At 70.6% G+C, this 54,144-nt stretch carries 70 protein-coding genes and 3 pseudogenes (2 of these 73 only partly in view); 53 read left to right on the top strand and 20 right to left on the bottom strand.

The features are described 5' to 3' along the window. The 6 genes from FKD65_RS03695 to FKD65_RS03675 form a co-directional block, all read left to right on the top strand. Positions 1-707, top strand: partial view of a DUF932 domain-containing protein gene (locus FKD65_RS03695; protein WP_141576148.1) — the 3' portion only. 532 nt of this gene lie to the left of the window's left edge; 707 of the gene's 1,239 nt are visible here — the last part of the coding sequence; its start codon lies off the left edge, out of view; it ends in the stop codon at positions 705-707. A gap of 84 nt (positions 708-791) precedes the next feature. Then, entirely contained in the window at positions 792-1,103 is a 312-nt protein-coding gene (locus FKD65_RS03690) for a hypothetical protein (RefSeq protein ID WP_141576147.1), read from the top strand. Next, positions 1,100-1,339 carry a hypothetical protein gene (locus FKD65_RS43985; protein ID WP_168220938.1) on the top strand — a complete coding sequence of 80 codons (240 nt, stop codon included), beginning with the start codon at positions 1,100-1,102 and terminating at the stop codon, positions 1,337-1,339. Before FKD65_RS03690 ends, FKD65_RS43985 begins: the two co-directional genes overlap by 4 nt. Positions 1,340-1,416: 77 nt before the next feature. Beyond that, complete coding sequence (locus FKD65_RS43980) at positions 1,417-1,785, top strand: hypothetical protein (RefSeq protein ID WP_168220937.1); 369 nt, start codon at positions 1,417-1,419, stop codon at positions 1,783-1,785. Between the two features lie 94 nt (positions 1,786-1,879). Continuing rightward, positions 1,880-2,107 (top strand): hypothetical protein, encoded by a 228-nt coding sequence (locus tag FKD65_RS43975; RefSeq protein ID WP_168220936.1) that lies wholly within the window; start codon positions 1,880-1,882, stop codon positions 2,105-2,107. A gap of 203 nt (positions 2,108-2,310) precedes the next feature. After that, positions 2,311-2,778, top strand: coding sequence for an AlpA family transcriptional regulator (locus FKD65_RS03675; RefSeq protein WP_141576145.1), 468 nt, complete (start codon positions 2,311-2,313; stop codon positions 2,776-2,778). Positions 2,779-2,937: 159 nt separating this feature from the next. On the opposite strand, the gene FKD65_RS03670 is transcribed toward FKD65_RS03675, so the two are convergent. The 3 genes from FKD65_RS03670 to FKD65_RS03660 form a co-directional block, all read right to left on the bottom strand. Continuing rightward, entirely contained in the window at positions 2,938-3,354 is a 417-nt protein-coding gene (locus FKD65_RS03670) for an AlpA family transcriptional regulator (protein ID WP_141576144.1), read from the bottom strand. Then, positions 3,351-3,608 (bottom strand): hypothetical protein, encoded by a 258-nt coding sequence (locus FKD65_RS03665; RefSeq protein WP_141576143.1) that lies wholly within the window; start codon positions 3,606-3,608, stop codon positions 3,351-3,353. The genes FKD65_RS03670 and FKD65_RS03665 overlap by 4 nt, the downstream gene beginning before the upstream one ends. A gap of 127 nt (positions 3,609-3,735) precedes the next feature. Then, positions 3,736-4,260, bottom strand: a complete 525-nt coding sequence (locus FKD65_RS03660) for a hypothetical protein (protein ID WP_141576142.1) — start codon at positions 4,258-4,260, stop codon at positions 3,736-3,738. 254 nt (positions 4,261-4,514) lie between these two features. On the opposite strand from FKD65_RS03660, the gene FKD65_RS03655 reads away from it, so the two are divergent. Then, positions 4,515-4,892, top strand: coding sequence for a hypothetical protein (locus FKD65_RS03655; protein ID WP_141576141.1), 378 nt, complete (start codon positions 4,515-4,517; stop codon positions 4,890-4,892). A gap of 196 nt (positions 4,893-5,088) precedes the next feature. On the opposite strand, the gene FKD65_RS03650 is transcribed toward FKD65_RS03655, so the two are convergent. Together FKD65_RS03650 and FKD65_RS03645 are read right to left on the bottom strand one after the other, a co-directional pair. Then, entirely contained in the window at positions 5,089-5,496 is a 408-nt protein-coding gene (locus FKD65_RS03650; protein ID WP_141576140.1) for a DUF4352 domain-containing protein, read from the bottom strand. A gap of 274 nt (positions 5,497-5,770) precedes the next feature. Then, on the bottom strand, positions 5,771-6,685 hold the full coding sequence (locus tag FKD65_RS03645) for a hypothetical protein (RefSeq protein ID WP_141576139.1): 915 nt from the start codon (positions 6,683-6,685) through the stop codon (positions 5,771-5,773). A 649-nt stretch (positions 6,686-7,334) separates the two neighbouring features. On the opposite strand from FKD65_RS03645, the gene FKD65_RS03640 reads away from it, so the two are divergent. From FKD65_RS03640 to FKD65_RS03480, 37 genes and pseudogenes are all read left to right on the top strand, one after another. After that, a complete protein-coding gene (locus FKD65_RS03640; protein ID WP_141576138.1) occupies positions 7,335-8,777 on the top strand; it encodes a hypothetical protein in 1,443 nt (480 codons plus the stop codon). A gap of 19 nt (positions 8,778-8,796) precedes the next feature. Then, the gene (locus FKD65_RS03635) at positions 8,797-10,485 is read left to right on the top strand and encodes a hypothetical protein (RefSeq protein ID WP_141576137.1); all 1,689 of its coding nucleotides are present in this window, start codon (positions 8,797-8,799) and stop codon (positions 10,483-10,485) included. Beyond that, positions 10,485-11,519 carry a phage minor head protein gene (locus tag FKD65_RS03630; RefSeq protein ID WP_141576136.1) on the top strand — a complete coding sequence of 345 codons (1,035 nt, stop codon included), beginning with the start codon at positions 10,485-10,487 and terminating at the stop codon, positions 11,517-11,519. Before FKD65_RS03635 ends, FKD65_RS03630 begins: the two co-directional genes overlap by 1 nt. A gap of 11 nt (positions 11,520-11,530) precedes the next feature. Next, complete coding sequence (locus FKD65_RS03625; protein ID WP_141576135.1) at positions 11,531-11,884, top strand: hypothetical protein; 354 nt, start codon at positions 11,531-11,533, stop codon at positions 11,882-11,884. Further along, on the top strand, positions 11,881-12,027 hold the full coding sequence (locus tag FKD65_RS43970; RefSeq protein WP_168220935.1) for a hypothetical protein: 147 nt from the start codon (positions 11,881-11,883) through the stop codon (positions 12,025-12,027). Before FKD65_RS03625 ends, FKD65_RS43970 begins: the two co-directional genes overlap by 4 nt. A 259-nt stretch (positions 12,028-12,286) precedes the next feature. After that, positions 12,287-14,068 (top strand): hypothetical protein, encoded by a 1,782-nt coding sequence (locus FKD65_RS03620; RefSeq protein WP_141576134.1) that lies wholly within the window; start codon positions 12,287-12,289, stop codon positions 14,066-14,068. Positions 14,069-14,081: 13 nt separating this feature from the next. Next, positions 14,082-14,456 carry a DUF2190 family protein gene (locus tag FKD65_RS03615; RefSeq protein ID WP_141576133.1) on the top strand — a complete coding sequence of 125 codons (375 nt, stop codon included), beginning with the start codon at positions 14,082-14,084 and terminating at the stop codon, positions 14,454-14,456. A 109-nt stretch (positions 14,457-14,565) separates the two neighbouring features. Then, complete coding sequence (locus tag FKD65_RS03610) at positions 14,566-15,726, top strand: Mu-like prophage major head subunit gpT family protein (RefSeq protein ID WP_141576132.1); 1,161 nt, start codon at positions 14,566-14,568, stop codon at positions 15,724-15,726. Positions 15,727-15,757: 31 nt separating this feature from the next. Then, the gene (locus tag FKD65_RS03605; protein WP_141576131.1) at positions 15,758-16,012 is read left to right on the top strand and encodes a hypothetical protein; all 255 of its coding nucleotides are present in this window, start codon (positions 15,758-15,760) and stop codon (positions 16,010-16,012) included. 1 nt (position 16,013) lies between these two features. After that, on the top strand, positions 16,014-16,256 hold the full coding sequence (locus FKD65_RS03600; RefSeq protein ID WP_141576130.1) for a hypothetical protein: 243 nt from the start codon (positions 16,014-16,016) through the stop codon (positions 16,254-16,256). Positions 16,257-16,261: 5 nt separating this feature from the next. Next, positions 16,262-16,570 (top strand): hypothetical protein, encoded by a 309-nt coding sequence (locus FKD65_RS03595; RefSeq protein ID WP_141576129.1) that lies wholly within the window; start codon positions 16,262-16,264, stop codon positions 16,568-16,570. A gap of 3 nt (positions 16,571-16,573) precedes the next feature. Then, positions 16,574-16,966 (top strand): hypothetical protein, encoded by a 393-nt coding sequence (locus FKD65_RS03590; RefSeq protein ID WP_141576128.1) that lies wholly within the window; start codon positions 16,574-16,576, stop codon positions 16,964-16,966. 13 nt (positions 16,967-16,979) lie between these two features. Then, positions 16,980-18,560 (top strand): hypothetical protein, encoded by a 1,581-nt coding sequence (locus tag FKD65_RS03585; RefSeq protein WP_141576127.1) that lies wholly within the window; start codon positions 16,980-16,982, stop codon positions 18,558-18,560. Next, positions 18,557-19,198 carry a hypothetical protein gene (locus tag FKD65_RS03580; RefSeq protein ID WP_141576126.1) on the top strand — a complete coding sequence of 214 codons (642 nt, stop codon included), beginning with the start codon at positions 18,557-18,559 and terminating at the stop codon, positions 19,196-19,198. Before FKD65_RS03585 ends, FKD65_RS03580 begins: the two co-directional genes overlap by 4 nt. Then, complete coding sequence (locus tag FKD65_RS03575) at positions 19,198-19,899, top strand: DUF6093 family protein (protein WP_141576125.1); 702 nt, start codon at positions 19,198-19,200, stop codon at positions 19,897-19,899. Before FKD65_RS03580 ends, FKD65_RS03575 begins: the two co-directional genes overlap by 1 nt. 43 nt (positions 19,900-19,942) lie before the next feature. Beyond that, complete coding sequence (locus FKD65_RS03570) at positions 19,943-20,284, top strand: hypothetical protein (RefSeq protein WP_141576124.1); 342 nt, start codon at positions 19,943-19,945, stop codon at positions 20,282-20,284. 4 nt (positions 20,285-20,288) lie between these two features. Then, complete coding sequence (locus tag FKD65_RS03565; RefSeq protein WP_141576123.1) at positions 20,289-20,705, top strand: hypothetical protein; 417 nt, start codon at positions 20,289-20,291, stop codon at positions 20,703-20,705. A 16-nt stretch (positions 20,706-20,721) separates the two neighbouring features. After that, a complete protein-coding gene (locus FKD65_RS03560; protein WP_141576122.1) occupies positions 20,722-21,126 on the top strand; it encodes a hypothetical protein in 405 nt (134 codons plus the stop codon). Between the two features lie 25 nt (positions 21,127-21,151). Then, entirely contained in the window at positions 21,152-21,568 is a 417-nt protein-coding gene (locus FKD65_RS03555) for a hypothetical protein (protein WP_141576121.1), read from the top strand. A gap of 83 nt (positions 21,569-21,651) precedes the next feature. After that, a complete protein-coding gene (locus tag FKD65_RS03550) occupies positions 21,652-22,230 on the top strand; it encodes a phage tail protein (RefSeq protein ID WP_141576120.1) in 579 nt (192 codons plus the stop codon). 94 nt (positions 22,231-22,324) lie between these two features. Beyond that, positions 22,325-22,660: a hypothetical protein gene (locus tag FKD65_RS03545; RefSeq protein ID WP_141576119.1), complete on the top strand. Its 336-nt coding sequence runs from the start codon at positions 22,325-22,327 to the stop codon at positions 22,658-22,660. A gap of 62 nt (positions 22,661-22,722) precedes the next feature. Further along, positions 22,723-23,085 (top strand): hypothetical protein, encoded by a 363-nt coding sequence (locus FKD65_RS03540; protein ID WP_141576118.1) that lies wholly within the window; start codon positions 22,723-22,725, stop codon positions 23,083-23,085. 212 nt (positions 23,086-23,297) lie between these two features. Further along, positions 23,298-27,194: pseudogene (locus tag FKD65_RS46535) on the top strand (NlpC/P60 family protein); the annotation flags it as partial. 57 nt (positions 27,195-27,251) lie between these two features. Beyond that, a pseudogene (locus tag FKD65_RS45335) lies at positions 27,252-27,548 on the top strand (lytic transglycosylase domain-containing protein); the annotation flags it as partial. Positions 27,549-27,861: 313 nt separating this feature from the next. Then, a complete protein-coding gene (locus FKD65_RS03530) occupies positions 27,862-28,821 on the top strand; it encodes a phage tail domain-containing protein (protein ID WP_141576116.1) in 960 nt (319 codons plus the stop codon). Positions 28,822-28,830: 9 nt separating this feature from the next. Beyond that, the gene (locus tag FKD65_RS03525) at positions 28,831-30,084 is read left to right on the top strand and encodes a hypothetical protein (protein WP_141576115.1); all 1,254 of its coding nucleotides are present in this window, start codon (positions 28,831-28,833) and stop codon (positions 30,082-30,084) included. Between the two features lie 48 nt (positions 30,085-30,132). Continuing rightward, on the top strand, positions 30,133-31,074 hold the full coding sequence (locus FKD65_RS03520; protein ID WP_141576114.1) for a hypothetical protein: 942 nt from the start codon (positions 30,133-30,135) through the stop codon (positions 31,072-31,074). Positions 31,075-31,097: 23 nt separating this feature from the next. Further along, entirely contained in the window at positions 31,098-31,610 is a 513-nt protein-coding gene (locus FKD65_RS03515; protein ID WP_141576113.1) for a hypothetical protein, read from the top strand. Positions 31,611-31,756: 146 nt separating this feature from the next. After that, on the top strand, positions 31,757-32,602 hold the full coding sequence (locus tag FKD65_RS03510; RefSeq protein ID WP_141576112.1) for a hypothetical protein: 846 nt from the start codon (positions 31,757-31,759) through the stop codon (positions 32,600-32,602). 445 nt (positions 32,603-33,047) lie between these two features. Further along, positions 33,048-34,097, top strand: coding sequence for a hypothetical protein (locus FKD65_RS03505; protein WP_141576111.1), 1,050 nt, complete (start codon positions 33,048-33,050; stop codon positions 34,095-34,097). 279 nt (positions 34,098-34,376) lie between these two features. Next, a complete protein-coding gene (locus FKD65_RS03500; protein ID WP_141576110.1) occupies positions 34,377-35,030 on the top strand; it encodes a hypothetical protein in 654 nt (217 codons plus the stop codon). Then, positions 35,027-35,314: a hypothetical protein gene (locus tag FKD65_RS03495; RefSeq protein WP_141576109.1), complete on the top strand. Its 288-nt coding sequence runs from the start codon at positions 35,027-35,029 to the stop codon at positions 35,312-35,314. Before FKD65_RS03500 ends, FKD65_RS03495 begins: the two co-directional genes overlap by 4 nt. Positions 35,315-35,510: 196 nt before the next feature. Further along, the gene (locus FKD65_RS03490; protein ID WP_141576108.1) at positions 35,511-35,843 is read left to right on the top strand and encodes a hypothetical protein; all 333 of its coding nucleotides are present in this window, start codon (positions 35,511-35,513) and stop codon (positions 35,841-35,843) included. Positions 35,844-35,872: 29 nt separating this feature from the next. Continuing rightward, positions 35,873-36,016 (top strand): hypothetical protein, encoded by a 144-nt coding sequence (locus tag FKD65_RS43960; protein WP_168220879.1) that lies wholly within the window; start codon positions 35,873-35,875, stop codon positions 36,014-36,016. Further along, a complete protein-coding gene (locus FKD65_RS03485; protein ID WP_141576107.1) occupies positions 36,013-36,750 on the top strand; it encodes a peptidoglycan-binding protein in 738 nt (245 codons plus the stop codon). Before FKD65_RS43960 ends, FKD65_RS03485 begins: the two co-directional genes overlap by 4 nt. A gap of 98 nt (positions 36,751-36,848) precedes the next feature. Further along, a complete protein-coding gene (locus tag FKD65_RS43955; protein WP_168220934.1) occupies positions 36,849-37,022 on the top strand; it encodes a hypothetical protein in 174 nt (57 codons plus the stop codon). Between the two features lie 43 nt (positions 37,023-37,065). Next, positions 37,066-37,329 (top strand): hypothetical protein, encoded by a 264-nt coding sequence (locus tag FKD65_RS03480; RefSeq protein WP_141576106.1) that lies wholly within the window; start codon positions 37,066-37,068, stop codon positions 37,327-37,329. 104 nt (positions 37,330-37,433) lie between these two features. Here FKD65_RS03480 and FKD65_RS03475 read toward each other — a convergent pair whose 3' ends face one another. Continuing rightward, positions 37,434-38,030 (bottom strand): hypothetical protein, encoded by a 597-nt coding sequence (locus FKD65_RS03475; RefSeq protein WP_141576105.1) that lies wholly within the window; start codon positions 38,028-38,030, stop codon positions 37,434-37,436. After that, the gene (locus FKD65_RS03470; protein ID WP_141576104.1) at positions 38,030-38,584 is read right to left on the bottom strand and encodes a helix-turn-helix domain-containing protein; all 555 of its coding nucleotides are present in this window, start codon (positions 38,582-38,584) and stop codon (positions 38,030-38,032) included. The genes FKD65_RS03475 and FKD65_RS03470 overlap by 1 nt, the downstream gene beginning before the upstream one ends. A 231-nt stretch (positions 38,585-38,815) precedes the next feature. Here FKD65_RS03470 and FKD65_RS03465 point away from each other — a divergent pair, with 231 nt between their 5' ends. Then, the gene (locus FKD65_RS03465; RefSeq protein WP_141576103.1) at positions 38,816-39,211 is read left to right on the top strand and encodes a hypothetical protein; all 396 of its coding nucleotides are present in this window, start codon (positions 38,816-38,818) and stop codon (positions 39,209-39,211) included. A 141-nt stretch (positions 39,212-39,352) separates the two neighbouring features. Here FKD65_RS03465 and FKD65_RS03460 read toward each other — a convergent pair whose 3' ends face one another. Continuing rightward, a complete protein-coding gene (locus FKD65_RS03460) occupies positions 39,353-39,622 on the bottom strand; it encodes a hypothetical protein (protein WP_141576102.1) in 270 nt (89 codons plus the stop codon). Between the two features lie 140 nt (positions 39,623-39,762). Between FKD65_RS03460 and FKD65_RS03455 the strand changes: the two genes are divergently transcribed. Both FKD65_RS03455 and FKD65_RS03450 read left to right on the top strand, forming a co-directional pair. Beyond that, the gene (locus tag FKD65_RS03455; protein WP_141576101.1) at positions 39,763-40,116 is read left to right on the top strand and encodes a hypothetical protein; all 354 of its coding nucleotides are present in this window, start codon (positions 39,763-39,765) and stop codon (positions 40,114-40,116) included. Positions 40,117-40,312: 196 nt separating this feature from the next. Beyond that, positions 40,313-41,500, top strand: coding sequence for a hypothetical protein (locus tag FKD65_RS03450; protein WP_240809952.1), 1,188 nt, complete (start codon positions 40,313-40,315; stop codon positions 41,498-41,500). A gap of 306 nt (positions 41,501-41,806) precedes the next feature. Here the strand turns inward: FKD65_RS03450 and FKD65_RS03445 are convergent, their stop codons facing one another. Both FKD65_RS03445 and FKD65_RS03440 read right to left on the bottom strand, forming a co-directional pair. After that, positions 41,807-42,301 (bottom strand): hypothetical protein, encoded by a 495-nt coding sequence (locus tag FKD65_RS03445; RefSeq protein ID WP_141576100.1) that lies wholly within the window; start codon positions 42,299-42,301, stop codon positions 41,807-41,809. After that, positions 42,298-42,705 carry a hypothetical protein gene (locus tag FKD65_RS03440; protein WP_141576099.1) on the bottom strand — a complete coding sequence of 136 codons (408 nt, stop codon included), beginning with the start codon at positions 42,703-42,705 and terminating at the stop codon, positions 42,298-42,300. Before FKD65_RS03440 ends, FKD65_RS03445 begins: the two co-directional genes overlap by 4 nt. 235 nt (positions 42,706-42,940) lie before the next feature. Between FKD65_RS03440 and FKD65_RS46530 the strand changes: the two are divergent. Both FKD65_RS46530 and FKD65_RS43950 read left to right on the top strand, forming a co-directional pair. Further along, positions 42,941-43,117 (top strand): annotated as a pseudogene (locus FKD65_RS46530) (helix-turn-helix domain-containing protein); the annotation flags it as partial. Between the two features lie 162 nt (positions 43,118-43,279). After that, positions 43,280-44,242, top strand: a complete 963-nt coding sequence (locus FKD65_RS43950) for a hypothetical protein (RefSeq protein ID WP_240809951.1) — start codon at positions 43,280-43,282, stop codon at positions 44,240-44,242. On the opposite strand, the gene FKD65_RS43945 is transcribed toward FKD65_RS43950, so the two are convergent. Next, on the bottom strand, positions 44,197-44,736 hold the full coding sequence (locus FKD65_RS43945; RefSeq protein WP_168220932.1) for a GNAT family N-acetyltransferase: 540 nt from the start codon (positions 44,734-44,736) through the stop codon (positions 44,197-44,199). The two genes, FKD65_RS43950 and FKD65_RS43945, sit on opposite strands and share 46 nt — an antisense overlap. A 340-nt stretch (positions 44,737-45,076) precedes the next feature. Between FKD65_RS43945 and FKD65_RS03425 the strand changes: the two genes are divergently transcribed. Continuing rightward, entirely contained in the window at positions 45,077-45,499 is a 423-nt protein-coding gene (locus tag FKD65_RS03425; protein WP_141576097.1) for a winged helix-turn-helix domain-containing protein, read from the top strand. A 76-nt stretch (positions 45,500-45,575) separates the two neighbouring features. Here FKD65_RS03425 and FKD65_RS03420 read toward each other — a convergent pair whose 3' ends face one another. Next, positions 45,576-46,760, bottom strand: coding sequence for an RNA-guided endonuclease TnpB family protein (locus FKD65_RS03420; protein ID WP_141576096.1), 1,185 nt, complete (start codon positions 46,758-46,760; stop codon positions 45,576-45,578). A gap of 276 nt (positions 46,761-47,036) precedes the next feature. Between FKD65_RS03420 and FKD65_RS03415 the strand changes: the two genes are divergently transcribed. Both FKD65_RS03415 and FKD65_RS03410 read left to right on the top strand, forming a co-directional pair. After that, positions 47,037-47,918: a helix-turn-helix transcriptional regulator gene (locus tag FKD65_RS03415; RefSeq protein ID WP_141576095.1), complete on the top strand. Its 882-nt coding sequence runs from the start codon at positions 47,037-47,039 to the stop codon at positions 47,916-47,918. Continuing rightward, complete coding sequence (locus tag FKD65_RS03410) at positions 47,915-48,133, top strand: DUF397 domain-containing protein (RefSeq protein WP_205718534.1); 219 nt, start codon at positions 47,915-47,917, stop codon at positions 48,131-48,133. The genes FKD65_RS03415 and FKD65_RS03410 overlap by 4 nt, the downstream gene beginning before the upstream one ends. On the opposite strand, the gene FKD65_RS03405 is transcribed toward FKD65_RS03410, so the two are convergent. The 3 genes from FKD65_RS03405 to FKD65_RS03395 all read right to left on the bottom strand — a co-directional run bounded on the left by FKD65_RS03405 (position 48,098) and on the right by FKD65_RS03395 (position 49,602). Continuing rightward, the gene (locus tag FKD65_RS03405) at positions 48,098-48,877 is read right to left on the bottom strand and encodes an SAM-dependent methyltransferase (protein ID WP_141576094.1); all 780 of its coding nucleotides are present in this window, start codon (positions 48,875-48,877) and stop codon (positions 48,098-48,100) included. The two genes, FKD65_RS03410 and FKD65_RS03405, sit on opposite strands and share 36 nt — an antisense overlap. Before the next feature lie 86 nt (positions 48,878-48,963). Then, entirely contained in the window at positions 48,964-49,182 is a 219-nt protein-coding gene (locus FKD65_RS03400; RefSeq protein ID WP_141576093.1) for a hypothetical protein, read from the bottom strand. A gap of 96 nt (positions 49,183-49,278) precedes the next feature. Further along, positions 49,279-49,602 carry a hypothetical protein gene (locus FKD65_RS03395; protein WP_141576092.1) on the bottom strand — a complete coding sequence of 108 codons (324 nt, stop codon included), beginning with the start codon at positions 49,600-49,602 and terminating at the stop codon, positions 49,279-49,281. Between the two features lie 161 nt (positions 49,603-49,763). Here FKD65_RS03395 and FKD65_RS03390 point away from each other — a divergent pair, with 161 nt between their 5' ends. Then, a complete protein-coding gene (locus FKD65_RS03390; protein WP_141576091.1) occupies positions 49,764-50,033 on the top strand; it encodes a hypothetical protein in 270 nt (89 codons plus the stop codon). Between the two features lie 60 nt (positions 50,034-50,093). On the opposite strand, the gene FKD65_RS03385 is transcribed toward FKD65_RS03390, so the two are convergent. The 5 genes from FKD65_RS03385 to FKD65_RS03370 form a co-directional block, all read right to left on the bottom strand. Next, entirely contained in the window at positions 50,094-50,375 is a 282-nt protein-coding gene (locus FKD65_RS03385; RefSeq protein ID WP_205718533.1) for a hypothetical protein, read from the bottom strand. Positions 50,376-50,438: 63 nt separating this feature from the next. Continuing rightward, a complete protein-coding gene (locus FKD65_RS03380) occupies positions 50,439-51,440 on the bottom strand; it encodes a tyrosine-type recombinase/integrase (protein ID WP_240809950.1) in 1,002 nt (333 codons plus the stop codon). A 128-nt stretch (positions 51,441-51,568) separates the two neighbouring features. After that, positions 51,569-51,709: a hypothetical protein gene (locus FKD65_RS43940; protein WP_168220931.1), complete on the bottom strand. Its 141-nt coding sequence runs from the start codon at positions 51,707-51,709 to the stop codon at positions 51,569-51,571. Further along, on the bottom strand, positions 51,706-52,068 hold the full coding sequence (locus tag FKD65_RS03375) for a hypothetical protein (protein WP_141576090.1): 363 nt from the start codon (positions 52,066-52,068) through the stop codon (positions 51,706-51,708). Before FKD65_RS03375 ends, FKD65_RS43940 begins: the two co-directional genes overlap by 4 nt. Before the next feature lie 196 nt (positions 52,069-52,264). Next, positions 52,265-54,144, bottom strand: partial view of a cell division protein FtsK gene (locus tag FKD65_RS03370; RefSeq protein ID WP_141576089.1) — the 3' portion only. Its footprint extends 235 nt past the window's final position; 1,880 of the gene's 2,115 nt are visible here — the last part of the coding sequence; its start codon lies off the right edge, out of view; the stop codon is at positions 52,265-52,267.

Raw genomic sequence — 54,144 nt, 5'->3', positions numbered from 1 at the left:
CCTTCCTGGAAGACCTCGTCGCCCGCCACGGCGTGATCTGGCAGTCCGCCGGAGCGGTCCGGGGCGGCCGCCGCGTGTTCGTGTCCATGCGCGTCCCGAGCAACGTCACCGTCGACCCCGGCGGCATCGCCGACGAGATCGCCCTGTTCATCGTCGCGATCAACTCCCACGACGGGTCCTCGTCCGCCCAGGCGGTCGTGACCCCGTGGCGGCCCGTCTGCGGCAACACCGAGCGGTTCGCGGTCCGCGACGCCAAGTACCGCTGGACGATCCGCCACACCTCCGGCGCGCTGGACCGCATCGACGAGGCCCGCCGCACCCTCGGCCTCACCGTCAGGTACGCCGACGCGTTCGCGGCCGAGGAGACCGCGCTGGCCCGCACCGACCTGGCGCTGGCCGAGTTCCACAAGGTGATCGCGGACGTGTGGGAGCCCACCGGCGACGACGACAGCCAGCGGGCCCGCAACAACGAGGCCCGCCGCACCGAGCAGCTCGTCGCGATGTTCCGCGCCGAGGAGCAGCGGGCGGGCCGCACCGCCTACGCCGCCGAGCGCGCCATCACCGACTACCTCGACCACGTCGCCCCCAAGCGGCCCGGCAAGTCGATGAGCGAGGAGATCGCCCGCGCGACCGCGCTGGTCGAGGGCAGCGACGACGCCCTCAAGACCCGCGCGCACCGCCGCCTGATGACCCTCGTCCGCCGCTGACCACCGTCCCCGGGGCCGGGTGCGGCTGGCCCCGGGGACGGTCCCACCCCGAGCCGCACACCCCACCAGGAAGGAACACGCCCGATGCCCCCGAACCTGACCGACGAGATCCAGGCGACCGCCTGGCAGGTGCCCTCCGAAGAGCACCTCGGCATCGTCTACACCGTCACCCGCACCCCCAGCGGCGAGATGACCTGCACCTGCCCGCACTACCGATTCCGCCGCCCGAGTGACCCGCACATCGACGACAAGCACGTGGAGAAGGTCCGCGCCTTCCTCGCGCTTCAGCGCGCCGGGCTGGGCGGCCTCCTCGCCGCGCTCACCCCGGCCGACATGACCGCCCTGGCCGCCGCCTCCGACGCCATCGCGCGCCTGGCCGCAGAGAGCCAGCGGTGAGTATCCGCGTGGTCTGCGAGGCCGAGGCTGTCACCCTCACCTGGACGCTGACCGAGGAGCACAGCCACCGCTTCACCCGCGAGGACCTCGAAAACGCCCTCGACGAGAACGGTTGCCTCGACCCGGACGAACTGGCGTCGCTGTGCGCGGAGATCGAGGGCGACGACACCTACGACTACACGCTCGACCGCTCCATCACCGAGATCAAGCCCGAAGGGCTGGAACTGGTCGCCTGACCCGCCGGTGGCCGCCCCCGCCCCCCGCCCGGGACGGCCACCGGCCTCCACCCCATGCCCCGAAAGGACAGCGACACATGACGAACTGGAACCGCGTCCCGGGCCCCGTAATCGGCCTGCTGCGCCGCCTGAAGGACATCGAGCACAGCGACGGGTCCTGGCCCGGCTCCGACACGGTCAACACCGTCAACAGGTGGCTCACCGACCACGGCGTCGCCCCGGAAACCCCGGCCGAGGACCTCCCGCCCGCCGACGACCCGCCCCACCGGTACCGGCGCCTCGTCGAGGTCGAATGCACCTCGCACTGGCCCCTCGACGCGACCGACCTCGACCACGCCATCACCGGCGCGGTCACCGGCACCGGCGTCCGCGTCGAGCACGCCGACCTCGCCGAAACCATCTGGGTGGAACTGACGGCCACGGCCGCCACCAAGCCGCCCAGGTGACACGACGCCGACCAGGCCCCGGGGGGCCGACTGCACGTCGCCCCCCCCCGGGCACCCCGCGCGACACAGCACAAAAACCCCGAGGAAACACCACATGGCCGTCACCACGAACGACGACGTCTACGCCATCAACAAGCTGACCGGCTTCCTGCTCCCGGAGCTGCGCGGGCCGGGCCGCCCGCCGGTCACGGCCGGCGAGGCTGCCGAGGCCCTCGCGCACCTGGCCGACGCCGCCCACCGCAAGCACATGGCCGGGCCGCTCGGCGGCGAGGTCCTCGCCGCCTGGGCAAGCAACCCGCCGAGCGCGGGCCGCGCCGGCTGACCCGCGCGGCACCTCGTCCGCCGGGCGTCGGCCGAACCGTCGGCGCCCGGCCCGCGCGCCGCCCCGCTCGAGCGCCAGCCCTGCGTCCGACATGGAGAGGAACCGTCATGCCCACCGCGACACCCGCCCGCCCCCTACCGCCTCACCCGGCCGCGGCCGCCCTACACTTTGCTTCTCCTGCACTAACAAAGAGAGGCGGCGCCATGGGCGAAGACCGCCCGCTGGGCGACCCGGACAAGGAGTTCTGGACCGTGGCCGACGTCGCCGCCTTCCTGGGCGTCAGCGCGGACACCGTCCGGGTCTACCGCTCCCGCCGGCGCGGCGAGCTTCCCAAGGAAGACGACCGCTTCGGCCAGTCGCCGGTGTGGAGACCCCTCACGATCCTCAACCACAAACGCCCAGGCCAGGGAGCCCGCACCGACCTGCAGGACCACTCGGCCGAGGCCGCGGAGCCGGGCCGGGTGACGGTTCGGGTGCTCCTCACCTTCGGCGACACCGCCGAACTCATCACACCCGACCACGACCACCGCGCCCCCCTGCGGATCCCCGCGGACGTCATCGCCTCCGACGCTGGCCTGCCGGCCAACGAGCTGCCCGGCAGGTTCTTCACTGCGGTGCGGGCCGGCGAGGGATACCGGGACTTCCGGCTCCTCAACGATCCGCGCCTCTGAGCGCCCCACGAGCGGCGAGGCGCGCGGCAACAGCGAAGGGGCCGATGCCCGAGGCTGCGGCCCCGGGCATCGGCCCCTTCATGTCGAGCAAGGCAGATGCCTCAACAGGTGGACTCAGGTGGGGCGGCCGCCCCCCAGGCAGCCGAACACCACTCTCTGCTATCTCTTCCGCGGCCGGCCGCCGCCGACGCCGCGTCCCGGACGCTCGCGCAACTGCTCTTCCAACGCGCCGCGCCGCAGGTGCGGCACGCCGCACACCTCGACGAAATCGACCAGCCGGCCCGTGTGGCGCTCCTTGGTCACCGTCGGGTGCGCGACCCCGCGCGCGTCGGCGATGTCCCGCTCGTCCAGCAGATCATCCGGGTGGCCGGGCTCGGGCAGCGGCGGCAGCGGCCGACCGTCGCTGTACGCCTCGACCTGGGCGCGGTCGTACAGCAGCTTGCGGCGGCCGCGGTTCACCGGCGCGGGGAACCCCGGCTCGCCCGTCACCCCCTGGTTCCGGAACGTCTGATAAGCCATCCCGAGCAGTTGCGCCGCACCTGCGGCGTCCACCACGGCCCGGCCCTGCGGGATCACGGCATCTCCCCGTACTCGCGTAGCGCCGCGACGGCGGACTCGTACGGCCGGGTGAGGTCCGGTGCCCACGACAGGACCGCTGCGGTCTGGCCGTCCTCGCGGATCTCGAACCGGCACCGGCCGGCCCCGCCGGCTGCGGCGGCCTGGCGGTACCGCCGCTCGCACTCAGCGTCCAGCTCACCGACGGCGGCATCCCAGTCGTCGGCCTCGCCGAGCCGGCGCCCGGGCGCGCCGGTCTCCCAGATCTCGAACATCTCTCCTCCTGCGTGTGGGTGCGTATGTCACTGTGCGGGCCTGCGGGCTTCGGGGGCCCGGGGTTCCGTGTTTGTGGATAACCGTTGGGGAGAGGCGGGGGCGGGCGGGTGCCCGCCCCCTTTGCTGTCATCCCGGGCCGTCCCCGAACAGCCGGTCGGCGATCCGTTCGGCGATCATCGGTTCGTAGATGTGGACCGGGTAGAGCTCCCAGAGGTCGGCGGCCAGTTCGTAGGCGTGTCGCCACACCTGGTACTGGACCTCCCAGGCGGCCCGGTCGTCGCAGACGACCGTGAACTGGCGCATCTGGACGATGACCTGGCCGCACCCGCTCGGGCTGTAAAGCGGCCCCTTGCCGGTGATCACCGGTTGGAACTCGTACGGCCAGTCCTGGAAGTGGACCGCCGCGGTGATCTGCGGCCGGACCGCGAGGTAGGACCGGGCGCCTTGGTCGTTGAACACCTTCCGGCCGACGAGCCGGGCTTCGATCCACGCCCTGAACACGGCGCTGACGGCGCGCCGGTCGGAGAGGGTGATGGCCGCTCCGGGGATCAGGACCTGTACCGCCGAGTCGGTGCGTTCGGTGGTCGCCTCGTGCCAGCCGACGAGCCGGACCGCGAGGGATACCTCGTGGGTGGACGTTCGCTTCCCCATGGATTCCTCCACTGTTGAGTTGTCAATCTGCGTTCGCCGGGGTTCGGGGTCTCACTCCCTCGCCCTGACATCACTAACTATACCATGAATCTGTACTCGCGGAAACGGATAGGGCCACCAAAGCGGCCGCGATTTCGCTGCCGGACCATTCCCGCTAGGTACAGAAACATGGTATAGTTAGTGGTGTCGGGACGGGGAGTGAGACCCCCGGACCGGCACCCGCAGATTGAAAACTCAACAGTGGAGGAAGTCCGATGGACTACCGCGACGACCGGGACGACCTGCTCGCAGAGGTCACCCTCAAACTGGTCACAGCCTTCGGGTTCGTGATCAAGGCCCTGCAAGGCCTCCCGATCCCCATCGAGATCCCCGCGACGGTGGACCCCTACCTCAGCGCCGATCTCGAAGGAACCCTCACCAGGGCACTCGCACTCCTCAACGACATCCCCATGGACACCAAGCACCGCGAACACGTCCGGGGACTGGTGATCGACTGGATGACCGCAGCCGATTACCTCTTCCAAGTCGAGCAGGACTTCGAGTGGTGGAAAGTCGAGTTCGTCGTCACTCAACTCACGCGGATCATCATTCGCTGGGACGTGATCCTGGACCTACGAGGCCACCAGGACTGAGTGACCCGCCGCCCCGGCCCCGGCCGGGGCGGCACCTCCTCCACACGAGCCCAGCTGCGGAACGCGAAACGGGGCCGGCGGTACAGGCGCGAACGCCTGGTGAGACACCGCCGGCCCCATCGCAGATTGACCCCTCAACAGAGTCACCGCCCAGAATACGGCCGCCCCCGCCGATCCGACAGCCCCACGCCAGATCTCACAGCTTCCACGACGGCCCGTCGGTGATCCGCTCCCCGTCGAGATCCGTCGGCGCGTACTCGGCCAGGGACGGCCGCTTCCCCTTCGGTACCTCGAACAGCACCCAGCCCCGCATGCACCTGCCCGGGCGGAGCGTCTTCTCGAACCCGGCGCCCGGGAACAGCGGGACCGTGAACCAGTCGTCCGACCAGGAGTTGACCGGGTCGATCGTCGTGTCGTCCGGGTAGGTCAACGACCACGGCTCCCACGACACCGTCGAGGGTCCCGGCCCCTTGTCCAGGCAGACGCGGACGTCCAGGCCCGCGAAGACGTATCCCTCACGGTCCGGCGGGAACCGGCTGCTGAGCGGCTGCCGGAACGCGAACACTGCCGCGCTGGACCTGTACTCGCCAGTCTGGAGATGCACAGGCTTCCCCAGCCGCGGCGTCTCACTGGGGGACGGGGCCGGCGGCGCGGCAGGCTTCGGCGAGCTCGGCGCCGCCGGCGCAGCCGACTTGCCACTGGAGGACCCACACGCTCCGAGGGTGAGGCAGAGCGCGCCGGCCAACGCTGCGATGCCTGGGGCGACCCAGCGGCGACTTGGAGTAACCACGGACGAAGCGTGCCTTACGGCCGGCAGGCAGTGGGCGTTGTTGCCGGTAGCGGTCAGGAAGGCAACTCGATCCAGCGGCGGACGTCTGTCACTGGTCGGGTCGGTCAGCGCCTCCGGCAGCATCACGCCCATCTGTTTCGGACGCCAGCGCGACGTCGAGCCAGACACGCAATGCTCGCTGCAACGCGACCTCGTACCGCGCGTCCCTCCAGCCGTAGTGGACCAGGAACCGCTGCATCATCGCGGTGTATACAACCAATGGGACTAGAAGCCGTGTGGCGACCTCGATGGAAGAGTGTCGCACCTGCTGGGCCACGACTCCGGGCCGTGTTGCCTGCTGAAGGTCCTCGGGTGGCCCCAGTAGTTGCAGCAGGCCATAGCTCACTCCGTGTGCGTGGGCTGAAAGTAGTCGGTAGACCATGTGGCCGAACTGCTTTTCGCCGGTGTACGCCTGGAGGCATACGTCGGCGAGGGAGCCGACTCTTGGTCTTGGCGTATCGAGATACGCGGCTTTGTACTTCCGTGCACGGTGGACCTCAAAGGAGTGTTGCTTCGCAGAGCGAAGGATCTTCTCCTCTTGGTCATCTTGCTGGGCATGGGTGCCGTCGATGCCGCTAAGAAGCGCGCGAGCCTCGTTCAGGCTGTGGAGGCGTTCGTTCATGTGTCGTCGGACGCGCTCGCGTATGGGCAGCCCAGGGCCGAGCAGGTCCCATGCTCGGGCAGACGTTTCCAGCGCACCGCGTGCAACCGTGTACGTCCCAAAAATGCCCCCGCCACCCGGCATGCGCAGCACGGCTGCCAAGGACTGCAAATGGTCCGTCGCGGAGGTGACGAGCAACCTGGCCGCGAGAGTCGAATCAAGGCCTGGGTTGCTGCTCCAGTCTCCCTTCAGCTTTATCCCTGCGGCTTCGTCTGTATGGGCAGGGGACAAGAGTCGAGGAGCGCCGTTCGCCTCTGTCATAGCAATCACGGCCTCCGCCAGGAGGTCAAGGCCGTCGGCCATGACATCGAATGCGGACCGTGGAGGAGTTGACATGGTTCGAGCATATGCGCCCGTATTTGAGAAAGCTCGTCATTTAAGTCGTACGCTGAGCCCTCCGCAGGAGGCCGCAACGCCAAAGGCCGAAGTCCGGGAGAGGTGCCAGAGAGCAATCACTGACGCATCATGGGGGTGTGATCGTCCGACTCATCCCCGGCCACGGGATCCTCGCCGACCGCGAAGCCCTCTCGGTGGAACACAGCCGCTCCCAGGCCACCATCCGCGCCCGGTGCCGGCCCGCAGCATGCGACGTCGCCACCCGCAGGACCCTGTACTGGTCGCATGAAGTACGCGAAATGACACTCGCCACACCGAAGCGGCGCCGGAAACTTGCGGAAACGGATGTCCTTATAGCACCCTGATCGCAGTACCACCCGTGTCTCCAAAGCCCGGCCCTCGAGCCGGGCTTTCGCATGCCCGGGCCGCCCCGCAGCCCCAGGCCGGACCAGCCCCACCCGCGACAACCCGGGCGGGCGCTAGAGCCGCGTGCCCGCCCGGGCCGCCAGCAAGACACCGAAAGGCCCGCGAAGCCATGACCCGCGACCCCGCCCAGTGCCGCCCCGGCCGCCCGCTCTGACCATCCCTTCGCCGGCACGCCCGGGGGAGGTGCACCGTGGCCGTTGACCTCGCATGGGAGTACGCCGCGCGGCAGTTCGACCCGCCGCCGGTCAGCCCCTACCTCCGCAATCCCGTGGGATGGGTCCAGAACCGGCTCGGCGGCTACCTGTGGTCGAAACAGCGGGAGATCGCCGAAGCGGTCGTCGACCACAAACGGACGGCCGTCAAGTCCTGCCACAACGCCGGGAAGTCCCACATCGCGGCCCAGATCGCATGCTGGTGGATCGACGTCCACCCGCCGGGCGAAGCCTTTGTGGTCTCGACTGCACCGACCTACGCGCAGGTCCACGCGATCCTCTGGGAAGAGATCCGCAAGGCCGCCAAGAACGCCAAGGGCGAGCCGCTGCCCGGCCGGGTCCTTCAATCGGACGAGTGGAAACTCGACGACGGCACCCTCGTCGGGTGGGGCCGCAAGCCCGCCGACCAAGACCAGCACGGCTTCCAGGGCATCCACCGCAAGTACGTCCTGGTGGTCATCGACGAAGCCTGCGGCGTGCCGGAACAGCTGTGGACCGCCATCGAAGCGATCACCACCACCGACACGTGCCGGATCCTCGCGATCGGGAACCCCGACGACCCCAACACCGAGTTCGGGAACGTCTGCAAGCCCGGCTCCGGGTGGAAGGTCATCCGCATCAGCGGATACGACACCCCGAACTTCACCGGCGAGGACGTCCCCGACAACGTCCGGGACCTGATGCTGTCCCCGGAATGGGTCGAGGACAAGCGCAAGCGGTGGGGCGAGAACTCACCACGATTCGTCGCCAAGTGCCTCGGCGAGTTCCCCGAGATCGGCGACGACACCCTCATCTCCCCGCGGTGGATCGAAGCCGCGCAGGCCCGCGCGCTGGAGCCCGGCCCCCACTCGGTTCTCGGTGTGGACGTCGCCCGGTTCGGGGCGGACGAGACCATCCTCGCCCTCGCCCGGGGGCCCGTCGTCCGGGTCGTGGGCGAGCATGCCAAGCAGCGCACCACCGAGACCACCGGCCACGTCATCGTCGCCAAACGCGAACACGGCGTCGACGAGATCCGCGTGGACGGTGTCGGCGTCGGCTCCGGCGTCGTCGACCAGCTCCTCGAGGCCGGCCACGACGTCGTCGACATGCAGTCCGGTGCCGCCGCGCTCGACTCCGAGCACTACGCCAACGCGCGCGCCGAGTGGTGGTGGGGGCTGCGGCAGCGGTTCGAGGACGGCGACATCGACATCGACCCCGATGACGACGAGCTCGCCGCGCAGCTCGGCACGGTGAAGTACAAGTTCACCGCCCGCGGCCAGGTCCTGATCGAGTCCAAGGACGACATGAAGAAGCGCGGCGTCCCGTCCCCGGACCGGGCGGACGCGGTGATGCTCGCCAAGGCACACGTCCCGCCACCGGATGAGCTGGTCGAGGACGAGGACCTCGACGAAGAGCTCGACTTCGAGATTAGCCCGTACTGAGCAGCCCGAGGGGGTGGCCGTGCCCGTCCTCGACCGTCTTCAGGAGACCTTCTACCGGGTGACCGGCCGCACCGAGCTGGCTGAGGCTGTGCGCGCTGAGCGGGCGATGGTGTCCCACCTCACCGAGACGCTGTCCGATCTCGAAAGCCGGATGAACGAGCCGGGCTGGCAGCGGCTCACCGCCATGGCGGACCAGGAGTTCAGCCGGGACGGGCTGCGGCAGATCACGGCCGTGTGCCGGATCATGGCCCTGAAGAACCCACTGATCAAAAGAGGGCTGTCGCTCCGCGCGAGCTACGTGTTCGGGCAGGGCGTCCAGACCTCCGCCCGCGCGCAGGGCAAGCGGCCGGGGGAGCAGGACGTCAACGACGTCGTCCAGCGGTTCCTGGCCGACCCGTCGAACCGGCGAACGTTCTCCTCCCTGGGTGCGTGCGAGGACCTGGAGCGGGCCCTCGGGAGCGACGGGAACCTGTTCTTCGCGCTGTTCACCCGACCGAAGACCGGCCGGGTGCAGGTGCGGACGATTCCGTGGGACGAGATCACTGATGTGATCACCAACCCGCAGGACCGCAGCGAGCCGTGGTTCTACCGGCGTGAGTGGTACGAGGAAGAGCAGACGGGTTCCGGTGTCGTGGACCGGCGCCGCATCGCCTACTACCCGGCGCTCGGCTACCGGCCACGCCTCCGCCCCCGCCGCATGTCGTTCGCCGGGCAGGGCGACGGCGGTCTCGTCGAGGTGTTCTGGGACGCCCCGGTCCTGCACGTCGCCGTGAACTCGCCGCTCCACTGGAAGTGGGGCATCCCCGACTCCTACGCCGCCGTCGACTGGGCTCGCGCTTACACCGAGTTCCTGACGGACTGGGCCCGCCTCATCAAGTCGTTGAGCCGGTTCGCGTGGCGGCTCACCACGCCGGGCCGCAAGCAGGCGCAGGCCCGCGCACGCATCGCCGCCGCGCCGAGCCACGACCGCCTCACGGGGGAGCCGAACTCCGCCGGCGCGACCGCGATGCTGCCGCCCGACATGGCCCTGGAAAGCATCCCCAAGAGCGGCGCGACGATCGACTCCGAGTCCGGGAGGCCGCTCGCCGCGATGATCGCCGCCGCGCTCGACCTCCCGGTCACGATGCTGCTTGGCGACCCCGGCGTCACCGGCTCCCGCGCCACCGCACAAACCCTCGACCAGCCCACCGAGCTGGCCATGCAGATGCGCCGCGAACTATGGACCGACGTCCGCCGCACCATCCTCGACTACGTCATCGACCAGGCCGTGAAAGCCCCGATGGGCGCCCTGTCCGGCACGGTCACCCTCGACGAGGACGGCCTCGAACGCATCGAACTCGACGGCGACACCGACCGCACGGTCGACATCACCTGGCCCGACCTCGATGACGTCAACCCCGCCCAGGTCATCGAGGCCATCACCCTCGCCGACCAGACCACCTACCTGCCGCCTCTCGTGGTGGCGCGTCTGCTGCTGGACGCCCTCGGCGTGAAGAACATCGACGAGATCATCGACCAGCTCACCGGCGACGACGGAGAGTTCCTCTCACCGCAGGGTTCGCTCGGCGCGGCGGGGCAGGCCGCGATCGATGCGTTCAACCGCGGCGAAGACCCTGCCGGAGCGCTCGGCCAGAAGCGGGCAGGGCTCCGGCGAGACAACGACCCCACGGCCAAGGACGCCGAGGTCCCCGAGCCCGCGAACGCCTGATGCCGCCGACACCGGCGACGCTTCAGGCCGTCGCGGCCGACCGCGCCGCGACCGACACCCGCCTCGACCAGGTCACCCGCGACCTCACCGCCGCCTGGGCGACCTCGTGGGCAGCGCAGGACGCGCAGCTCACGGCGATCCTCGCCGGGCTGGTCGCCGCGGCCGCCGCAGCGTGGCCGACCCGCCGCCAGCTCAACGCCTCGTTCCGGCTCCAGATCGCGTTCGCCGGCCTCCAGTTCACGTTCGTCCGGCTCGCCGACCTCGCCGCCGCGCTGATCGAGACCGCCGCGCAGGAAGCCGCCAGATCCGCGGCCGCCGCACAAGCCGCCATGATCGTCTCGCAGCTACCGCCCGGGGTGGGCCTCACCGACGGCGTCGCCGCCCTCGCCGACGACGACATCACCGACCTCGCCCGCCGTGCGCGCAAGGCCGCGGCCGAGACGCTGCAGTCGATGCCTGGCCAGATCGGCGATGCGATCCGCGGCGAGGTCATCCGCGGGCACCGCTCCACTGACCCGCGGCGCGCGATCGAGCAGGTCCTCAACGGCGCGCAGCAGCACTCCAGCGCCGCGCTCGCCCGGACGCTCCTGGTCGCCCGCACCGAGATCATGGACGCGCACCGCGCCGCCGCCCAAGCTACCCAGGACACGGCCGCGGACCTGCTGTCCGGCTGGGCTTGGATCTCCCGCCTGGACACCGATGTATGCCCGAGCTGCTGGGCGCTGCACGGCACGACCTACCCGCTGTCCGAACCGGGGCCGCTCGACCACCCCGCCGGCCGCTGCCGCCGCGTCCCCGTCCTCAAATCCTGGGCCGACCTCGGCCTCCCCGGCACTGAGCCCACCGACGCGACCCCGGACGCCGAGGCCGTGTTCCGTGCGCTGCCCCGCGCCGACCAGCTCCGCATCATGGGCCCCGGCCGGCTGCACCTGCTCGACACCGGCCAGGTCGCCTGGACAGACCTCGCGCGGCGCCGCGACAACCCCGGCTGGCGCCCTTCGTACACCGTCGTCCCGCTCAAAGACCTCACCTGAGGAGGAGCAGCATGGCCACGCGCAAGACCGACACCAGCCAGAACCGGACCCCGGCCAAGAACAAGGCCAACGAGAGCAAGGCCTCCGAGGACAAGGCGCCGACCGAGGACCAGAAGGCGTCCGAGAGCTACGCCGACCAGGCCAACAAGATCGCGGTCGACGCCCGCGCGTTCAGCGAGGACACCCGCGCCGCCCTCGACGACCTGGTCGACCGCTGCAACGACCTCAACCAGACCGACCCCGGCGACGACCACGCCGCCGCCGACGCCGTGCGCCGGCTGCCCATGGCGTGCAGCGACGCCGCGGCCGCGCTGCAGGGCCTCGCCCAGGCCGCGGCCGAGCTCGCCAGCAGGACGGTCCGATGATGACGCTCGCAGCGCTCATCATCGCCGTCATCGCGCTGGTCTGGGCCGCCGTCGACCGCGGCTGGCAGCTCGCGCTGCTGGCCGCCGCCGTCGTCCTGCTGGCGCTGGCTGGCCTTCCCGCCAGCGGCGACTGGATCCGCTAGGAGCCGTCGCCGTCCTCGCGCGGTTTGAAGAAGTAGACCGGCTTTCGACGCTGGACAGCCCGCTGGTGCTCCGCCTCGTTCGGGCAAGTCCGCTCGGTGACGCGGTCATAGAGCACAACCCCGTTCACCACCGGATGCTCCGGCATTCCCACAGCCCCTCGGGGCACTGCTCTTCATCCATGCGGCGACCGTACGGGGCCGTCCCACCTAGCGTCGCGTCCTCGACCACGCAGCTCACGCCCCATACGGAGGTCTGACCATGGACCGGCTTACGCTCAACGAAGCGTTCCCCACTGCCACCCTCACTCCGAAGGGCGACGGGTCCGGCCGGTACCGAGTGCTCCTGATCCGGGCGGGATGGGGCTCATCGGGCTATTACGGCCCCGAGGTACTGGAGCGCGACGGCCCCAAGGTCTGGCCTGCAGGCACCCAGCAATACCTGGACCACCCGACCCTGACCGAGTCCGCCGAGCGGCCGGAACGGTCAGTGAAGGACTGGGCAGGCGTGTTCGTCTCCGACCCCGTCTGGGACGAGGCCGAGAACGGTCTGGTCGCGGACGTGCAGGTCTTCCCGCAGTGGCAGGAACTGCTGAACCCGACGTTCGCCGAACACGTTGGCCTGTCGATCAGGGCCACGGGTGTCGCAGAGCACGGTGAGGCCGAAGGGCGTGAGGGCCCGATCGTGAAGTCCCTGAACGAGGGCATCTCCGTCGACTGGGTCACCCGCGCTGGAGCGGGTGGTCGGGTGCTGGAGCTGATCGAGTCCGCCCGCGAGCAGACCGACGCCAATGCTCAGGCCGTGCGGCTGTGGGAGGCGAAGTACGACGCCGCCCAGATGAAGGCCATGCTCGGCAAGGGCCACGCGATGAAGAACCCCGACGGTGACCCCGCGTACCCGATCGCCGACGAGCAGGACCTCCGCAACGCGATCCGCGCGGTCGGTCGCGGCGGCGCCGACCACGACAAGATCCGCGCGCACATCATCAAGCGCGCCAAGGCGCTCGGGAAGAGCGACCTGATCCCCGCCGACTGGACGAAGTCGTCGGCGAAGGAGTCGGCCGTCCCGCCCAGCCGCGAGGAGCTGCGGGAGGCCGGCGCCACGATCGGGGCCCGGATCGAAGCGCGCACCCACACGGCCTTCACGATCCTCGCCGACGACATGTACTGCGACGGGCGCCTCACCCGCGACGAGCGCATCACTCTCTCCTCGGCGCTTGGGGACGCGCTCGGCACACTCGTCGCCCGGCTGGAGAAGGACGCGCCGCAGCTGTATCAGCGCGGCCCCTGGTCCTTCCCGCCCGACGAGGACGGCGGGCAGGAGCCGATGTCGGAGGCGGGGAAGAAGCCGCCCTTCCTGTTCGCCAAGAAGGACGACGAGGACACCGGCGATGCCGGCAAGGACGCCCCCGCCGACGGTGAGGGCGAGGACGACCCGAAGGCCAAGAAGGCCAAGGCCAAGGACGCGCCGGGCAGCAAGCCCGCGCCCAAGACGATGAAGGAGGGCGCGATGCCCGAGATCAGCGACGAGCAGCTCAGCACGCTCAACGAGGCTGCCGCGACCAAGACCCGCCTCGACGAGGCGATCGGCCGCCTGGACCAGGCGGCGCAGCTCATCGAGTCGCAGGGCCAGAAGATCGAGACGCTGGAGACCGCGCTCGCCGAGGCCGGCAAGCGCGACCAGGCCCGCGACAACCTCGTGCGCGCCCGCACCCTGTGCGAGGCGTCGCTCGCCACGTCCGGGCTGCCGACGCAGGCGCACCCCCGCGTCCTGCGCGAGGCCACCGTCACGCTCCCGACCGGCGACGACGGCGCCCTCGACGAGACCGCCTTCGGCGAGGCCGTCAAGACCGCGATCCAGGACCACAAGTCCTACCTGGCCGAGCTGGACGAGGCCCGCGGCTACGGCCTGCCCCGCGGCCTTACCTCCGACCCGACCCCGGCGGGCGACAGCGACGGCGACCTGGACAAGGCGCTGGCCGAGTCGCTCCAGGACATCGGCATGACCGCCGACGAAGCGAAGATCGCGGCCACGGGCCGCTGAAGGAGACAGCAGCATGGCGAAGAACGAGGTCTTCAAGCAGGGCGCCGACCTGTCGGTCACCTGCTCCCACCCCACGTCCCCGGTGTCGGGCGACCCGGTCCGCTACGGCGAGCTCGTCGGCGTCGCCACCACGACCGAGGACGCCAACGGCAAGACGTCCGTGACCTTCCAGGGCGTGCACCTGCTGAGCGTGAAGGGCACCACCGGATCCGACTCCGCGGTCGCGCCCGGCGACAAGCTGTACTACGTCGACGCCAACGACCCGCCGATCTCCAAGACCTCCAGCGGCCGGTTCGTCGGCCACGCGGTCGAGCCCGCCGGCTACACCTCGGGGAACCTCATCGCGGCCGGCGCGACCGGCACGATCCGGGTCCGCCTGTCCAACTGACCGTCTGACCGCCCCGGCGGTCTCCTCTCTTCTCCTCGCCTCCGCCCCCACGGGTCCGGGGGCTTTCGCATGCCCTCGGCGCGGAGCGCCCGCAGCAGAAGGATCACCCATGGAAATCCTCGACCTGATCGAGAGCTACAACCACAGGGACGCCTCCGAGCGCGCCCTGTACGCCCGGGAGGGCCGCCGGGTCCGCGGCGGCCGCAACGACCCCAACTACAAGCGGGCGCTCCTGGAGGCCGGCCGCCTGTACGCCGACGTCCTCAACGGCCGCCAGAAGGTCGACCGCCTCCAGGAGGCGATGACCACCAGCGACTTCCAGTACCTGTTCGCCGACATCCTCGACCGGCAGCTCCTGGCCAAGTACCAGCACCGGAACGTGATGTGGGACCAGATCGCCCGCCGCGGCCGCGTCCGGGACTTCAGGAAGGTCAAGCGGTTCACCCTCGACGGCGGCGAGGCCGTCCTGGACGAGGTGCCGCAGAACACCGAGTACCCGGCGGCCGCCGTCACCGACGGCAAGTACGAGTACTCGGTCAAGAAGTTCGGCAAGCGCCTCCCCTTCACGTGGGAGGACTTCATCAACGACGACCTCGACGCGCTGCGCGACATGCCCGACCGGCTCGCCAACTCCGCGAAGTTCTCCGAGGAGAAGTTCTTCACCACCCTGTTCGCCTCCAGCAGCGGCCCGAACGCGACGTTCTACTCCTCCGGCAACGCCAACCAGGTCACCGGCAACCCCGCCCTGGGCATCGAGGGCCTGAACACCGCGTTCCGGGTCCTCGCCGCGCAGAAGGACTCGGACGGCAACCCGATCTACATCGACGCCGTCACCCTGGTCGTGCCGCCGGCGCTGGAGATCACGGCGCTGAACATCATCAACGCCACCGAGATCATCGCCGCGGCTGGCGGCGGCGACGGCACCGGCAACAACCAGCTCCGCGTCACCAACTGGATGCGGAACAGGGTCAAGCTGGTCGTGGACCCGTGGCTCCCGATCATCGACTCCACCTCGGGGAACACCGCCTGGTACCTGTTCGCCAACCCGAGCGTGGGCCGCCCGGCGATGGAGATCGGGTTCCTCACCGGGCACGAGACCCCGGAACTGTTCATGCAGTCCCCGAACGCCGTCCGCGTCGGTGGCGGTGCGGTCGACCCGATGGACGGCGACTTCCGCACCGACAGCATCGACTACAAGGTCCGGTATGTGTTCGGCGGGACGCTGATGGACCCGAAGTCCTCGGTGGCCTCGAACGGTTCCGGTTCGTGACAACCCTCGCGATACGGGCAGGCAGGCGGCAGTGAGCACGCTGCCGCCGCCGGTCACGGTCACCGACGTGTACCTCGCCGCGATCCACGACCGGCTGGGCGAGATCCGTGACCGGCTCCCCGCACCCGCGCCGGACCCGGCCGAGGGTGAGCCGGTGGAACTGCGGGAACCTGCGCCACCGGCCACCCCGGCCCGGCCGCTCACCGAGCCGGCCCGCAAGCCCTCCGCGCGCAAGGCACCCGCACAGGCGGGCGCGCCGCGCACCCGATCCAGGAAGGGGGCCTGACGTGGGCTCCACTGCCAAGGGCCAGCCGAACGGGCTCGCCACTCTCGATTCCGACGGCCACGTCCCCGCCGCCCAGCTCGGCGACGCGGGCGGCCTCAGCCAGGGCGACGCCGTCGCCGACGTCGCCACCGCCAACGCGGACGCGACGTACGGCCAGCCCGAAGCCGACCTGATCAACGAACTGAAGACCAAGCTGAACTCGCTGCTCGCGTCGCTGCGGGCCGCCGGGATCATCGAGACCTGACGAGCATGGGCGACGACGAGCAGGTCGTGGTGTACCTGGGGAACCGGGCCGCGGTCGACATCCGCCGCGGCGACGACGGCACCGTGACGCGGACGCCACTGCCGGAAGGGCGGCGGTGCACCACCGTGCGGCCCCCGGCCGGGACATCGCTCGGTGAGATCTTCACGACGATCACGGCGCCGGGTGGGGCGTGGGCGTACCACTCCGATGGCGCGCCGGCGTGGGTGGCGTCCACGAACCCGGCGGTCGCTCAGTTCCTCGCGGCGCACTACCGCTGCGAGGTCCGCGACCCCGAGCCGGACGAGGAGGGCTGAGGGATGCTGACCAACGGCGGCCGGGATCACGCGCTGGCGTGCGTGTACGGCACCAGCGCGCAGCCCGCCGCGGCGAACTACATCGCCCTGACCGCGAACAGCACGTCGCCGTCGGCGTCGAACACGTCGCTGTCGGGGGAGATCACCACTTCGGGTGGTGGGCTGGTGCGGGCGCAGGCGACGTACGCGCACACCAACGGGCAGGCCACAGCCACCCTCAGCAAGACATTCACGGCGAACGGGTCCGACTCACTGCCAGTGGTCATCGCCAAGATCGGGATCTTCAATGCGGCGTCGAGCGGGACGATGACGAACGAGACCCTGCTCAGCGCGACGGCTACGCTGTCGGCCAGCGGCGACAGCATCACCATCACCGACACCGTCACCGCTTCCTGACCTGGGTGGCGGGGTGGCGGTCTCGGGCGTCGCGACCGGCACTGCCGGCGGAAACGTCCAGACCCTCACCCTCGCCTGGTCCGCCCTCACCGCGACCCCTGCGGCGGGCGACTGCGCGTATCTGATCTGGACGCTCGGGTCCGCGCAGACGGTCACCGGTGATCCGTCTGGGTGGACCCTCGAGGGAACCCGCGACTCCGCGAGCGGGTCGATGCGGAGCCGGATCTACAGCCGGGTCTGTACGGGCTCGGAGTCCGGAAGCATCAGCGTGACGGCGGCGGGCACGAACCGGCAGACCCTCTCGGTGCGGGTGCTGCGAGGTGTCGACACCGCCACCCCCATCCACAAGATCGCGTTCCTGGACGAGACGTCATCGGTCACCTCGCATCCGTGCCCTGCGGTGACGCCCACCATCGCGACCTGTGTGATCGTCACGATGATGGGGGAGCGGTCCTCGTCCGGGTCGACGTCACTGTCGGTCCCGGGCGGCAGCACCTACACCGTGCGCGTCCACTCAGGCTCCGCAGGCAGCGGGTCGGGCGGCACGTTCTCCGGGATCGCCGACGACCTCACCACCAGCCACGCTGCGAACATCGCGGCCACCCCCGACAACCTCATCGGGTCGGCTGCGGTGATCGGGGTGACGACGTGGACGCTCGCGGTCCCCACCGCCGCCGTCGCGTCGACCGGCACCGCGACCGACACCCTCACCCTCACCGACTCCGTGGGCCGCTCGGCTGCGACCGCCCGGACCGGCACCGACACCCTCACCGTCGGGGATGCGGCCAGCGCATCGGGCACCCGAGCGCGCGCTGGCACTGACGCCCTCACGCTCGGCGACGCGGCCAACCGAGCAAGTGCGGGGGCCCGCTCGGCGAGCGACGCCCTCACTGCCACCGACGCGGCCACCGCGGCGACCACCGCCGTCCGCGCTGGCAGTGACCAGCTCACCCTCGACGACAGCCCAGCCCGCGTCTGGGCAGCCTCCCGCCCCGTCACCGAGGGCCTCGGCCTGGCCGACGCCGCCGAGGCCTTCACCGGCCACACCGCGACAGCCACCGACTCCCTCACGGCGGCCGACGCCGCCGCCGCGGCCACGGCCACCAACCGCACCTGCGCCGAAGGCCTCGCCCTCGCCGACGCCACCAGCCGCGCGACCGCGACCGCGCGGACCGCCGACGACGGCCTCGAGTTGGGCGACGTGGCCGACGCCTTCACCGGGCACACCGTGACTGCGGACGACACGCTCACCGTCACCGACACCGCCGCGCGGATCCTCGCCGCGCGGGCGCCGGTGGCCGACACGCTCACCCTCACCGGCAGCGCTACCGCCGTGGGCAGCCGCACCCGGACCGCCGACGACGGCGTGGTGCTGGACGACACCGCGACCGCCACCGTCACCCTGTACGCCGCCGCGGTCGACATGCTCGCCCTGGCCGACGCAGCCGTCGGCAGCACCACCGGCGCCCCTCCACCAGACGTACCCGGGGCCATCGCCGTCACGGCCTCCTCTGCCGCGCTGACGGTGACCGCGCGCACCAGCCTGGCGGCCACCGCGACCCCCCGATCCCGACTGGAGGTGTCCGCCCGATGACCGTGGGGCTGATCGAGATCGACGCGGGCGACGCCCCCGCGTTCACCGTCGCTGTTGACCCGGCCGACGGCACGACCGCGATGAGCGCGACCATCACCAGCGCGGTCGGCACGCCGACGTCGTTCGCCATGACGACCGGCGACGACGGCGCGACCTGGACCGGCATCGGCCCCACCCTCACCACCCCCGGCGAATACACCGCCGTGTTCACCACAACCGGGACCGGCGCCGGTGTGCAGCACTACACCGTCATCGTCGCCGCACCCCCGCCCCTCACCAGCGATCTGCGCAGGGTGCGGCTGCTCATCGCCGACACCGACCCGACAGCGCGCACGTTCCGCGTGGACGAGCTCGCTGACTTCCTCGCGATGGAGGGCGGAAGCGTCAAGCTCGCTGCGGCGAGCGCCCTCGGGGTCATCGCGACGTCCGAGGCGCTGATCTCCAAGGTCATCCGCACCAAGGACCTCACCACCGACGGCGCGAAGCTCGCCGCGGAGTTGCGGGCCCGTGCCGCCGAGCTGCGCCGCCAGGCCAACGAGGAAGACCCCGAAATCGGCGGGTTCTTCGACGTCGTTGACTTCGTGGACCCGTTCAGCCGCGTGCTCGGGCCTGAGGGCACCGAGCTGGAGTCGTTCTGATGCCGCTCCCCACGACGCGGGTGTTCCACCCTGACTGGAGCCAGCACCACCGTCCGGTCGCGACCGGGACCATGACGGGGGAGTGCACCATCACCCGCGGCGCCACCCAGGTTTACGCGGGCCCGTGCCGGATCATCGCGGACGGCTCCAACGAGGTCGCGATGATCGGCGACCAGAAACTCCTGGTGGTCCGGTACCTGGTGACGGTCCGGTACGACACCGACACCGTGGAGGTCGGTGACGTCGTCACCGTCACCGCAGCGGTCGACGGGGGCCTGGTCGGCCGCACCCTGATCGTCAAGCAAGTCCGCTACGGCACCCAGGAATGGGAGCGGGACCTGTACGCCGACGACCAGATGGCCGGCCTGCCGGTCCTGTCCGACGAGATCACCATCGTCCGGGCGCCGCTGGTCACCGGATACGGCAACAGCCTCGTCTTCGACTGGGCGAACGCGACCCGCACCACCGTGCCGGCCGGGCTCGAGCCGGGCTCCACCATTGAGGAGACCGGCGGCCGCGACAAGGTCACCAGCTTCTACCTGTGCTTCGTCGCCGCCGGCACCGACGTGCGCGTGACGGACCGGGTGGAGTGGGACGGCCGCGTCTGGGAGGTCGACGGTGAGCCGCGCGCGTGGCCGCAGCCCGAGACCGGCGGCGGCCACCACATCCAGTTCCGGATCCGCATCGACGAGGGCGGCTGACCGCCCGCACATTCTGTCCGTTCTCGTAGATTGGTGATCCACATTGGCCAGGACCAGCCTGACGCCGCAGCCGTTCACGACCGCCGGGCTCGTCCCGACCACGGTCACCCCGGACGCCTCCGGCGTGTCGTTCCGCAACAACGGCCGCATGATCCTGAAGGTGACCAACGGCAGCGGCAACGACATCACCGTCACCCCGAAGATCGCCAAGACGATCGAGGGGGTGACCCCGACGTCTCCGGCCCGGACCGTCGCCGCGGGCGCCACGAAGTACCTGGGCCCGTTCGACGAGGGGGTTTACCGGCAGCTCGCCTCGACCGCGGTCATGTACGTGGACTTCTCGGCCGTCTCGTCGGTCACGGTCGCGCTGCTCCAGCACCCCTAGCGCGGTGGCCGACTGGAACCTGAACTACCGGACCTTCGAGCGCCTCCCCGAGAGCCAGAACGTCCAAGCCGACCTGGACCGCCGCGCTGAGGCCGCCCGCGCCGCAGCCGACGCGGTGTGCCCGCGCAGCGAGGACGGCCGCAACGGTCAGGACGCAGGGCATCTCGCCTCGACCATCCGCGTCGAGCGCCGCGGTTTCGCTCGTCGGGTGCTGTACGGCAACGACACCACCGCCTCCTACGCCGTGATCATCGAGTGGGGTTCCCGCCGCCACATGATCTATCCGCGCAAAGGCAAATACCTGCGGTGGGTCGACCCGGCGACCGGCCGCGTGATCTTCGCGCGGAAGGTCGACCACCCCGGGACGCGCCCTTACCGGGTCATGTCCGGGGCCGCGCTCGAAGCCGCCCGCACCGCCTGACGAAGGAGAAGACCCCGTGCAACTCAAGGTCACTGCCTGGCCCCGGATCCATGGTGAGAAGCGCAACCCGGGCGATGTGGTCGACGTCGACGACGCCGCGCTCGCGAGGATGCTGATCCGCGAGGGGCAGGCCCGCCCGGTCGGAACCCCGGAGCCGCTCGCCGGGGGGCCCGCCGCATCCGAGAGGGCCGCGCAGGTCGATGCGGGGCTCGCCGGCGAGCCCACCGAAGGCGCCCAGCCCGACGGCGAGGGCGACGGGACGGCCGCCGGCAAGACAGCCGGGGACGGCACGCGCCCCAAGCCGGGCCGCGGCGCCTCCCACGACGACTGGATCGCCTACGCGATTGGCCAGGGCATGGACCACGAGGACGCCAAGGCCATGACCCGCGGCCAGCTCGCCGCGCACTACGCCGGGTCCTGACTCAGGCGCGGCGAGGGGAGCCACCGTGCAGGACGAGTTCCCCGACGTCGAACCCGTGATCGTCGCCTACCAGCTCGAGACGGTGCCGTCCGTGCACTCGTGCCTGGAGCTCCCACCGGTCGACGAGTTCAACGCCCGCCTGCCCGTCGCGCAGTACACCCGCATCGGCGGGGCGGCGATCCGCCGCACCTGGGGCAACGGGTACCTGATGGACCGTCCCCGCATCGACGTGGACGTGTACGGCGGGTCCCGCGAGCAGGCCAACCTCGCCGTGAAGGCGCTGCGCGCGGCGCTGCTGGGCATCGCCGGGACCGTCACGGGCGGTGTCGCGTTCAGCGACCCCGAAGAGACCGCGGGCCCTGGGCGACGGCCGGACGCCTCGCAGAACATCACCCGGATCGGGTTCACCGTCTCGCTGACGGTCCGGTTCGTCGGCCCCTGACGGCCACCTCGTAAGACCCGCGAATCCCATGTCCCGCCAGGTCGGCGGGCGTTTCCGCATGCCCGCATGAAGGGGGATTCACCGTGGCCAACACGGACGAGATCACAGTCGGCGGTAAGGGCTACGCCTACTTCGGTGAGGTCGGGGTGACCCCGCCCACCGACATCGCGACGGCCTGGGGCACCGGCTGGGAGGACGCCGGGATCATCCTGGACGACGGCCTCACCGAGGCCCTCGCCGAGGACGAGACGAGCTTCGGCGGCTGGGGCTACAACGGCCCGATCCGCATCCAGCCCAAGTCGCGGACGATCACCTTCAAGCTCACCCTGACGCAGACGACCGCGCGGGCCCTGAGCCTCTACTACTCGGTGCCGATCGCCGACATGACCACCGTCGGGTCCGGCGACGACATCGGTGTCCAGTTCGACGACCCCGAGACCGCCCTCGCGATCTACGTCGCGCTCGGCCTCGACGTCATCGACGAGCAGACCGGCCGCCAGTTCCGCTACGTCGTCCCCCGCGCGAAGGTCTCCGAACGGGACAACATCGAGGACAAGGCCGACAGCCTGCACCAGTACGGCCTCACGATGACCGCGATGGTCCCGACCGTGGGCGGCACCCCCGTGAAGCGGTTCGTGTCGAAGGTTCCGCTTCCCACCTGATGAGCCGGGCGGCCGGGGTCTTCCTTCGCGGGTCTTCGCCCCGGCCGCCCATCAACCCCGCAAGACCCGCGACGCAAGACCCGCGAGGTGACCCATGCCCAAGCCCAACAAGACCCGGTTCAAGCTGTCGGAGATGCGCGAGCAGCGCGCCAAGGCCCTCGGTGGCCGCCACGTCGAGATCGAGGACGACGACGGCAACGTCCTGGTGCAGATCCCGCGGCAGGCGTTCTGGGACGCCGCGACGTACGAGGACGTCGTGCTGTCCGGTGAGGTCACCGGAGACATGGCGACCCTGGAGCGGATCATGCCCGCCGAGGAGTTCGCCAAGCTCAAGGACCTGAACCTGGAGCTCGGTGACATGCGTGACCTCCTCGAAGAGGTCATGAGGGACATCAAGCGCCCGGAATCGCAGGGCTCCTCCACGCGGTAGAGGAGCACCCTTCCAAACTCTGGGCCGACTTCGCGCACTACTTCCCCGGCCGGGACCCGCTGATGGAGTGGCGGGCCGGGGACGCGCCGCTGATCGAGCTGGCCGCCCTGTACGACTGGCTGCCCGAGGAGTCGGCGACCAAGTCCGCGCAGGCCGGCGATGAGAAGGGCCGCCGCTGGTCCGAGCGGGAATGGATGGCGGCGGCGCAGATCACCTACCTGCAGACGGTGATCTCGATCCTGTGGGTCGGGCTCCGGCTCAAGGGCCGGCCGCCCAAGGCGGCGCCGGTGCAGGTGCCCGTCTACGCCCGCCCTGAGCCGACCGCGGAGGAGAAGCACAAGCAGGCCGTGCACGCCGCCCGTGTTGCGGCGCTCCGCAAGTTCAGCCCCTCCTACCAGCCTCCGGCGGACACCCCGCCCGACTGAAACCCGGGGGAGGTGCGGTGGCGGAGCACGACGGCGGATCAGTCAAGATCGATGTCCTGCCCCGGATCGATCCTGCGGCGTGGGGGCAGGAGATCAAACGGCGGCTCGACCCGACCCTCGACAGGGTCGGCCGGTCGTCGGGCCGGGTGCTGGGCCGCGCGATCGCCGAGGGCGCCAAGGCGGGGTTCTCGCCGCGGCGCCTCGAGGAGGCGATGCGGGACGCCACACCGCGGCTGGAGCTCGCCGGGGGGCGTCTCGGCCGCAAGATCGGCGCTGAGATCGCGCGCGCCGCCAAGGCCGAGCTTGAAGCGAAGCTGAAGAACCTGCCGCGCGCCAACGTCAATGTCCGCGTGAAGCTGGACGAGGCGTCGCTGGAACGGGTCCGCCGCCGGCTGGAGAACCTCGGCCCGTTCCACGCCACGATCAACGTGGACGCCGACACCGCGGCCGCGATGGCGCGGCTGCTGGCGCTGCGGGCTGAGGCGGACAGGCTGTTCGGCCGGTCGGTGAACGTGCAGGTCGGCGCGAACACTGCTGGGGCGTCGTCGGCGCTGATGATGCTTGGGATCCAGATGGCCGCGCTGGCGTCCATCCCGCTCGGCGCGACCCTGGCCGCGGGCATCGGCGGGATCGCCGCGGCCGCGACCTCCGCCGGGCTCGGGATCGGCGGGATGCTCGCCGTCGCGGTTCCCGGTGTCCACCGGATCTCCGAGGCGCTGCAGGCGCAGAAGACCGCCGACAACCAGGTCGCCACCTCGACGCGGGGCCGGGCGGTCGCGCTGAACACCGCGGCGATCGCCACCGAGCAGGCGCGGCTGCGGGCCATGCAGATGGCGCAGGCCGAACGGCAGGTCACCCAGGCCCAGGCCGCCGCCCGCCAGGCCCAGACCGATCTCAACCGCGCCCGGCAGGACGGCGCGCGGTCGCTGCAGGACATGCAGAACTCGCTCATCGACGCCGGTCTGTCCCTGCGCGGTGACGAACTCGCAGTCGAGCGGGCACGGCGGGAACTGGAGAAGCTCGGGTCGACACGGCAGGACGACCTCGCCGTCCAGAAGGCCCAGGTCGGCCTCGCGGCCGCGCAGGCCAAGCAGGCCAAGGTCCTCGGCGACTCCCGCTCCACCCAGCTCGACAAGGACCAGGCGCAGCTCGCGGTCGACCTGGCCAAGCAGGCGGTCGCCGCCGCGCAGCAGCAGCGCAAAGACCGCGACCTCGACCGAAAGGAAGCCAAACTCGCCTACGACCAGGCGGTCCAGCAGCTCAAAGAGCAGCGGATCCTGGTCAACCGGCTCCGCGCCGATGAGGCCAAGGCCCGCAAGGCCGGCGTCGAGGGCACCCAGGAGGTCGTCGCCGCGAAGGAGCGGCTGAAGGACGCGCTGCAGCAGGTCGCCGACGCGCAGCGCGCGGTGCGGACCCAGCAGATCCAGGACCGTATCGCCGCGTTGCAGCAGGCCGACGCGCAGCGCCAGTCCGCGCACGCCGCGGACGGCGCGTCCGCCGCGACCGTGCGGCTGGGGCGCGCCATGGACAAGCTCACCCCCGCCGAGAACCGGCTGCTGGACAGTTGGCAGCGGTTCCGGAAGGAGTACCGGGGGTGGGTCAACGACCTGGAGCCCGACGTCCTGCCGGTGCTGTCCGGCGGGCTCGGCCTCATCACGATGCAGCTCGACAAGTTCTCCCCGCTGACCCGGTCGTCGGCGGCGGCGATGCGGATCCTGGAGACGCGGGCCGCGCTCGCGCTGGACGGGCCGTTCTGGTCACGGTTCATCGCCCGGACCAGCATTGAGGCGCCCCGCGCGATCGAGAAGTTCGGGTCGATCACCGGGCACACCCTCACCGGCGTCGGCGGGATCTTCGAGGCGTTCCTGCCGTACACGAACCTGCTGCTCGGCGCGGTCGACGCCCTGACGGTGCGGTTCGAGCGGTGGGGCACCAGCCTCGCCGGGTCCTCCGGGTTCATCCGGTTTATGGGGTACGTGCAGCAGACCGGCCCCGACGTGATCCACACGATCGGGTCGCTGGCCTCGGGTCTGATCGACGTCGGGCAAGCCTTGGCCCCCCTCGCGGCCGTGCAGCTTGCCGTGATCCGGATCCTCGCCGACGGGCTCGCGGCGATGGCGCGGACCGCGCCCGGCCTGATCCAGCTTGCTGCGGCCGCGTTCCTGGTGTCCAAGGCCGTCCGGGTCCTGGGATTCACCTCGTTGATCGCCGGGTTGACCGGCACGGGCGCGGCTGCCGGGGTCGCGTCCGGGGGGCTGCTGCGGCTCGGGGTGATCCTGCGGGCGACCGGCGGCTACATGATGGGCGTGTCCGGGTCGGCCGTGACCACCCGCATCGCGCTCATGGGCCTGGCGCGCCTGGGTGCCGTGGTCGGTGTCGTGGTCGGCATGGGCTACGCGATGAACGCGCTCCAGCACGCCCAGAACGGCACCGTGCAGTCCACCGAGTCGCTGACCCGGTCCATGCAGACCCTCGCCACGACCGGGAAGTTCGGTGGCGCGTTCTTCGACCAGTTCAAGGCCGGGGCGCTTTCGGGGAAGACGAACCTGGAGGAGTTCCGCGCCGCCGCGGAGTCCATCGCGAATCCGTCGTGGAATCAGAGGTGGATCGACCACCCCGCCGCGGAGTTCTTCCACGTCATCTCCTTCGGCGCCTACAACACGCCGCTTTCGGAGGCGGTCAACAAGTTCAAGCAGCTCGACACGACGCTGACGCAGATGGCGCAGAACGGGCAGGCCGACGCGGCCGCGACCTCGTTCTCCCGGATGGCGGCGCAACTGGACCTCAGCAACCTGTCCATCGAGAAGATCAAGTCGCTGTTCCCGCAGTACAGCGCGTTGGTTGGGTCCGGCGCGTTCCAGACGCAGATCTTCACCGAGAAGATCCGCCAGCAGAACCAGGCGCTGCTCACCAACGCCAACCGGTTCATCGCCGACCAGCAAGAAGTCATCGACTTCAACAGCGCGCTCGCCGCCGGGCGGACCGCGCTGGACACCAACGGCCGCGCGTTCTGGGGCAACTCCCAAGCGGCGCTGAACAACCGGCAGACCATCCTCCAGGGCGCCCGCGTCCTGAACAGCTACTCCGACGACCTGGTGACCAACAACCGCGTCACCGACGCGAACGTCAAGAAGCTGAAGGGGCAACGCGAGCAGCTCATCGACCTCGCCACCCGGTTCCTGGGGTCCCGGAAGGCTGCGGAGAAGTACGTCGACCAGCTGGTGAAGATCCCCAAGAAGACCAGCACCGACGTCAGCGTGAACGCCAAGGGCAAGTTCTCCATGAAAGGCCTGGGGAACCTGGCGAAGATCCCAGGCCTTGCCGACCTCCTCGCGCCGAGCCTGCGCAACGCCGGCGGCGGCGTCATCGCAGGTGGTGGCGGGCCCCGCGCCGACGACAAGGTCACCCGCATCAGCGCGGGCGAGATGGTCATCAACGCCCCCGCCACCAGCAGGTATCTGCCGCTGCTGACCGCGATCAACGACGAGGGCAACAAGGGCACGATCTACAAGGGGCAGGGCTACACCACCGGCGGCGGCCCGGTACCGGGCGCTGGCGGTGCGTTCGCCGGCGGCGGCCTCCCCGGACCCCGGCGGGACACGCTGCCTGCGTTCGCCGGCGGCGGGCTGATCGGATCGACCTTCAAGAAGGACTACCACTACCGGGGTGACCCGCCCGCCACCATCAACAAGGCCCGGGAGGGCAACGCGGTCGGGCTGGCGTCGATGCTGGGGTATGCCTCCGGGCACGCCGCGATCGGTGCGGGCATCCTCACCACGCTGCTGTCGGGGGCGTACGGCAGCGGCGCCAAGGCCGTCGCTTTCGCCAAAGCCCAGCTCGGTGAGCCATACGTGTGGGGCGCCACGGGCCCAGACTCCTGGGACTGCTCAGGCCTGACCATGCGGGCGTGGCAGGCGGCCGGGGTGAACATCCCCCGCGTCACCTACGACCAGATCGCCTACGGCTCCGCGACGACCAGGTCCGCGGCGATGCCGGGCGACCTCTATTTCCCGCACCGCGGCCACGTGATGATGGTGACCGGGATGGGCGGTGACCACGCCCTCATCCACGCCCCCCACACCGGCGACGTTGTCCGCTACGCCGGGTGGCGGTCCGGCGGAACCTACCGGCACATCGCAGGCAAGGGCGGGTCGTGGTACGGGGGCGGCACCCCGAAGGCGTTCGCGCAGGCGCAGCTCGGTGACCTCGGCTGGTCCGCGGCGCAGTTCGCCCCTTTGAACCGGCTGTGGGAGCGGGAGTCGGGCTGGCGGTGGAACGCCCGCAACCCCTCGTCGGGCGCGTACGGCATCCCGCAGGCCCTCCCGCCAGGCAAGATGGCCAGCTTCGGGTCCGACTGGCGAACGAATTGGGCCACCCAGATCCGGTGGGGCCTGGACTACATCAAGCACCGCTACGGCAGCCCGGCGGGGGCGTGGGCGCACTCCCAGCGCACCGGCTGGTACGCGCAAGGGACCGACCACGCCCGCCGAGGCCTCGCCTGGGTCGGTGAGCGCGGCCCCGAACTGGTCGACTTCCGCGGCGGGGAAGCGGTGTACCCGCACGAGGACTCCCTGCGCATGGCGCTCTCGGCGGCCGCGGCGCCGCTGGAGCTGTCCGACTCCGCCTCGACCGCGGGCGGCGGCGACGAGTACCACGCGCACTTCGACGGGATCACCGCCGCCGCCCTGTCCCGCGAGGTCCGGACCGCTTTCAAGTCGATGCAGATGGCGCAGGCGCAGAGCCTGCGCATCGGCCGGCGGGGATAGGGGGCCCTGGATGCCGCTTCCCGCAAGAGCAGGAGCCGCCGGGCCCGGGGCGCCGGGCGGTGGCGGGCCGGGGGCCGTACGGGCCCGGCCGCTGCGGGTCCTGTACATCGACCCTGATGGTGAGCAGTGGGACTGGTCGGACCTGGCCGGGCCGGTGCAGGTCACCAATGTCGCTGGGCACGGCTCACCACCGGTGTCGCTGACGACGCTGGGGATGCCGTCCGGGGCGTCGCTGCCGCAGAACTACGTCGGCAGCGGCCGGACCATCCTCGTCGGGATCGTCGCCGGCGCCGACACCCAGACCGAGTTCCTGCGGCTGTCCGACCGGCTCGCGCAGGCGCTGTGGACCGAGCGGCTCGGTGAACCCGCGCCGGGGACGCTGGTGATCCAGCGGCCGGACGGCACGGGCCGCCGCATCAAGGTGATGGTGACCGACGGCCCGGACCTGTCCGACGACGACCGCGACAAGTCCGGCCTCACCTGGACCAGCTTCGTGATCACGTTCAAGTCGCTGGACGCGTGCTGGTCGGACGCCACCCCGACCACCCTCACCTTCCAGGGCGCCGACAGCGGCGCCGGAGTGCCGCCGATGCCGCCCGTCGTGCTGTCGCCGTACGCGGTGCTCGGCGACACCACCGTCAACAACACCGGCAACGCGGCCGCCTACCCCGTCTGGAAGATCTCCGGCCCGGGGACACCGACGCTGGAGAACGTGACGCTAGGCCGGTCCTTCGGCCTGGCGACCGCGCTGTCGGAGGGCGAGACCGTCACCATCGACACCGCCCCCGACGGGTCCGCCTACGCCATCGACCAGGACGGCGAGGACCGATGGACCGACCTGGTGAAGAGCAGCCCGCGGGATCTGTGGGAGCTGGTGAAGGGCCCCAACCACCTGAACCTCGCGCTGTCGGGGTCGTCGTCGGCGTCGCGGATCGAACTGTCCTACGTCCGCCGCTGGCTCCGCGCCTAGGAGGCTCCTGTGGCGGTCACTGTTGAGCCCCTCACCACCAGCTGGACGAAGCTGAAGCCGTTGCCGTGGCTGCGGCTCGACATCAACGCCGTCCGCTACAACGCCGTCGGCGCGTTCTCCCTCACCGTCCCCGCCAACGACACCACCTGGGATCTCGTCGACTTCGACACCGACGGGGTCCTGAAGCCCCGGACGGGGTTCTTCGTCGACTGGAACGGCGTCTACGAGGTGCCGCTCAAGGCCGAGGCCGTCAACCCCTCCAAACAGATCAGCGAGAACGGGGAGATCGTCGAGACGATCGTGTTCTCCGGCGCCGACTACTTCTCGCTCCTGGCCGACCGGATCGTGTACCGCAACGCCGCGACCACCTGGGCCGGCCAGACCATCGGGTCCACCCCGGTGACCGGCAAAGCCGAAACCGTGATCAAGGATCTGGTCAAGGCGAACATCGTCACCGCGGGCGACACCTCGCGCCGTGTCCCCGGCTTCACCGTCGCTCCCGACCTGGCCCGCGGCGGCACCGTCACCTACACCATCTCCATCAAGAACCCCGCCGCCGACCCCGGCACCGACCAGGCCTCCACCGCCGGCGAGTCCCTCATGGACATGATCCGCGCCGTCGCCCGGCAGGCCGACATCGGTGTGTCGATCGCGCTGGTCGGCGGGCAACTGGTGTTCGACTGCTACGAGCCCCGCGACCTCACCGATCGGGTCGTGTTCTCCGAGCGGTACGGGTCACTGCGCTCCTGGTCCATCACGGACGCGACCCCGACCGCGAACGCGATCCTCATGCAGTCCGCCGCGGCGGTCGGGCCGTTCACCGAAACCCACGGCGGTGTGAGCGCCACCGACCCGTGGCGCCGCGTCGAGCGGTACACCGACCAGTCCTCCACGACCGAGGCCGCGCAGATCACCCAGGCGCAGCTCGACGAGGTCGCGCGCGGCGCCGCACAGACCCGCGTGGCGCTCGCCGCAGGCGACATCCCCCGTGTCCGGTTCGGCCGCGACGCCACCGGCATCCAGGGCTACGGCATCGGTGACTTGGTCGCCGCCGACATCCGCGACGGCATCACCTACACCGACACCGTCACCGCCGTGCAGCTCACCGCGGACGCCACCACCGCCCCCTACACCGAGACCGTCACCCCCACGATCGGCGACAACGACGCCGGCTCCGACGCTGCGACCGACGACGCGACCGCGATCGCGCAGCTGTCCGCCCGGGTCCGGCAGCTCGAGCAGCTGCTCCGCTCCCGCGCCTGACCCATCGCCGTGCGGGCGCAGCCCACCACCACCTTGAGAGGGGCCGTCTTGGCGATCGACGCTGCCTTCCCGACGTCGGACTCGACGCTGTCGACGATGGCGCAGTGGGAGAAGTTCTTCACCGGCTTCTCCGCCGACGGGGTGATCCCCGGCGTCCTCAACGAGCTCGCCGCCACCCTGAACACCGGTGCCCGCACTGCGGTCCTGGGCACTGGGGCCGCGCAGATCCGCGGGTTCCACGTCGACAACCCCTCCACGACCGCCACCTCGATCCCGGCGGCCGACGCGCAGAACCGCATCGACCGGCTCGCGTTGCGGCTGGACCGGACCGCGAGCGCGGCCGCGAACTGGATCAAACCCGTGGTGATCAAGGGCACGCCTGCGACGTCCCCGGCGATCCCCGCGCTGTCGCAGACCGGCGGAGGGAACTACGACATCCCGATCGCGCGGTGGACGGCGGCGTCGAACGGTTCCCTGTCGGGCCTGACCGATGAGCGGGTGTTCGCCGCGGCGCCGCCGGTGGAGTTCCGCTCCGGAGCCCGGCCGGCCGCGACGCTGCGGCGGGTCGGGTTCGAACGTGACACCGGCAAGGTCCTGTTCGCCGACGGGTCGGTGTGGCGCACCATCTACCAGCCACCCCTGGACCAGGTCCTCACCATCTCCGGGTCGGGCTGGTCGACCTCCGGTGCGGCGTCCACAGTCGTGCGGCGCCGCGGCGACATGGTGACGTGCCGGTACGGGTCACTGACCCGTACCGGCGGCGCCGTGTCCCCGGACGTGCGCCTCCCTGGGACGATCCCGGCCGACTTCGTCCCCATCGAGGCGGTGTACGCCTACACCGGCGGGTCCGGCGCCGACCTGAGACGCCTCACCATCTACCCGAGCGGTGACAGCCGTGCGGGGCAGATCTGGTTCACCGCCGGGGCCTCCATCCCCAGCAGCGGCGGGACCCTGCTCGGGTTCTCCACGTCGTGGGTGGGGGCGGCCTGATGCGGCACTGGTTCGGACAGTCCTTGAGCGACTGGACGATGGACACCGACGCGCCCACCACCACCGATGACGTCACCACCGCGTCAGTGCTGGCGACCGGGCCCGCCACCATCACGCTCTGGTCGGCAAAAACCGGCGGGACGCAGTACACCGACCTCCTCGACTCCGCCGGCGCCCCCATCACCCAGGTCGTGTCCTCGGCAGGCGTCGGCGGGTTCACCGTCGGCGCCATCCCCGAGTTCCAGGGCCCTGATGGTGTGTTCGCGCTGTGGGCGGACGCCGGTGGAGGCGCCCGCTACAAGATGATCGCGACCGATGTCGGGGACGTCCTCACCGACCTGTCCGCGACCGTCGCGACCCAGCAGGCCACCATCGACCTGCTGTCCAACTCGGTGGGCGCGGTCGTCTACAACACCGACACCTCCTCCTGGCCCGCCCGACCGGACGACAGCCGCGTCTATGTGTGGTTCGGGCCGACGGCTCCGGCGCTCATCCCCCCGGGGGACTACTGGATCAACCCGACGCCGGGAGGCTGAGGGTGAGGTACGCGAAGGTCTACGTCGCCTCCCAGCAGCGGCTCCTCCCGCTCAACGGCGACGCCGGCGTCATCATCCCTGGGTCGCCCGGCTCACCCGGTGATGGCAGTCCTGGGACCGGAGGCCCTGGGGATGGCGGTCCGGTGGTGGGGAACCGTAACGCGATCTTGTGGGGGACCTGCCCGCAGTCGCTGTCGGGGTCGGACTTCGGGGCGAAGGACACCGCGTACGGTCCGCTGACGATCCGGCGCAGCTACCAGCCCGCCGCCGCCGGGATGCCCGCGTCGTGGGCGGCGTGCAACGGCGGGGTGGACGTGGGGCTGCGCGCCAGCTGCTGGTCGGGGAAGCCGGACATCAACGCCATGGCGGCCGGGAGCCTGGACGCGCAGACGCTGACGTTCTTGCGCAGCATCCCCAAGAGCCACGTGGCGTTCGTCAGTGTGTGGCATGAGGGCGACGGCAAGATCCGTGACGGGGCGTTCTCGCTGAACACCTACAAGGCGGCGCTCCGCCGGTTCTGCCAGCTCGTCAGGCAGGTCCAGTCCGAGGGCTGGAGCCATCTCTACACGATCCAGATCCTCACCACCTGGTCCGGGACGAACCCGAAGGCAGGCACCACGTATGCCGACACCTGGCCCGGTGATGGCCTCGTGGATTGCTTCGGCGTGGACGGTTACAGCCACGTCGGCAGTGGCGCGTCGCTGTGGGGTCCGGCCGTGGACTTCGCCCGCTCGAAGGGGATCGCGTGGGCCGTTCCGGAGATCGGCTACGGCAACACCGGCCCGCAGGACGTCAGCTGGCTTAACGCGCAGGTCGCGTACCTGACCACCACGGCGGGCGGCGGTAGCCACACCCGGTGCGCGTTCGCGTGCTGGTTCGACACGGCTGGCCCCATCTCGAATCCGACGCCGGGGAACGTGTCGGCGTGGATCTCGGCGGCGAAGGCCGCGAGCGCGGCGCACTACAGCGACTACACCAAGTTCGTGCTCTGAGTCGCTTCACGACAGCGGTCAGACAGCACGCTCTCCATCCGCGAGACCTCAGCCGCTTCGTCGGCGGCTTCTCGTGCTCTGGCCCTGGCAGCCAGAACGTCGTGCCAGGGATGGTTGTCGGCTACCAGATACCACTCCCACCCGGACGGCAAGACGAGTCGCCAGTACACGTCGCACTCCGGACAGCGGCACCACTCGTCGCCGGGTTCGGATGCGCCTGGGGTCTGGGACTGAGGCGTCCCGTGAATTCGCCGGAGCGGCGCCTGACAGGCAGGGCAGCGCATAGCGCCCAGGTCCCGCATCACTGCCCCGCTTGACCGCCGCCATCGCTCTTCGAACAGCCGCAACTGCTCCCCGAGTACCTCGCGCCGTGCGCGCTGCAGGAACTCCTCGGTCCCGTCCATGGCGCCATTGTCGCGCGCCGCCCTGCCTGAAAGGGGTCGTCTTGGCCATCGCGTTCCGGGCCAGCGCTGAGGCGCACCTGACCACCGGGTCCCTCGGCATCACCATCCCCTCCGGGGTCCAGGCCGGTGACTGCCTGCTGCTCATCGGCGGCCTCAACGACGCCGGGGTCTCGGGCAACGACTGGCCCACCCCGGCCGGGTGGACCGCGATCGACACACGCCGCGTCCCCTCGAACCTCTTCGCCGCGGCGTACTACCGCGTCGCGCAGTCCGGCGACCCAGGCGCCACCGTCACCCTCATCACCCCCGGCACCGGCAAGTCCTGCGCGATCATCGCCGCGTACAGCGGGACGGACCCCGTCAGCCCCATCAACGTCGCCGCCGCGGCGTCCGAGACGATCGCGACCGCGTCACACACCACACCGACCGCGACCACCACCGTCGACAACGCCCGCATCATCATCGCCGCCGTCCAGTCCGACTCCGCCACACAGAGCTGGGGCACGGTGAGTGGCTACACCAAGCGGCAAGACAGCCTCGACAACACCAACCTGTCCGGGCACGTGACCGCGACCGTGCAGGACAAGGCGGCGGCCACCCTCGGCTCCTACGGCGGAGAGTCCCTCGTCGCCGGCGCCGCGTCCGGCAAGGCAGCGATGTTCACCATCGGCCTCACGCCGATCTCGACCACGCAGGTGTCCCGCCCCGTCAGCGACATCGACTCGGACGGCGCGGTGGGCGTCCCTGCACCGGGCGGCGGCTCCGGGCCGTACGCCAACCTCGCAGCCAACGTTGACACCAGCTACGTCCAACTCGCAGACGGCGGGTTCATCCAGGTCGGCATGGCCGCGCTGATCGACCCGAACTCGGGGTCCGGTCACACGGTCGAGTTCCGAGGCTGCTATGCCGCAGGCGCGTCGGCCGGGAACGTCATCGTCACCCTGAAGCAGGGCCCCACGACGATCGCCACGTGGACGCAGGCCGTGACCGGCTCGTTCGCGACCTACACCCACACCCTCAGCAGCGGCGAGGCGAACGCGATCAGCGACTACTCGGCGCTGCGGCTCACCTTCGCCGCGGACCTGAGCTGACGGGGCGCGGACATGGCGCACCTGGGTGTCCTGGGCACCAAGACGCAGTCCTCGGCAGCCTCGAGCGTCGCGATCACGCTGACGGCCGGCGCCGCTGTCGGGTCGACCGTTCTGGTCGGCATCATCTGGGAGGCTGGCGGTGGGACCGGCGTGGCGACCATCTCCGCAGTCGCCGACTCGCGCAGTAACACCTGGAGCACGACACCAGATGTGACGGCCGGCGGTACCTCCAACTCAACGGTCGCCGGTGCGGTGTTGCGTGCGAGACTCACGACGGCCTTGCAGGTTGGCGACACCATCACGGTCACGGTGTCCGGCGGCACCCGCTCACGGTGGTGCCTGCAAGCCGACGCGTTCGATGACGTCGACACCTCGCCGCTGGACCAGACCCAGACGACCGGGAACACCGCACCGTCCGGGACCTCGCTGTCGACGGGGTCGACCGCCACCACCGCGCAGGCGCACGAACTCGTCTACGCCATCTACGGGTTCGGCAGCGGCCGGACCGTGACGATCCCGGCCGGGTGGACGGGCGGCGCGAAGGTCGAGACCTCCGCGGGCTCCAGCGACCGCGCGCTCCAGGTCGCCTGGCAGTACGTCAACGCGACCGGCGCGCAGCAGGGGACCCTCACCCTGTCGTCCTCCAGCACGTACACCGCGGCCGTCGCGACCTACAAGTACACGCCAGCAGATCCACCCGAGCTGCGGATCTCCCAGGTCAAACTCCTCGCCCCGAACCCCGGCGACGCGCCCCTGCTGCACATCGCCCAGGTGAAGCTCACGGTCCCGCAGGCGGTCATCGGCGAGGTCCGCATCTCCCAGGTGAAGCTGAAGGCCCCCGCCAAGAGCGGCCAGCCCCCGTACTCGGGGATCAAGGCCGCGCGCGACGGCAACGTCTGGGACGCCACGATCCAAACCCCGGAGGCAACTTGACCGCGGCCCTGGCGCAGATCCCATGGCAGACCCTCGTCGCCGGCGGAGTGGTCCTTCTCCTGCTCGGCGCTGTGGGTCTGGTCGTCCGCGCGATCGTCAGAGGCGACCTGGTGCCGCGCAGCGTTCTGGAACGCGAAGAGCGCCGGGCCGACAAGTGGGAGGCCTCGTGCCACAAGTCCGAAGAACGCATCGACGCGTTCGAAGGACGCCTCGACTCGCTTACCGAGGCCGCGGAACTCCACACGCAGCTGCTGTCGTCGCTGATCGAGAGGGCTCGCCGATGAGGTGGCCGTGGAAGCACGAGCATCCGGACGATGGCGAGCAGGCCCGCGCCGATGAGGCGTTGGAGCGTGCGTCAGAGCGGCTCGCTGAGAGTCGTCGCCGAGATGAGGCCGGTCACCGCCTCGCCGAACGGATCCGCGCCATGCGCGAACGTAACCACCTCGCTGAGGCCATCGAGCGCGCGTTGAAGGAGGGGCGTTGATCCATGAAGTGCACCTGGCCGGGACCATCGCGCTGTGGCTGGCGCTGGCCAGCGCGGTTGCGTTCTGCGGCCTGTACCACCTGACCGCGCCGTGGTGGCGGTCCGGCGAGGGCCGGCACCTGATGTCGTTCACCGGCGGTCTCGCGCTCATTCTGTCCTGGCTGGCCTACCGGTCGATCTTCGCGGCGCCGCCGCCCACCGCCGGTGACGAGGTCGGCCGCACGGCGGTCTACAGCGTGGTCGCTGTCCTGATGGTGTGGCGCGTCGGGCTGCTGTGGCGCCGCCAGATCAGGCCCGCGTTCCGCCGCGACGAGGCGAGGAAGCGCTGATGCCGCTTCCTGCAAGGAAGGAGCCACCCATGGCACGTACGGAGATCCCGGACCCGGAAGCGGGGCCGACCGAGGGGGATGAGGAGGCCGTGCTGAAAGACCTGTACGGCCCGCCCGACGCCGACGGCGTCTTCCGCGGCGAGGACAAGGCCGACGAGGAAGGCCCGGCATGACCGCCGCGCGCATGATCGCCGAGGCCCGCAAGACGCTGGGCATGTCCGGGCGCCCGAACGCGATCACGAGGGAGTACGCGACCCGGGAAGGCGACGAGTTCCTCCGCGCGTCCTGGTGCGACATGGCCATCACCTACTGGGCGCGGCACAGCGGGAACACCAGCGCGGTGCTGCCGGGCGGTGACCGCGCCTACACGGTGTGGCACGCGCAGGACTTCCAGAAGGCCGGACGCTGGCACGCCGGGACGACCGCGAACGTCAACGCCGCCAAGCCGGGCGACATTGTGTTCTTCGACTGGGGCGGCACCGACGGCATCGGCGCGATCGACCACGTCGGCCTGGTCGAGGCCGTGCTCGGCGGCGGCCGGGTTCAGACGATCGAGGGCAACACCAGCGACTCCGTGCGCCGCCGCGTCCGCGACGCCGGCGTCATCGCCGGGCTCGGCCGCCCGGCCTACCCCAGCGGCGGCAGCCCGTCGTCGGCTCCGTCCGCAGAGACCTGGCAGGAGGTCATGATGAAGAAACTCCCCGAGCTCAGCCGAGGCGACACCGGCGAGCACGTCGAGTCGCTGCAGGGGCTGCTGCTCGCGCGCAGCCACCCCGAGGTGCGCATGACGGGCACGTTCGACGCCAAGACTGAGGCGGCAGTGAGGGCCGTGCAACGGTGGGGCGGTGTCGACGACGACGGGATCGTCGGGCGGCAGACCTGGCCGGTCCTGCTGCGCGTCCACTGACCGGCGCCAACACCGGGCAGCCGAGGGCTCCCTGACCTGCGTCGGCATATTCTCCGTCATATTTTCCGGCCCCTCTGCAACCTGTCCGGAGGAGACCTGTGCCTGACATCGACCAGCTCGCCGAGGCCGCGTACGCCGCGTACGGCGAGACCACCGACCGCAAGAACTTCCGCGGCGAGCCGATGCCCGCCTGGGAGGACCTGGGCGACCGCATCCAGAACGCCTGGCGCGCAGCCGCACGTGCCGTCGCGGACGCCGTCGCCAGCGAATGAACATGGGGCGGCGTGCGCCGTCCATGGCCTGAAGGGGGTCGCAATGTCCGACTACGCCGTGTCCCTGATCAGGACGTGGGTCTCGACTGGGATCGGGGCCGCCCTGGCGTGGCTCGCCGTCCACTTCGGTGTGATCGTCGACGAGGACGCCAGCACCATGCTGAAGCTCGGCTCTGCCGCTGTGGTGATCGGCGCCTACTACGCTGCGGCTCGCGCGATCGAGGAGCGCTACCCGCAGGCGGGCCGGTTCCTGGTGGCTCTCGGGCTGCGCCGCGCGCCGGCGACGTATCCGAAGGTGCAGCCCTGATCTGAACTGTTCGCCGGGCAGCGAAGCCCGACGCGAGGAACCGCCCCGCTCTCTCGACCGCTTCGGCGGCCGGGGGAGCGGGGCGCTCTTCGTCGTGCCTGAGGTCAGCGGGTCAGGTCGGTGCGGGTCCCAGGGCGGCGCGGTGCTTGTGCCCAGTCGACCACGGCCTGCCGTTCCCACAGCGGAGTGGTCCCGACGTGCCGTACCGGGCGAGGCGCTTGCCCCCGCGCGACGTAGGACCGCCATGTCCCTGGCGCCACGGGACGGCCCAGCCGCCGCAGTGTCTCCAGTACCTCCGACGCCGTGATCCCCTGATCAGCCACGGCCGCCTGCGCTTGCGGTCCTGGCGCGTACGCATGCCCGATGATCACCCAGTCTCCGGGGATCCGCCGGGCCTGGATCTCCAGGTACTCGTGCGGATCCATCGCCGAGGCGGCCGGATACCGCGACCATGACCGCCAGCCCACTGACGCCAGCGACTGCGGGGACAGGTCATCATCCATGATCGCCTTAGCCGCCTGGGCGACGGTCATCCCCTCCAGGGCGTCACGGCGCATGCACGTGATCACCCCTTTGCCGGTGTCGCTGGCCGGGCCCGACGCGATCGCCTCCGCCAGAGCACGCGCCCGGGGACTGAGACGGTCGGAATCGATGACGTCGGGTTGACGGGCGCCGTCCCTCAGGTACAGGTGCAGTGTCATCAAGCACCGTCCTCGCTGCCGTGCTCAAGCTCGTGCTCCTTGGCGGCGGCGCGGGCCTCGACGTCCATCGCACGCTGGATCCGGCGGTTCTCGACCTGGCGGACCAGCTCCGCGAGGCGGGGCGCCTCCTGGAGCCGGGTGAGGTCGAGGTGGTAGGCGGCGATCTGCATGCCCTCGTGCGTCCAGGTCTCGCCCGCCCGGCCGAGGGTCTCGACGGTGACACCGTCGTCCCAGGTCTGCCGGGTGTGGCCGAGGTAGACGCGCTCACCGGCGAACTTCCCGGCGAGGGTGACGGGCGTGCCGTTGCTGTAGGCGGAGGCCAGGGTGGAGGCGGAGCCGACAGCGACGAGCATGCCGGGGACTCGCTTGCTGCTCAGGTGGATCGGGGCTTCCATGGCGCCCTTCCTGCCAATCTCAATGCGGCGGATGAGGGAGGCGGCGTCGATGGTCCACCGGCCGGCGCGCTTGATGGCGGCGATGACGTTGCGTCGGCACCAAGTGCGGATGGTGGCGACGGTGACGCCTGCCTGCTGCGCGGCGGTGGTGGTGTCCATCTCGGCCTCCCCTGTGTCCTGCTGACACCCTCAACTATACAGCGTTGCGCTGTAAGGTCTAGAGGCTGTCCGCATCCTGCCAAGATCCCCTGGTTATCCACAGAATCCCGCTCGGCCACGCCACCGCCAGCGCCGCACCTACCGTCCCCCGCATGGACACACTCGCGCCACTAGCCCAGCTCAGCCGCACCCTCGCCACCTTGCGTCGAAAACACGTTCTATCCTTGCCGGATGGGTTACCGCCAGACCCCAGACCGCGTCATCGCCTCCCGCCTCACCGGCACCGCAACCCGCCTCGCCGGATGGAACCCCCCGACCGGCGCAGCGCGCGCTCGAGCGGTCGCGGAGCTCCGGGACATCGCGACCGTGCACCCGCCAGCACGCCGCGGCGCAGTGCACCAGCCCGCCCCGGTGCTGCGCGCGGACCTGCTGGCCGAGGTCGCCGGGCTCCTCCTCGGCACCGCCCCCACCGACCATCCGGAGGCGAACCGCGCGGCGGCCGAGCTGCTCGTGGAGGCCGGCGCGTCGCGGGGGCTGCTGGACCACTGGATCGGCGTGGGCCGGGCCCGCGCGGCTCGGGCGGAGTACGCGCTGGTGGATCCGGCGCCGGAGCACCGCTGGCCGTGACCGGCCCCCGCCTGATGGTAGACCGGCGCGGGGGTGCGGGCGTAGCGTCGGCCGCAGACCTTCTGAATACGGGGCCTGGCAACGGGACGGCCCACCCTCCACATGGGGGTGGGCCGTTTCGTTTTGCCTGGATCGCTGTGCTCAGTGGCAGCGCTCGGCAGTCCCCACCACGCCCCACGACACCATGGACGGGCCTTTCACCCACAGCCCCTTCGAGATGTCGTTCCCCACGCGCAGCTCATACAGGTTCGAGCGCTCCTGCTCCTCGTCGACGATCCACTCGGGAACCGGGGTGAGCGACTCTGCGCGGGCCCGCGTCCACTGCGTCATCGCCCACGCCGCGGCCTCCTCCGGCGTCGAGCACACCGTACGGATCAGCCGCGAGTTCTTGCGCAGCCACGCCCGCACCATGGACGGGGTGATGTCCGCGGCGTCGCTGTGCCGTAGAGAGTCGTTGGCCCAGTCGGCTCCGGTACCGCGCCAGGTAGTGCCCGGCCAGCCGGTCGCACAGAGCCATGTACTCGGCGGTGTGCAGGATCAGCATGTGCCACGTGACGTCGATGACGCGCGGCGGGTGGATCACCGTGCCGGGGTGGGCGGCGATCGCGTGGAGCATCGTGAGGGTCTGGGTGAGGGACCGCTCGGCGAGGCCGGGCGGCATGGAGTGCTCGGCGGCGGCGCGGGCGGCGACCAGCTCGAACAGCGCCGGCGAGATCACTTCGCGGGTGGCTGGCACCGGCTGGGCGGTGGTGATGGTCATTGGCTTCCCTTCGTCAGAGAAACTGTGCGGTTGGGTTAAGGAAATACCTCCGTTCACGTCGCTGGTAGGGCGTAGTATTTTGCTTCGTTTTCCTCGTTTTGCTTCGTATTGCTTTGCTGGTGAAGTGCGAGGAACATGGAGTTAAAAGCCCTGATAGGAGGGTGAGGGTGATGTCACGGCCACGCACGCGGATCTTACGTAACGTCGAACTGGACGCGGCGATCAAACGCGGTAGCCGCACCTACGCATCAATCGCCATATTGATCAATAACGTGGCCGCTGAGGATGGCAAGAACTTGCGATGCACGGCCGCCACTCTGGGTAAATGGCTCAATGGTGCGGTGCCTGTCCAGGCGACGATGGCGTACGCCGTCGAAGCGTTCTCGCGCCTGCTGGACGAGCCCGGCCTCACCGCCTGCGACCTCGGCTGGCCGGCCGGAACAGTCACCGGACCTGACGACCCTTGGCGCGGTGACCCCGTCACCTGGATCACAACCCTCGGACGGAGCGAGATGCTCGACCTCGACCGGCGCGACGCCCTTGCGGCCGGCCTGTACTCCCTGGCCGCCGCAGCCCTACCCGACCGGCTTCACCGAATCACACGCCGGGCTGGAGAGCCGCGCCGCGCTGGCGCCGCCGACGTCGCCCGCATCCGCGAAACGACCCGATACTTCGGCGACTTGGACGACCTGTACGGCGGCGGGCACGCCCGCTCAGCGCTCGGTGCCTACCTCACCCACGACGTCGCGCCCCTCCTGCGCGGCACCACCGGCGCCGCCCGGCCCGCGTTGTTCGTCGCCGCCGCCGAGCTGGCCTACCTGGCGGCTTACATGGCAGCCGACTCGGGTCGGCCCGGCGTCGCGCAGCGCTACTACGTCCAGTCGGTGCGGCTGGCCGACGAGGCGGAGCACCCGGTGATGCGCGCGACGGCGCTGCGGGGTCTGGCCGTCCAGGCAGTCGAACTCGGCCACAACCGGGCTGGCCGGGACCTGGCCGACGCCGCCGCCGACGGGATCCGGACCGGGGCACCCGTACGCACGCGCGCGTGGATCACCGGGATGTGCGCCGAGGCGCTCGCCGCAGCCAGCGGCGACCGTGCCCGCGCCCGATCGCTGCTGCACGCGGCGGAGGCCGATCTGGAGCGCGCGGACTCACTGCCCGAAGCTGAGATCGCCGGAGCCTACCGGCGCGAGTCGTTCGCCCACCAGGTAGGTCTGACCCTTCACCAGCTCGGCGACCTTGCTGGAGCGGAGGAGCACTACGCGGCGTCGGTGGACTCTCGGCGTCCTGTCGAGCGGCGCACCCGCGCGCTCATCGGCGCCCGATTGGCGTACGTCCAACTACGCCGCCGGCACCCCGACCAGGCTGCCCGGACACTGCTGGACCTGTCGGACACCCTCACTGCCGTCTCCTCCGAGCGCGTGCAGGGGGTGCTCAGCCAGATCAGGACCGCATGGCAGCCGTACCGAGGCGACGCCGATGTGCGCCAAGCTGACAGACTCCTGACCAGCGTCCTGCGGCCCGCTTGAACGTGTAGCCGTGGCTGGCGCGCGTCCGCAGGGACCGCGCCGCCGCCGTCTCGGTGCGCGCCGACCGCGATGAACTGGGGGATAACGCAGCGGATCGCGGTCGGCGCGCGTCTGGAAGGGGCGGCGCGGCCAGTCCCTGTGTGGCCGCGCCGCCCCGCCGCAACTCCGGTCCGTGCGCGATTCCCGGAGCCGCGGGACAGGTGGAGAGCCCCACCCCCGATGAGGACCCCGGGGGGACGGGCAGAGGCGGAGCCCTCCGGTCTTGGGGTCAGCGCACTGGACCGCCGCTAACCACGACGGCGCGGTTCACGACCGAATCCGCCACAGCTTCCCGCCGAGGATCACCACGGCGTCCGTCACGTGGTCGGCCTGCTCGATCGGTGCTCCATCGCCGTCGAAGAACCACAGCCGCCCGTTGTCCTCGAGTCGCGACCGACAGGTCACCATCTCTGACCCGCGGGGCCCGTCGTCTGCGGGTGGCGCGGTCACCGTCAGGACGCCCTGCTCCAACTCCGCGCGGAACCCGGCCGCCACCGCACGCAGTCGCAGCGCCTCGAGGCGGGCGTTCGCGGCGTCCTCGGTGGCGAGCTGCGCTTCGAACTGGAGGGCACCGTCGATCAGGTCGGCGAGCCGCGCGGCGGTGGGCGCGTTCAGCCACATGTATCCACCTGAAGCAGGCAGCTGGAACGGGAGCCTGCGGGCTTCCCAGGGGAGGTTCGCCTCGGGCAGGTGCTGGATCGACCAGCCGGGGTGGGCGGTGGTGAGGTCGGCGAGCTGCTGCTTTTCCTGGTCGCTGCTCATCGCTTCAGCTCCAGCTGCTGCAGGATCTCGTCGGCGACGGCGTCCACGTCGCTGATGGGGCCGAGGTCGGTGCCGTCGTGCCAGGTGAACCGGCCGCGGCGGGCCCCGATGGTGCGCTGGACTCGGGTTCGCGAGCGGGTGACGACGCTGACGCCGTGCAGTAAGGCCTCGGCGCCTCGCTTGGCGAGGGCGGTGCGCAGGGCGAGGAGGGCCTGCGCACAGACGACCTCGTCGGCCTCGTGCAGCAGTCGCCGCAGAGCGCCATAGGATCCGGCGCCGAGGATCGCCGCCTTGTCATCGCCGTCGCGGACAGCGCGGTAAGGGGAGAACGGCATGGTGCTGGCTTCGATCGTCCAGCCGGGGAACTCCTTACGGAGCGCGGCGAGCCGCCCCTCGATGTCCACGGGTGGTCCCACTGCTGTCGGTGGGTTGGGTATCTTCCCCATAGCCCGACCTCGTTTCGGGTCAGGCCCCGGAACCCCCGGCGTTCGCGCGCCGGCCGGGGCCGTCTGTGTGTCCTGGAACACCTTTCGCCCTTCACCTGACCGCAGTGAGCGTTAGCGTGGAAGGCGTTGTCCGTAGGCCACCGGCCCGGTCAACACGGCCAACAGATCAACCCGGGGCGAAACGGGTGGGGCGATGACGACCTTCAGCCAGGCACTCCGTCAGCTCATGGACGAGCAAGGAGTCGGTGTCCGCGCCCTGGCCAGGCAGGTGCCCTGCGATCCCGGGCACATCTCCCATCTCCGCAACGGCCGTAAGCGCACGTCCGAAGAGACCGCGACGCGTATCGACGAGATCCTCGGCGCTGATGGCCGCCTTGTTGCCCTGGTCCAGACAACAGCGGAAGACGCAGGCCGGGCCAGTAGCGTGGATTGCGGTCGGGTTCACGGCAGCGATCTGGACGAGGACGACGAGATGCAGCGACGCCGCCTTCTACAGGCCTTAGCGACGCTCGGCGCTGCATCCTCCCCCGCCGTGGAGGCGATCGAGCACATCCGCGACGGAGTCGACCGGTCCATCGGGCGAGACGAGTCCTCCCTCCTTGACGAGTGGGAGGAGACGGTGGCCGAGTACGGCTACAGCTACATTCTTCTTCCCCCGCACCTGCTGCTGCGGGACCTGGCCGCCGACCTGGTCGCCGTCCAGCGGATCACCGGCCGCCATGCCGGGGAGCGCCTCCCCTGGTACCGGGTGACCGGGGGTCTTGCGGCGCTCATGGCCAAGACGCTGTGCAATCTCCAGCAGCCCCGGCTGGCGCGGGACTGGTGGGTCACCGCGCAGCACGCAGCGGACGCCTCGCGTGATCTCGATCTGGGCCTGTGGATCCGCGGCGAGCAACTCGTGCACGGCCTCTACGAGGGCCGTCCTACGGCGATCCTCCTGCGCAAGGCGGACCGCGCGGTCGGCGGCGCGCCGAACACCGTATGCCGGGGACTGCTGCACGTCCGCACGGTCCGCGCACAGCTGCTCGCGATGGAGGGTGCCAGCGGCGAGGCGGCGGCCGAGCTGCGGGAGTGCGAAGAGATCTTCAACCGGCTCCCGGCCTCGGTGACCGGCGAGGTGCGTTCGATCGCAGGCTGGGCCGAGGACCGTCTGCGCTACACCGAGGCATGGGTGCATGCGCACGCCGGCGACCGCGCCCGTCTCGATCCCGCAGTCTCCCGAGCGCGGGAGATCCTGCCCGCCGACGACCCGCGGGTGGGCGTCCAGCTCGACCTGCTGCGCGCGGCCGGGCACGTGCGGGCCGGTGACACGACCGAGGGCGTGCGGCACGCTCACGCCGTCTACGAGGCCCAGCCGGACGAACACCGGACCGTGATGGTGACCAGCCTGGCCCGCCAGGTCGCCGACGCCGTCCCGGCCGCGAGCCGCACCCAGCCGGTCGTCGCGGGCTACCGGGAGCTGCTCGCGTCCGGTGAGCGCAGGGCGATCACGTAGAGGTCGAACCAGTCCTCGGTCTCGCCCTCGCTGCCGGGGGTGCGCCCGACATGCCGCCAGCCCCAGCGCCGATACATCGCTTGGGTCTCGCGCTCGTGCGGCGCTGTAGCGAGTGTGGCGCGCTCTTCCGCCCGTCCTGCGAGCAATTCGTCTAGGAGGCGGCGGCCGAGTCCTCTGCCGCGCATTGGGGGCCGCACGGCCAGGTCGATCACGGCGAACGTCCGCCGCCCCGTCTCGGTGGTGAACCCGGCGGGTGGCGGGGGCTCCAGTCCCTCCCACCATGACGCCCCCGTGAGGCGGGCCCCGTAGGCGAACCCGGCGAGTGCGTCGTTGTCTCGTGCTGTGACGGCCTCGAATCCGGGCGAGGCGAGCAGGCTCCGCATCCGGGTCCGGTAGTCGCCGAGGTCGTAGTCCGGAAACGCCTCGGCGTACACCGACTCGATCTCGCCGAGCCGATCCCGGGTGGCGTCGCCTTCGAGGTGCTCGATGTCCACGGCCCCCAGTGTTCCCGACGCGTCTTGGCCACGGCCGAGGGCCCAGGCGGCGGATACGCCGCGGCGCGTCCGGGACCGGTCAGTCGCGAGCCGCATGTGGGCTTTCCGGACCTCGGCGAGGCGAACCTCGGGCGCGGCACGTACCTGAGTGGGGGAGGCCGTGCACGTCAGGTCGCCAGCGACGGGGCCCGGTGACCGTCTCTGGTCGATCCCCTGCGGCTCCGAGCTCGGGACGCCGCACTGTAGGCGTCCCGCCCTCTTGCACGCGCGTCGGCAGGACCGTTCTTGTACGTACATACGTACCAGCGATCTCGGGAATGACTCTCCGTAGTTTCCGCGCATGGACCGTACACCCGTCGACCCCACCTCCGACCGCCCGGTCGTGAAGCAAGTGGCTGACCGGCTCCGCGCGCAGATCACAGACGGCACACTCCGGCCTGGACAGGTGCTGCCCGGCGAGCATCAGATGATGGAGTGGTTCGGCGTGAGCCGCGCCTCGGTGCGCGAAGCGCTGACGATCCTGCGCGGCGAAGGCCTCGTGGTGACCACTCCGCGTGTCGGGACGAGGGTCCGGGTCGAGCGGGAACGCGCCCAGGTGCCGATCGCTGCCGGGACTGAGGTCACGGCGCGGATGCCCACCGAGGCGGAACGCCGCACGCACGAGATGCCGCTCGGCGTCCCGGTCCTGGTCCTCGCCCACGCTGATGGCAGCGAGCAGGTGCTGCCGGCGGACCGGTTCACGGTCGTGGCCGGTGACGACTAGGCGAGCGGTCTGGAAGCGGGGTTGAGCCCGGGGGATTGGGGTGACTCTTCCGCACCTTGGAAGGGGCGGCTTCTCGCTAAACCGCTTCTGCGGAATCGCGAAGGGCAAGCCCTGCCCTAAGCACGTTGATGGCCGCGTTCACGTCGGCGTGCGCGGTGTGCCCGCACGCCTGGCATCGGAACCCAGCCTGGGTGATGCGGTTCCCAGCCGCGCAGTGCCCGCAGGCACCGCACGTCCGGGAGGTGTTGCGAGGGTCGACTGCGATCAGCTCACGACCGGCGCTTTCAGCCTTGTGCGCGAGGACTCGCAGGAACACCCCCCAACCCGCATCCAAGATCGAACGGTTCAAACCGGTCTTGGCCGCGACGTTCCGGCCCGGCTCCTCAACGCTGCCGGTCGCGGAACGGGTCATGTTCCCGATCCGCAGGTCCTCGTAGACGATCACGTCGTAATCGCGAACCAGGGACAGCGCGGCCTTGTGAGCTGTGTCGAGCCGCCGTCGGCGGATTTTGCCGTGCAGCGCGGCCACACGGCGGGCGGCCTTGCAGCGTCGGTTCGAGCCGCGTTTGCATCGGGCCAGGTCACGTTGTGCGGCGGCGAGACGCTCGGCCGCCGACCGTAGGTGCCGAGGGTTGGCGAAGTGGGCGCCATCGCTGGTGGTGGCCAGCGACGCTACCCCCAGATCGATCCCAGCCGCCGCACCCGTCTGCGGGAGCGGGGCGGTGGGAACGTTGTCGCACGACAGGATCACGTACCAGCGGGGGCCTTCACGCTTTACGCTGATCGTCTTCACGGTCCCGGCGACCGGGCGGTGCTGGTGGACGCGGACGTGCCCAATGCCCTGGAGCCTTACGAAAGTCGCGCTCGGATGATCAGGCTGGGAATCCCACCGGCAACCGTCGCGGTCCCTGGGCCATTCAATGGTGTCGAACCAGCCCCGGCCTTTGAAGCGGGGGAATCCTGCCTGGCGCCCGGCCTTGACGCGGCGGAAGAACGCGGCGAACGCCTTGTCCAGGCGCCGGAGGGTGGCCTGCTGGGAGCAGAACGACCAGCGTCCCTGCCCATCGGCGTCATCGGCGCGGATGTGCTTGAGGTCGGCGGACTGGTCCCCGTACCGGACGCTCACCCCCGCCATCCGGTAGGCAGTCCGGCGGTGCTCCAGAGCGGCGTTGTAAAGCTGCCGGTGGTCTTCCAGACATGCCGCGAGAGACCCGGCCTGCCGAGCGGTGGGGCGCAGCAGGAACTTGAAGGACCGTCTCATCGCTTCCGTCGCTCTTCGGAACAGGTCTGGCTCGCGCGTGCGAGTGACAGAAGCCTGGAGCGGGTTCCCGTCCCGCTGTCCGCGTACGTGGGCCCGGGGGATGTGGGTGGGGTATACGGCGGCGGTCGGGCCCGCTCCAGGCTCCTCCCAACTGCCCCTAGCCTCACAGCCAGAGACCCGATTCGCAATATGCAAGCGCCAAGTATTATGCGAATCAGTATTTCCACGGGGGGCACCCCCAAGTAGCCTGAGACTCCACAACTCGAGGAGACGTCCATGGCGACGCGCCACAGCCCCACCGTGCGGCTGCGGCGCCTATCGCGTGAGCTCCGCCAGCTCCGCGAGACCGCAGGGCTCACCGTCACCGAGGCCGCCCGCGCCGCCGGCTGGAACCAGTCCAACCTCAGCCGCGCCGAGAACAGGCTGTGGAGGCAACCCAACCTCGCCCACCTCGGGCGCCTGCTGGACGTGTACGGCATCACCGAGACCGCCCAGCCAAAACGCCGCACCGAACTGCTTCAGCTCGCCCGTGAGGGGCGCCGACGCGGCTGGTGGGCCGACTACACCATCTCCGACGCCTACTCCACCTACGTCGGCCTGGAAGCCGAGGCCGACACCGTGCGCAACTACGAACCGGGCGTGGTCCCCGGCCTCCTGCAGACCCCCGCCTACGCCCGCGCGCTCATCGCCACCCGCGCACCCGACCTGACCGCCGAGCAGGTCGACGAACTCGTCGAGCTCCGCGTCGAGCGGCAGGAGCGGCTCCTGTCGGTACCCGACCCGATCCACGTCTCGGCGGTCCTCGCCGAAGAGACACTCCGCCGCGCCGTCGGCGGCACCGACGTCATGATCGAGCAACTCGACCACCTCCACAAGGTCGCGCAGCTCCCGCATGTGCGGCTGCAGGTCCTGCCGTTCGCCGCAGGCGCCGCACCAGCGGCGGGCCCCTTCTCCATCCTGTCGTTCATCGAGCCCCGCGATCCCGAAGCCGTGTACGTGGAGACACCGGCGGGGGATCTGTGGCAAGAGGACCCAGCCCGGGTGACAGAGTTCCTTCGCTCGTGGGAGAGACTGATCGCCGCGGCCCGCTCGACGGCAGATACCCTCATCCTGATCGAGGCGCGCGTTAATTACCTCCGGGTGAAGGGACGACCGTGACCCACTCCAAGATCTGGCGGAAGGCCAGCGGAAGCGACGCCCACGGCCAGTGCGTCGAAGTCGCCGCGTCCACCGCCGGCGTCGCGGTCCGCGACTCCAAAGCCCCCGGATCGCAGCTGAGCATGTCGGCCGGCGCGTGGGTGGGGCTGCTCGAAGCTGTACGCGCCGGCCGCCACGACCTACTGCACCCGGGCCACGCCGGCGAACACGCGTAGCTCACCGACGGGCTCGTCACCGTCCTCAGGGCGCCACGCCGCGACATCGACCAGGCCCGGCTCCAGCAGCGGCAGCCCGCCGAACATCCCGCGGATCTCTTCACGTGTGCGAAGACGCGCATCCGCGGACGAGCCGGCGAACACCGACCCGATCCGGGCCCGAAGCTCCTCGGACGCCCCATCCGAGGAGACATGGGTGATCACGACATGCGAGCCGGGCGCAAGAGCATGAGCGTAGGCGGCGACCAGCCCGGCAGGGTCGTCGCGATCGCCGACCAGGTGCAACACGTTCACGAAGAACAACCCGATCGGCTCGGACAGGTCCAGGTGCGCGCCGGCGCCATCGAGCACGGCGGCGGTGTCGCGGATGTCGGACGACAGGAAGCTGGTCCGTGCGTCCAGGTCCAGGTACGCGCGGCCGTGCGCCAGGACGATGGGGTCGTTGTCGACGTACACGGTCTTGGTGTCGGGGGCCGCGGCCTGGGCGACCTGGTGGGTGTTCTCGACCGTGGGCAGGCCCGCGCCGAGGTCGAGGAACTGCCGGACGCCTTCCCCGGCGAGGTAGCGGACCATGCGCCGCAGGAAGGCCCGGTTCTCCCGGGCGGTGTCGCGGATCTCCGGAGCTATCTCGAACAGTTGCTCGGCGGCCTGCCGGTCCACGGCGTAGTTGTCCTTGCCGCCGAGGACGTAGTCGTAGACACGGGCGGCTGAGGGGCGATCGACGTCGATGTCGGGGGAGGGCATGCGCCGATGCTGCCACGGTCCTTACCGACAGACACAGGTACGTGACCGGACGTGGCCGAAATGCGGGTCGAGTTGCGGATGCGCGGTCACGGCTGTCGGCGCGGCACCCGCTCGTAGTCCTGGCCCTTCATGCGCTCCAGATCGTCCGCGGCGACCCGCGCCGACTTCACCTTCCAGGCCTCGCCTTCGAGCACAACCCAGGCGATGTGCGCGCCCCACGTGCCGTCGGGCAGGTGCTCCCAGGCGAGCAGGTATGCGGGACCGTCGGCGGTCGCGGAGCCGACGATCGGCGGTACGCGAGGCATGGAGAGGTGTTACCCACTCATCCCGGGCGGTCCTGGGGGCGACAGGCCCGTGGGGCCACCGGCGGGCGGTGGCCCCACGGAGGCGGTCGTGGTGGGTCAGTCCCACGTCACGTCCGCGTGGTGGCGGTGGGCCCAGGACGCGATGTCCTGGAGTTCCGCCAGCACCTGGGCCAGGCGGCCGGGGTTCCGGCCGCCGTAGGTGATGCGGCCGTCGGTGACGGCCGGTCGCCCGTGCTCGTCGTCGGTGGTGACGTTGAGCAGGCCCTGTGCGATGAGCACCCGGCCGAGGAAGTCCTCGGCGGGTGCGTCGCCCCACGGCTCCTCGGCGGGAAGTCCCAGAAGCTCAAGCACCGTGCGGGTGTTCCCGTTGTGGAGGTTGAGCTCCGGGCCGCCGAGGGTGGTGGTGAAGGTGGTGGACATCGGGGGCCTCCCTTGTAGTTGGAATCGGGTGGGCCCCGGCTCGCGCCGGTCCCGGGAGGCCCGGTGTCCGCCCTCGGGGGCGGTCCGCTGTGGAGTTGTTATTGCGTAAGTACACAATACCGCTTGTTGCGTCTGTACGCAACGCATGGGATCGTCAGACCATGACTCGAACCGAAGAAGACCGCACACCCGGCAAGACCATCCGCGTCCCCACCCCCATGTGGACCGCCTACCAGGCCGTCCTCAAGCGCCAGGACAGCAACCCCACCGCCGATATCCACCAGCGCATCCGCGAAGTCATCGAAGCCGGCGGCACCCCCGGCGAGATCGAGCAGCTCAGATCCGGCGAACACGAACTCGCGGAACGCAAGCGCAACCGCTACCGCCGCGCCGCCACCTCGCGCGCCCGTAGCCGAGCCGGCGACGGATGACCCGCGGCCGCGGGCATGACAAGGCCCGCCCGGCGGATGCCGGGCGGGCCAGGGGACCGGTCAGGCCAGGGCCTGCGGCTGCTGGGCGGACAGCGCCGGGGCGGCCGGTCCCGGGACGGGAGCGCCCTGGACGGTCCACGGGGTGAGGGTCACCCAGTCGCAGCCGCCGTGGATGTAGACCGAGCCGTCCTCGGTGTTGAACGCGCGGTCGATGGTGAACGCGCGGTCGACCACCAGAGCCTCCCGCTCGAAGTCGGCGCGCGCGGCGTCGCGGGAGGCGTACACGCCGAGGACCTGCTCGCCCTCGCTGTCCTCGCCCCGGGCGAGAATCCAGACCTGCATGGCGCCTCCCTCGTTCATTGCGTACATACAGAATAGCCTGTCTTGTGTATGTACGCAAGAATGTCAGGTGAGATGCCGAGCCGACATGCCCGCCGGGCCGCCTCCCAGACGATCGACGGCAGCACGACGAGCAGCGGCCGGCCGCCGGTCGTACCCCGCCGTAGTCGACGCGGACGCATGCCCGAGGAGCTGCTGCACCGTTGCCAGGTCGACACCGGCGTCCAGGAGGTCACCGGTGAAGGTGCGGCGGAAGTCGTGCGGGGAGATGTCCGGCACCCCGGCCTGGCGGGCCCGGCGCGCGACGACCTGCCCGATGCCGTTCGAGGTCATGTGCTCGGTCCCGATACGGCCCCACCTGTCTCCAGCCGGGAACAGAGGCCCCCGCGGGCGGCCGGCGACGAGCCACTCACCGAGGCGGGCCGCGGCGGCCTCGGTGAGGTAGGTGTCGCGCTGCTTGTCCCGCTTGCCGGTGACGATGAGGGTCCGGGACCCGGGGTCGTAGTCGTCGCGGGTGGCGCGGGCGAGCTCGGCGCGGCGGCACCCGGTCGAGTACAGCGATTCCAGAAGGGCGGCGTCCCGCAGCCCCTGCGGAGCCGGGTCGGCGAGACAGACGGCGGTGAGCTGCGCGCGTTCCTCCGCCGTGATGACGCGGCCGACGACGAGGCGCCGATGCTCGACGCCCTCGACGTCGCAGGCACGGTGGTAGTCGTCGGTGGACATCAGCTCCAGCTTCCACGAGACCCTCAGTACCCGGCGTAGCGCGACGAGGTGCTTGTTGCGGTACGCGGGCGCCCAAGGCTGCCCGTCGGCGCGGGTCTGCGCCAGGACCATGGCGCGGATCGCCGCCGTGTGGGCGTACCGCAGCGACGCCCAGGGGAAGTGCTGCCCGTACGGCTCGGGCAGCGCCATGTCCAACTGGAGGGCCCACAGGCCGGCGATGCGGTCGAGGCATCCGGCCATCGCGCGGTGGCTCTCGGGCTTGGTGAAGCGCGACAGGTACACCAGGTACGGGTTCTTGCCGGGCGGGAGCGCCGCGGCGGCGTCGAACGCCGGCCCGCCCCCCACATGATCGAGTTCCGGGAATTGGCATTCCCGTTCCCCACCGGCCTGCGCAACCGAACCCGGCCGGATCAGCGCACCCGACAACCCGGAGCCGGCGATACCGCCGACCCCGGACGGCCTCGAATCACCGGTCACCGGCGCCTCTTCCTCGCGGCCGCGCCGACGAGCGCGAACACCGCGGCGACGAGGACGCCGGCGGCGGCGTGGCCGGTGGCGAGCCCGGCCGCCAGCGACGCCCAGGCGAGCGTGGGCGCGAGTCGCAGGCCCGTCATCGGCGCTTCTTCGTCGTCTTGCCACGGCTGGTGGAGCGGCTGCGGGTGGTGGTGCGGCGGCCGGTGTTTCGCCTGGCTGTGGCTCTGGTGGCGCGGATCTTCCGCTTGTTCTTGGCGGTCCGCTGGGTCGCGTACACCGCGAGCCAGCCCAGTAGCGCGGTGATGATGAGGGCGGTGGTGGAGATGATCGTGAAGCCCATCTCGACCACTAGGGCGAGGGTGGTCAGGCCGGAGACCCCGGCGCCGGCCCAGGCTGCTTTCGCCTGCGCGAGGGCTGCTTCGCGGTTGTGGCTCTTGACCTTCGTTCCGTCGCTGCGGGTGTGGCTGCGGACCCGGGTTGTCCGTTTCGCGGGTGGCATGATGCTCTCCTCTACGTGATGTGACCTGGCGGTCATGCGTCGGGTTTGGGGTGCCTACCGGCATATGGCCTCTGACCGGGAACCACCTCCCGCGGTAGGCGCGCGGTAGGAACCCCTGGCAGGTGCTCTGACCTGCGAGGTAGGCGGTTTAGGTGGGTCCTGCGAGAAGACCGGTCTGGCCGCCTCGGAGGCGGGTTCAGGAACGGTGCCGGGCGCCTCCGAACTGATCGGCGGCGGCCAGCAGATCCGACTTGTGCCAGCCGTTGCGGTTGACGCCGCTGATCTTCACCTGGACGGTCGAACGCTCAACACGGGCAGCGGCGAGTTCGGTCGCCAGCGTGTCAGCGGACCAGTCGCCGTAGTAGCCCTCATCGATGTTGATGAGCCGGTTGAGCAGGTCGGTGGTGTGCATCCGGTCGACATGCCGCATGACGGTAAGGGCGTCCGCGAGGACCTGCGGGATGACGTCTTCGCGCTCACCGGACAGGACTTCGTCGGTGGCGTCGCCGGCCAGTGTCTGCGCCTTGATCCGCAACTCGCGGCCGCGTTGACAGATGTCGACGAACTCCGGGAGCGTGATGTAGTCCGCCAGGACGGTGGTGAACGAGGCGGGGCCGGTGACGAGCACCCCGACACCGACGTGCTCCTCGGACAGGATCGAGGCGTCAGCGCCCTGCTTGGCCTTCCCGTCACCCAGGACCATGTCGGAGCTGGTCTTGTCGATGACCTGGGTGCAGTACCGGTAGGACACGATCTCCCGCAGCCGGGTCGGGACGGACGTGGCGTCGGGGCGCTGGGAGGCGAAGTTGCTGAAGAACCCGGCGGCGGGTCCGCGGCGCGCGAGGCGGCACAGCCGCTCGATCAGCGCCTCGCGGCGCTTGTTGTCGGTGATCGCCGACAGGTATTCCTGCAGCTCATCGATGGTGATCCAGTTCAGCTCGAACCCGTACCGCTCCACGATCTGCGGGGTGAGCTTCCCATCGGGGACCAGGTGCAGGGGGAGCGCGTTGAGCTTCTTGAACGCGGCTTCCATGTCGGCGATGGCCTCGTCCAGCATGTCTTCCAGGGCGGTGACGGCGTCGGCCTCGGCGCCCAGGACGTACCGGTAGGCCAGGCGGCGCATGGGTTTCCAGTCGGCGCCGCCCTTGCCGTCGGCGAGGCGGTGCCGGACGGAGGCGTCCAGGACGCCGGCGGCGACGACGTCGCGCTGGCTGCCGGTCTTCCCGCGGCGGGGGAGCCCTCCGAAGAACATCGACTGCCACATCACCGGCAGGTCCACGCGGTCGCCGCGGGCGTCCCGGCCGAAGGGCACGGGGTTCCACACGTTGAACGATTCGGCTTTGACCAGCGGCGACTGGGTGGGCTTGTCCTGGAGGTAGGGGTCTTCGTCGCACATCCAGATCGACAGGCGCCCGGCGTGGCCCTTGTGGACGGCTCGGACGCGGCGGATGTCGAGCTGGATCTCGTCGACGCCGAGTTCGGCGGCGAGCCGGTCGCGGCGGGCCAGGACGTCGTTGGCGGATTTGCCGGTGCCGCGGGGGAGATCCACCACCGCTGACCAGGACCGGGAGGAGTCCCGCATGGGCGGCTGGACCAGGACCAGGCGGGGGGCGTCCTCGTCGTCGTCCTTGCCTTTGAGGATGCCGATGGCGCGGAACGCGGCGTTGAGGTGCTCGGCGGACAGGTCCAGGCGAACGGGGACCTCGGGCTCGTCGAGGAGGCCGACGTCGGGCTCGGGGCCGCCGTGCCAGGCCGCGACCGCCCACGCCAGCGCGCCCTCGACCCACAGGACGGAGTGGGGGAGCAGCCAGGCCTCCGCCGCCACCCCGGCCGCGACGGCGAGACCCGTGCCACCTGCGACGATGCTGCGGACCCTGAGGTGGTCGTTGCGGGCGTGGAGTAGGGCGAGGTACTCCTTGGCGTCGGTTTGCCCGGCCGCGTGCAGGCGCAGGTCGCGGGATTCGCCGAGGGTGAGCCAGTCGACGAGCCGGCAGCCGCCGCGGTACCAGCCGACGCCGCCTCCCCAGGCGAAACGCCACGCGTAGCGGTGGGTCCTGAGCAGGTGGAACGCGGCCT

The sequence above is a fragment of the Actinomadura sp. WMMA1423 genome, assembly GCF_006547145.1.
In the GTDB taxonomy this organism is placed as follows: Bacteria; Actinomycetota; Actinomycetes; order Streptosporangiales; family Streptosporangiaceae; genus Spirillospora.
This window is presented reverse-complemented; position numbering and strand designations above follow the sequence as displayed.

Coding starts and splice junctions, on each gene's coding strand:
- FKD65_RS43980 (WP_168220937.1), top strand. CDS start 1,417: ATGACGAACTGGAACCGCGTCCCGGGCCCCGTAATCGGCCTGCTGCGC.
- FKD65_RS03690 (WP_141576147.1), top strand. CDS start 792: ATGCCCCCGAACCTGACCGACGAGATCCAGGCGACCGCCTGGCAGGTG.
- FKD65_RS03480 (WP_141576106.1), top strand. CDS start 37,066: ATGTCCGACTACGCCGTGTCCCTGATCAGGACGTGGGTCTCGACTGGG.
- FKD65_RS43975 (WP_168220936.1), top strand. CDS start 1,880: ATGGCCGTCACCACGAACGACGACGTCTACGCCATCAACAAGCTGACC.
- FKD65_RS03420 (WP_141576096.1), bottom strand. CDS start 46,760: ATGAGACGGTCCTTCAAGTTCCTGCTGCGCCCCACCGCTCGGCAGGCC.
- FKD65_RS43960 (WP_168220879.1), top strand. CDS start 35,873: ATGGCACGTACGGAGATCCCGGACCCGGAAGCGGGGCCGACCGAGGGG.
- FKD65_RS43970 (WP_168220935.1), top strand. CDS start 11,881: ATGATGACGCTCGCAGCGCTCATCATCGCCGTCATCGCGCTGGTCTGG.
- FKD65_RS03470 (WP_141576104.1), bottom strand. CDS start 38,584: ATGGACACCACCACCGCCGCGCAGCAGGCAGGCGTCACCGTCGCCACC.
- FKD65_RS03540 (WP_141576118.1), top strand. CDS start 22,723: ATGGAGTGGCGGGCCGGGGACGCGCCGCTGATCGAGCTGGCCGCCCTG.
- FKD65_RS03675 (WP_141576145.1), top strand. CDS start 2,311: ATGGGCGAAGACCGCCCGCTGGGCGACCCGGACAAGGAGTTCTGGACC.
- FKD65_RS03475 (WP_141576105.1), bottom strand. CDS start 38,030: ATGACACTGCACCTGTACCTGAGGGACGGCGCCCGTCAACCCGACGTC.
- FKD65_RS03530 (WP_141576116.1), top strand. CDS start 27,862: ATGCCGCTTCCCGCAAGAGCAGGAGCCGCCGGGCCCGGGGCGCCGGGC.
- FKD65_RS03660 (WP_141576142.1), bottom strand. CDS start 4,260: ATGGGGAAGCGAACGTCCACCCACGAGGTATCCCTCGCGGTCCGGCTC.
- FKD65_RS03615 (WP_141576133.1), top strand. CDS start 14,082: ATGGCGAAGAACGAGGTCTTCAAGCAGGGCGCCGACCTGTCGGTCACC.
- FKD65_RS03465 (WP_141576103.1), top strand. CDS start 38,816: ATGGGTTACCGCCAGACCCCAGACCGCGTCATCGCCTCCCGCCTCACC.
- FKD65_RS03385 (WP_205718533.1), bottom strand. CDS start 50,375: ATGCAGGTCTGGATTCTCGCCCGGGGCGAGGACAGCGAGGGCGAGCAG.
- FKD65_RS43940 (WP_168220931.1), bottom strand. CDS start 51,709: ATGACGGGCCTGCGACTCGCGCCCACGCTCGCCTGGGCGTCGCTGGCG.
- FKD65_RS03580 (WP_141576126.1), top strand. CDS start 18,557: ATGACCGTGGGGCTGATCGAGATCGACGCGGGCGACGCCCCCGCGTTC.
- FKD65_RS03655 (WP_141576141.1), top strand. CDS start 4,515: ATGGACTACCGCGACGACCGGGACGACCTGCTCGCAGAGGTCACCCTC.
- FKD65_RS03400 (WP_141576093.1), bottom strand. CDS start 49,182: ATGCCTCGCGTACCGCCGATCGTCGGCTCCGCGACCGCCGACGGTCCC.
- FKD65_RS03590 (WP_141576128.1), top strand. CDS start 16,574: ATGCTGACCAACGGCGGCCGGGATCACGCGCTGGCGTGCGTGTACGGC.
- FKD65_RS03485 (WP_141576107.1), top strand. CDS start 36,013: ATGACCGCCGCGCGCATGATCGCCGAGGCCCGCAAGACGCTGGGCATG.
- FKD65_RS03415 (WP_141576095.1), top strand. CDS start 47,037: ATGGCGACGCGCCACAGCCCCACCGTGCGGCTGCGGCGCCTATCGCGT.
- FKD65_RS03375 (WP_141576090.1), bottom strand. CDS start 52,068: ATGCCACCCGCGAAACGGACAACCCGGGTCCGCAGCCACACCCGCAGC.
- FKD65_RS03575 (WP_141576125.1), top strand. CDS start 19,198: ATGCCGCTCCCCACGACGCGGGTGTTCCACCCTGACTGGAGCCAGCAC.
- FKD65_RS03445 (WP_141576100.1), bottom strand. CDS start 42,301: ATGAGCAGCGACCAGGAAAAGCAGCAGCTCGCCGACCTCACCACCGCC.
- FKD65_RS03425 (WP_141576097.1), top strand. CDS start 45,077: ATGGACCGTACACCCGTCGACCCCACCTCCGACCGCCCGGTCGTGAAG.
- FKD65_RS03595 (WP_141576129.1), top strand. CDS start 16,262: ATGGGCGACGACGAGCAGGTCGTGGTGTACCTGGGGAACCGGGCCGCG.
- FKD65_RS03545 (WP_141576119.1), top strand. CDS start 22,325: ATGCCCAAGCCCAACAAGACCCGGTTCAAGCTGTCGGAGATGCGCGAG.
- FKD65_RS03395 (WP_141576092.1), bottom strand. CDS start 49,602: ATGTCCACCACCTTCACCACCACCCTCGGCGGCCCGGAGCTCAACCTC.
- FKD65_RS03630 (WP_141576136.1), top strand. CDS start 10,485: ATGCCGCCGACACCGGCGACGCTTCAGGCCGTCGCGGCCGACCGCGCC.
- FKD65_RS03665 (WP_141576143.1), bottom strand. CDS start 3,608: ATGTTCGAGATCTGGGAGACCGGCGCGCCCGGGCGCCGGCTCGGCGAG.
- FKD65_RS03625 (WP_141576135.1), top strand. CDS start 11,531: ATGGCCACGCGCAAGACCGACACCAGCCAGAACCGGACCCCGGCCAAG.
- FKD65_RS03620 (WP_141576134.1), top strand. CDS start 12,287: ATGGACCGGCTTACGCTCAACGAAGCGTTCCCCACTGCCACCCTCACT.
- FKD65_RS03405 (WP_141576094.1), bottom strand. CDS start 48,877: ATGCCCTCCCCCGACATCGACGTCGATCGCCCCTCAGCCGCCCGTGTC.
- FKD65_RS03645 (WP_141576139.1), bottom strand. CDS start 6,685: ATGGCCGACGGCCTTGACCTCCTGGCGGAGGCCGTGATTGCTATGACA.
- FKD65_RS03610 (WP_141576132.1), top strand. CDS start 14,566: ATGGAAATCCTCGACCTGATCGAGAGCTACAACCACAGGGACGCCTCC.
- FKD65_RS03460 (WP_141576102.1), bottom strand. CDS start 39,622: ATGGTGCGGGCGTGGCTGCGCAAGAACTCGCGGCTGATCCGTACGGTG.
- FKD65_RS03390 (WP_141576091.1), top strand. CDS start 49,764: ATGACTCGAACCGAAGAAGACCGCACACCCGGCAAGACCATCCGCGTC.